General features: G+C 71.6%; 48 protein-coding genes and 5 pseudogenes (2 of these 53 running past the window's edge). 23 read left to right on the top strand and 30 right to left on the bottom strand.

From position 1 onward, the window contains the following. The 6 genes and pseudogenes from BS73_RS04010 to BS73_RS03990 all read left to right on the top strand — a co-directional run. Positions 1-836, top strand: the 3' portion of a protein-coding gene (locus tag BS73_RS04010; protein ID WP_235215279.1) for a MerR family transcriptional regulator. The gene continues 7 nt to the left of window position 1, outside the view; only the last 836 of its 843 coding nucleotides appear in the window; its start codon lies off the left edge, out of view; the stop codon is at positions 834-836. 126 nt (positions 837-962) lie between these two features. Next, positions 963-1,055 (top strand): annotated as a pseudogene (locus BS73_RS41085) (transposase); the annotation flags it as partial. 250 nt (positions 1,056-1,305) lie between these two features. Beyond that, positions 1,306-1,875 carry a TetR family transcriptional regulator gene (locus BS73_RS04005; RefSeq protein WP_037569214.1) on the top strand — a complete coding sequence of 190 codons (570 nt, stop codon included), beginning with the start codon at positions 1,306-1,308 and terminating at the stop codon, positions 1,873-1,875. A gap of 248 nt (positions 1,876-2,123) precedes the next feature. Next, on the top strand, positions 2,124-3,062 hold the full coding sequence (locus tag BS73_RS04000; protein WP_037569780.1) for an NADP-dependent oxidoreductase: 939 nt from the start codon (positions 2,124-2,126) through the stop codon (positions 3,060-3,062). Between the two features lie 221 nt (positions 3,063-3,283). Further along, positions 3,284-4,882 carry a CocE/NonD family hydrolase gene (locus BS73_RS03995; protein WP_037569213.1) on the top strand — a complete coding sequence of 533 codons (1,599 nt, stop codon included), beginning with the start codon at positions 3,284-3,286 and terminating at the stop codon, positions 4,880-4,882. A gap of 274 nt (positions 4,883-5,156) precedes the next feature. Next, complete coding sequence (locus tag BS73_RS03990) at positions 5,157-5,678, top strand: putative immunity protein (protein ID WP_037569212.1); 522 nt, start codon at positions 5,157-5,159, stop codon at positions 5,676-5,678. Between the two features lie 946 nt (positions 5,679-6,624). On the opposite strand, the gene BS73_RS03985 is transcribed toward BS73_RS03990, so the two are convergent. After that, positions 6,625-7,947, bottom strand: a complete 1,323-nt coding sequence (locus BS73_RS03985; protein ID WP_037569210.1) for an MFS transporter — start codon at positions 7,945-7,947, stop codon at positions 6,625-6,627. A 70-nt stretch (positions 7,948-8,017) separates the two neighbouring features. Here BS73_RS03985 and BS73_RS03980 point away from each other — a divergent pair. Continuing rightward, positions 8,018-8,992: pseudogene (locus tag BS73_RS03980) on the top strand (GlxA family transcriptional regulator); the annotation flags it as partial. A 162-nt stretch (positions 8,993-9,154) separates the two neighbouring features. Here BS73_RS03980 and BS73_RS40890 read toward each other — a convergent pair. The 8 genes from BS73_RS40890 to BS73_RS03945 form a co-directional block, all read right to left on the bottom strand. Beyond that, positions 9,155-9,454, bottom strand: a complete 300-nt coding sequence (locus tag BS73_RS40890) for an NIPSNAP family protein (RefSeq protein WP_084703785.1) — start codon at positions 9,452-9,454, stop codon at positions 9,155-9,157. A gap of 422 nt (positions 9,455-9,876) precedes the next feature. Then, positions 9,877-10,158, bottom strand: coding sequence for a hypothetical protein (locus BS73_RS03975; protein WP_037569208.1), 282 nt, complete (start codon positions 10,156-10,158; stop codon positions 9,877-9,879). Between the two features lie 203 nt (positions 10,159-10,361). Further along, a complete protein-coding gene (locus BS73_RS03970) occupies positions 10,362-12,605 on the bottom strand; it encodes an alpha-galactosidase (protein ID WP_037569206.1) in 2,244 nt (747 codons plus the stop codon). A gap of 91 nt (positions 12,606-12,696) precedes the next feature. Continuing rightward, a complete protein-coding gene (locus BS73_RS03965; protein WP_037569204.1) occupies positions 12,697-14,049 on the bottom strand; it encodes an ABC transporter substrate-binding protein in 1,353 nt (450 codons plus the stop codon). Positions 14,050-14,123: 74 nt separating this feature from the next. Then, positions 14,124-15,098 carry an acetylxylan esterase gene (locus BS73_RS03960; RefSeq protein WP_037569202.1) on the bottom strand — a complete coding sequence of 325 codons (975 nt, stop codon included), beginning with the start codon at positions 15,096-15,098 and terminating at the stop codon, positions 14,124-14,126. Between the two features lie 12 nt (positions 15,099-15,110). Beyond that, positions 15,111-16,031, bottom strand: coding sequence for a carbohydrate ABC transporter permease (locus BS73_RS03955; protein WP_051939287.1), 921 nt, complete (start codon positions 16,029-16,031; stop codon positions 15,111-15,113). A gap of 12 nt (positions 16,032-16,043) precedes the next feature. Then, a complete protein-coding gene (locus BS73_RS03950; protein ID WP_235215278.1) occupies positions 16,044-16,772 on the bottom strand; it encodes a carbohydrate ABC transporter permease in 729 nt (242 codons plus the stop codon). 392 nt (positions 16,773-17,164) lie between these two features. Beyond that, a complete protein-coding gene (locus BS73_RS03945; protein ID WP_084703744.1) occupies positions 17,165-19,288 on the bottom strand; it encodes a fibronectin type III domain-containing protein in 2,124 nt (707 codons plus the stop codon). Between the two features lie 343 nt (positions 19,289-19,631). Between BS73_RS03945 and BS73_RS03940 the strand changes: the two genes are divergently transcribed. The 3 genes and pseudogenes from BS73_RS03940 to BS73_RS40885 all read left to right on the top strand — a co-directional run bounded on the left by BS73_RS03940 (position 19,632) and on the right by BS73_RS40885 (position 23,229). After that, the gene (locus BS73_RS03940) at positions 19,632-20,816 is read left to right on the top strand and encodes an ROK family transcriptional regulator (RefSeq protein ID WP_037569772.1); all 1,185 of its coding nucleotides are present in this window, start codon (positions 19,632-19,634) and stop codon (positions 20,814-20,816) included. Between the two features lie 68 nt (positions 20,817-20,884). Continuing rightward, a pseudogene (locus tag BS73_RS03935) lies at positions 20,885-22,926 on the top strand (glycoside hydrolase family 95 protein); the annotation flags it as partial. A gap of 54 nt (positions 22,927-22,980) precedes the next feature. Then, positions 22,981-23,229 carry a glycoside hydrolase family 95-like protein gene (locus BS73_RS40885; RefSeq protein WP_407674959.1) on the top strand — a complete coding sequence of 83 codons (249 nt, stop codon included), beginning with the start codon at positions 22,981-22,983 and terminating at the stop codon, positions 23,227-23,229. Positions 23,230-23,243: 14 nt separating this feature from the next. On the opposite strand, the gene BS73_RS03930 is transcribed toward BS73_RS40885, so the two are convergent. The 8 genes and pseudogenes from BS73_RS03930 to BS73_RS03895 form a co-directional block, all read right to left on the bottom strand. After that, a complete protein-coding gene (locus BS73_RS03930) occupies positions 23,244-23,924 on the bottom strand; it encodes a LutC/YkgG family protein (protein WP_037569198.1) in 681 nt (226 codons plus the stop codon). Further along, positions 23,921-25,399, bottom strand: a complete 1,479-nt coding sequence (locus BS73_RS03925; protein ID WP_037569196.1) for a lactate utilization protein B — start codon at positions 25,397-25,399, stop codon at positions 23,921-23,923. Before BS73_RS03925 ends, BS73_RS03930 begins: the two co-directional genes overlap by 4 nt. After that, entirely contained in the window at positions 25,396-26,169 is a 774-nt protein-coding gene (locus BS73_RS03920) for a (Fe-S)-binding protein (protein WP_037569194.1), read from the bottom strand. Before BS73_RS03920 ends, BS73_RS03925 begins: the two co-directional genes overlap by 4 nt. Before the next feature lie 69 nt (positions 26,170-26,238). Beyond that, a complete protein-coding gene (locus tag BS73_RS03915; protein WP_051939284.1) occupies positions 26,239-27,033 on the bottom strand; it encodes an SDR family NAD(P)-dependent oxidoreductase in 795 nt (264 codons plus the stop codon). Next, positions 27,033-27,876, bottom strand: a pseudogene (locus tag BS73_RS03910) (fumarylacetoacetate hydrolase family protein). The gene BS73_RS03915 and the pseudogene BS73_RS03910 overlap by 1 nt, the downstream one beginning before the upstream one ends. Positions 27,877-27,960: 84 nt before the next feature. Next, positions 27,961-29,331, bottom strand: coding sequence for an MFS transporter (locus BS73_RS03905; RefSeq protein ID WP_051939283.1), 1,371 nt, complete (start codon positions 29,329-29,331; stop codon positions 27,961-27,963). A gap of 42 nt (positions 29,332-29,373) precedes the next feature. Then, positions 29,374-30,462 carry a mandelate racemase/muconate lactonizing enzyme family protein gene (locus BS73_RS03900; protein WP_037569190.1) on the bottom strand — a complete coding sequence of 363 codons (1,089 nt, stop codon included), beginning with the start codon at positions 30,460-30,462 and terminating at the stop codon, positions 29,374-29,376. Positions 30,463-30,511: 49 nt separating this feature from the next. Beyond that, entirely contained in the window at positions 30,512-31,438 is a 927-nt protein-coding gene (locus BS73_RS03895; protein ID WP_037569188.1) for a 2-dehydropantoate 2-reductase, read from the bottom strand. A gap of 143 nt (positions 31,439-31,581) precedes the next feature. Between BS73_RS03895 and BS73_RS03890 the strand changes: the two genes are divergently transcribed. The 6 genes from BS73_RS03890 to BS73_RS03865 all read left to right on the top strand — a co-directional run bounded on the left by BS73_RS03890 (position 31,582) and on the right by BS73_RS03865 (position 37,684). Further along, a complete protein-coding gene (locus BS73_RS03890) occupies positions 31,582-32,280 on the top strand; it encodes a GntR family transcriptional regulator (RefSeq protein WP_051939411.1) in 699 nt (232 codons plus the stop codon). A gap of 467 nt (positions 32,281-32,747) precedes the next feature. Then, positions 32,748-33,608, top strand: a complete 861-nt coding sequence (locus BS73_RS03885) for an amidohydrolase family protein (protein ID WP_037569186.1) — start codon at positions 32,748-32,750, stop codon at positions 33,606-33,608. Positions 33,609-33,699: 91 nt separating this feature from the next. Beyond that, positions 33,700-35,103 (top strand): sugar porter family MFS transporter, encoded by a 1,404-nt coding sequence (locus BS73_RS03880; RefSeq protein ID WP_084703742.1) that lies wholly within the window; start codon positions 33,700-33,702, stop codon positions 35,101-35,103. A gap of 65 nt (positions 35,104-35,168) precedes the next feature. Beyond that, on the top strand, positions 35,169-35,495 hold the full coding sequence (locus BS73_RS40880) for a hypothetical protein (protein WP_037569183.1): 327 nt from the start codon (positions 35,169-35,171) through the stop codon (positions 35,493-35,495). Next, a complete protein-coding gene (locus tag BS73_RS03870) occupies positions 35,492-36,529 on the top strand; it encodes an aldo/keto reductase (RefSeq protein ID WP_051939278.1) in 1,038 nt (345 codons plus the stop codon). Before BS73_RS40880 ends, BS73_RS03870 begins: the two co-directional genes overlap by 4 nt. Positions 36,530-37,114: 585 nt before the next feature. Next, a complete protein-coding gene (locus BS73_RS03865; protein ID WP_037569180.1) occupies positions 37,115-37,684 on the top strand; it encodes a GNAT family N-acetyltransferase in 570 nt (189 codons plus the stop codon). A gap of 261 nt (positions 37,685-37,945) precedes the next feature. Here BS73_RS03865 and BS73_RS03860 read toward each other — a convergent pair whose 3' ends face one another. The 3 genes from BS73_RS03860 to BS73_RS03850 all read right to left on the bottom strand — a co-directional run bounded on the left by BS73_RS03860 (position 37,946) and on the right by BS73_RS03850 (position 40,918). Next, positions 37,946-38,611, bottom strand: coding sequence for a response regulator (locus tag BS73_RS03860; RefSeq protein ID WP_037569178.1), 666 nt, complete (start codon positions 38,609-38,611; stop codon positions 37,946-37,948). Then, positions 38,599-39,882 carry a sensor histidine kinase gene (locus BS73_RS03855; RefSeq protein ID WP_037569176.1) on the bottom strand — a complete coding sequence of 428 codons (1,284 nt, stop codon included), beginning with the start codon at positions 39,880-39,882 and terminating at the stop codon, positions 38,599-38,601. Before BS73_RS03855 ends, BS73_RS03860 begins: the two co-directional genes overlap by 13 nt. Before the next feature lie 253 nt (positions 39,883-40,135). Then, a complete protein-coding gene (locus BS73_RS03850; RefSeq protein WP_037569174.1) occupies positions 40,136-40,918 on the bottom strand; it encodes a helix-turn-helix domain-containing protein in 783 nt (260 codons plus the stop codon). A gap of 86 nt (positions 40,919-41,004) precedes the next feature. Here BS73_RS03850 and BS73_RS03845 point away from each other — a divergent pair, with 86 nt between their 5' ends. Then, the gene (locus BS73_RS03845; protein ID WP_051939276.1) at positions 41,005-42,036 is read left to right on the top strand and encodes an LLM class flavin-dependent oxidoreductase; all 1,032 of its coding nucleotides are present in this window, start codon (positions 41,005-41,007) and stop codon (positions 42,034-42,036) included. A 256-nt stretch (positions 42,037-42,292) separates the two neighbouring features. On the opposite strand, the gene BS73_RS03840 is transcribed toward BS73_RS03845, so the two are convergent. From BS73_RS03840 to BS73_RS03810, 8 genes are all read right to left on the bottom strand, one after another. Then, complete coding sequence (locus tag BS73_RS03840; protein ID WP_037569172.1) at positions 42,293-43,462, bottom strand: Gfo/Idh/MocA family protein; 1,170 nt, start codon at positions 43,460-43,462, stop codon at positions 42,293-42,295. Between the two features lie 50 nt (positions 43,463-43,512). Continuing rightward, positions 43,513-44,334 (bottom strand): ThuA domain-containing protein, encoded by an 822-nt coding sequence (locus BS73_RS03835; protein WP_037569170.1) that lies wholly within the window; start codon positions 44,332-44,334, stop codon positions 43,513-43,515. Positions 44,335-44,381: 47 nt separating this feature from the next. Beyond that, positions 44,382-45,236, bottom strand: a complete 855-nt coding sequence (locus BS73_RS03830) for a carbohydrate ABC transporter permease (protein WP_037569169.1) — start codon at positions 45,234-45,236, stop codon at positions 44,382-44,384. 10 nt (positions 45,237-45,246) lie between these two features. Next, positions 45,247-46,200 (bottom strand): carbohydrate ABC transporter permease, encoded by a 954-nt coding sequence (locus BS73_RS03825; RefSeq protein WP_084703741.1) that lies wholly within the window; start codon positions 46,198-46,200, stop codon positions 45,247-45,249. Beyond that, positions 46,193-46,510, bottom strand: a complete 318-nt coding sequence (locus tag BS73_RS39150; protein ID WP_235215274.1) for a type 2 periplasmic-binding domain-containing protein — start codon at positions 46,508-46,510, stop codon at positions 46,193-46,195. Before BS73_RS39150 ends, BS73_RS03825 begins: the two co-directional genes overlap by 8 nt. Beyond that, positions 46,429-47,436, bottom strand: coding sequence for an ABC transporter substrate-binding protein (locus tag BS73_RS03820; RefSeq protein WP_235215273.1), 1,008 nt, complete (start codon positions 47,434-47,436; stop codon positions 46,429-46,431). The genes BS73_RS39150 and BS73_RS03820 overlap by 82 nt, the downstream gene beginning before the upstream one ends. A 90-nt stretch (positions 47,437-47,526) precedes the next feature. Further along, on the bottom strand, positions 47,527-48,585 hold the full coding sequence (locus tag BS73_RS37030) for a LacI family DNA-binding transcriptional regulator (RefSeq protein WP_037569753.1): 1,059 nt from the start codon (positions 48,583-48,585) through the stop codon (positions 47,527-47,529). A 205-nt stretch (positions 48,586-48,790) separates the two neighbouring features. Then, positions 48,791-49,756 carry a LysR family transcriptional regulator gene (locus tag BS73_RS03810; protein ID WP_084703739.1) on the bottom strand — a complete coding sequence of 322 codons (966 nt, stop codon included), beginning with the start codon at positions 49,754-49,756 and terminating at the stop codon, positions 48,791-48,793. A 136-nt stretch (positions 49,757-49,892) separates the two neighbouring features. Between BS73_RS03810 and BS73_RS40875 the strand changes: the two genes are divergently transcribed. From BS73_RS40875 to BS73_RS03785, 6 genes and pseudogenes are all read left to right on the top strand, one after another. Then, entirely contained in the window at positions 49,893-49,976 is an 84-nt protein-coding gene (locus BS73_RS40875) for a putative leader peptide (RefSeq protein WP_385764442.1), read from the top strand. Between the two features lie 168 nt (positions 49,977-50,144). After that, positions 50,145-51,260, top strand: a complete 1,116-nt coding sequence (gene sfnG / locus BS73_RS03805) for a dimethylsulfone monooxygenase SfnG (protein ID WP_037569167.1) — start codon at positions 50,145-50,147, stop codon at positions 51,258-51,260. Positions 51,261-51,363: 103 nt separating this feature from the next. Beyond that, the gene (locus BS73_RS03800) at positions 51,364-52,581 is read left to right on the top strand and encodes an acyl-CoA dehydrogenase family protein (protein WP_037569164.1); all 1,218 of its coding nucleotides are present in this window, start codon (positions 51,364-51,366) and stop codon (positions 52,579-52,581) included. 61 nt (positions 52,582-52,642) lie between these two features. Further along, positions 52,643-53,191: pseudogene (gene ssuE / locus BS73_RS03795) on the top strand (NADPH-dependent FMN reductase); the annotation flags it as partial. An 11-nt stretch (positions 53,192-53,202) separates the two neighbouring features. Then, entirely contained in the window at positions 53,203-54,387 is a 1,185-nt protein-coding gene (locus tag BS73_RS39145; RefSeq protein ID WP_037569162.1) for an SfnB family sulfur acquisition oxidoreductase, read from the top strand. A gap of 30 nt (positions 54,388-54,417) precedes the next feature. Continuing rightward, entirely contained in the window at positions 54,418-55,560 is a 1,143-nt protein-coding gene (locus BS73_RS03785; protein WP_037569160.1) for an LLM class flavin-dependent oxidoreductase, read from the top strand. A gap of 75 nt (positions 55,561-55,635) precedes the next feature. Here BS73_RS03785 and BS73_RS39140 read toward each other — a convergent pair whose 3' ends face one another. Further along, positions 55,636-56,835, bottom strand: a complete 1,200-nt coding sequence (locus BS73_RS39140) for a M20 family metallopeptidase (RefSeq protein ID WP_235215272.1) — start codon at positions 56,833-56,835, stop codon at positions 55,636-55,638. A 38-nt stretch (positions 56,836-56,873) separates the two neighbouring features. Further along, on the bottom strand, positions 56,874-57,142 hold the 3' end of the coding sequence (locus BS73_RS39135; RefSeq protein WP_051939272.1) for a ketopantoate reductase family protein. The gene runs 775 nt beyond the window's last position; only the last 269 of its 1,044 coding nucleotides appear in the window; its start codon lies beyond the right edge, outside the window; the stop codon is at positions 56,874-56,876.

Raw genomic sequence — 57,142 nt, 5'->3', positions numbered from 1 at the left:
GATGGACAATCGGAGAGTTCTCCCGGATCACCCACCTGAGTATCCGCACGCTGCGCCGCTATCACGAGCAGGGCCTCCTCGCCCCCGCACAGGTCGACCCGGCCACGGGCTACCGCTACTACACCCCCGCACAGGTCCGGCCGGCACTGACCATCAGGCGGCTGCGAGAACTCGACCTCCCGCTGGCCGACCTCCGCAGCTTCCTCCAAACGGAGTCCGGCGGCGCGGACGAGGAAGGCCATCGTGCGGGGCAGCAGATCGTCGCTGCGCATCTCCGCCGGCTCGAAGACCGGCTCGGCCGAACCCAGCGAACGGTCCAGGCACTCCGGGAACTCCTCGATCCGCAGGCCGAGCGAACCGTGAGCCTTGAGGTCCTTCCGCCGCAACGCGTCCTCGCGGTGACCCTCGACGTCCCATCCGGAGCCGACCTGAGCTGGTACGACGACGCCATGAACGACCTGGACGCAGCGGCCGGCGGACGCCCGGTGCTCCCTCCGGGCGGCCGCTACCAGCACAGCCTCTTCACCGACGGGCACGGCCGCGCCACCGTCTATCTCCCCGCCGAGGTCTCGCTGCCACCAGGAGGACCGTCCACCGTGAAGCCGCTCCAACTGCCCCAGCGGGTCGCCGCCGTCGCCACCCACTCCGGCCCGCACGACGACCTCGACCTCACCTACAGCGCGGTGGGCTCCTTCGCCGCGCGCAACGGCCTGCGCTCCCAGGACCTCGTGGAGGAGATCTACCTCGTCGGACCACGCGACACCGACCAGCCCGACCGCTGGCGCACCCTCGTCGCCTGGCTGGTCGACCCCGACACGAGCCGATCGACGACGTAGCGGCGGCCCACACCTCACCCCCTCTCCACCGGCCGGCGGACCTCACCCATTGGCCCCGGGCGGGCGAAACTCAAGGATCCGGTCGGCCCGATGCAGTCCCGCCTCGCCCGAAGCAACCCGCCACAAGGCCGGCCGGCCTTCCTGCGCTCACTGATCGCCCCCGGCCTCACCGAGGTCCAGCTCGTGGTCTCCGACGCGCACGCGGGCCTGGTGGAGGCGACCGAGCGCACGCAGGAGAAGCATCACGACGCCAGCAGGTCCCGCTCCAGGTGCTCCCGCGCGGGCGGGGCCCACGCCTCCGCGGCCACCCCATCCTTGATCGTCCTCGCAAAAGCTTATGACCACGATGGTCGTCTTCCTCCCCGAAACCACCCCCTGACCAGCGGGGGCACCCGAGCTCCCGCTGCCGCATCAAAGCATCGACGTACGATGTCTCCGGGTGACATTTCGGTCGAGGTGCAGGAGAGACATGGCGCGCTGGGAACCTGGAGCGGCAGGACGGCTCCGGGAGGCCGCGGTCGAGCTGTTCGCTCGCCAGGGGTTCGACCAGACGACGGCGGCGGAGATCGCGGCGGCCGCGGGGCTGACCCGGCGTACGTTCTTCCGGCATTTTCCCGACAAACGTGACGTGTTGTTCGCCGGGGAGGCGGCATTGGAGCGGGCGCTGGTCAGCGCCGTCGACGAGGCGCCGGAGGGACTTTCGCCGCTGTCGCTGATCGGGCTGGCCCTGGATCGGGCGAGTGACGTCTTCGTGGACATGCCGCGGGACCGGGTGCGGGCCCGTCAGGCGATCATCGACTCGGACGCGTCGTTGCTCGAGCGCCAGCGGGAGAAATACGCCGCCCTGGCCCGCGCGATGGGCGCGGCCTTGGCGCGCAGAGGGATCGGCGAGCCTGCGGCGACCTTGGCGGCCGAGTGCGCCTCGGTCGTCTTCACCGTTGCGCTCACGCAGTGGTTGGCGGACGGCGAGTCGCGATCGTTGTCGGTCATCGCCGCAGAGGTGCTTGCTGAGCTGCGTGCGCTCGACGTTCCTCGCTGAGCTTGCCGGTACCGGTACCGGTGCCGACGCCGGCGCCGGTGCCGGTGCCTGTTCGCCGGGACGTGCTCAGCTCTTCCAATACCCCGTCGCGGCGAGCCGGCTGGTCATGTCGCCGTGGGGCCGCTTCCTCGGCGGGACACAGCCTGTGAGTCGCCTCTCCCTTCCTCCTCGGCACCCAAGGGATGGCACTGAGAGACATCATCGGCTAATGTGATGTCTCCCGGAGACATCACCTCGTGGAGGTTTTGATGAGGCGCATCCAGTACCACCGGTACGGCGGCCCCGAAGTGCTGCGACTGGAGGAGTGGCAGCCGCCGCGACCAGGACCCGGGCAGGTTCTGGTCCGCGTACGGGCGGCAGGGGTGAACCCGATGGATATCGGGATACGCCATGGCCGGCTGAAATCCTTGACCGGCCGGAAGTTCCCGCGCGGGCTGGGGCACGATTTTTCGGGCGTGGTCGAGGCGGTCGGCGACGGCGTCACCCGGCTGCGTCCCGGCGACGAGGTGCTGGGGGTGACGAGCCTCAAAGCGGCCGGAGCGTTCGCCGACATGGTGGTCGCCGAAGAGACGGACGTCGTGCACAAACCAGCGAACCTGTCCTGGGAGCAGGCCGCCACGCTCGGCATCGCGGGCGGCACTGCTTATCAGGGCCTGAAGAGGGCCGAGCTGCAATCGGGGCAGGCGGTCTTCGTCGCCGGCGTGCTCGGTGCGGTCGGCCGGTCGGCAGCGCAGATCGCCCTAGCCGCCGGTGCCACCGTGAGCGGCAGTTGCCGCGAGAGTGCGTGGCAGGACGCGCACGACCTCGGCGTCTCGCCGGCCGTCGGCTTCGACTTCGATGCGCAGAAACTACGCGGACGGTTCGACATCGTCTTCGACACGGCCGGCAAGCTACCGATCGCGACGTCCCGCACATTGCTGAAGCCCGGCGGCCGGATCATCGACATCGTGCCGACGCCCGCGAAATTCGTTCGCAGCGCTCTGAGCCGCTCGTACCAGGTGGTGATAGGCAAGGCCAACCTGCAGGACGTCGAAGAGATCGCACGGCTCGCCAAGGACGGCGTCCTACGTCCGCTCATCAGCCAGACGGTACCGCTCGACAAGGCGATACCGGCACTGACGGAACTCGAACGCAACCGCGCCCCCGGAACCGGAAAACTCGTCTTCACCATGATGTCGGAGTCATGACGACCCACCACTGGAGTACGTCACGGAGGAGTGGCCCTACCCAGTGCCGCCCGCTGTCCGCGCGTCAGCATTCGAAAGCGGGCTGTCACCGCACCCGGTGGCGGGCTCGAGGATCGCGACAGGCAGGCATCCTCGCAGCAGTGCACTGCGGCCTCCGACGCCGTGCCGCCGCGCGCCGGCATCGACAGACCGCAACCGTCCGCCACCACTAGGAGGGTCTTGTGAGCACCACAACCGTTGACCAGCACCGGCGGCAAGCAATCGAGCGGCAGTACGGACCCCTGGGCCCGCACGCCGTCGAACTCACCGACGGAGTCATCGTCGCCGCCGACGACGGCTTCGAGCTCAACGGGATCCTCGCGCTCCCGGCCGGAGCAGGCAAGGTGCCCGCCGTGCTCATCCGCTCGCCCTACGACCCGGCCTCCTTCCCGCCGGCCGTGGTCGACTTCTACCTGGGCGAAGTGATCGCCTGGGCCACTCACGGATACGCCTGCCTGGTGCAGTCCACCCGAACCAGCACCTCCTACTTCCAGGAAGCCGCCGACGGATCCGCCACCGTCCGATGGATCGAACGGCAGCCGTGGTTCGACGGACGCCTCGGTCTCACCGGCGCCAGCTACCACGCCTTCAGCTCCTGGGCCACCGCTTCCACACGGCCGGCCTGCTTGAAGGCGATCGCCACCGCCATGTACAGCACCGACCGCGTCAGTTCCTGGTATCCCGGCGGCGGATTCGCCCTCGAACTGGCCCTCAGCTGGACCGCTATGCAACAGGCGAACGGCGCCGAGGTCGGCGACAGCCCGTACGACCACCTGCCGCTCAACCAGGCCGACGTGGCCGCTACGGGAACCACCCTCGACTTCTACCAGGAACGCCTGGCCTACGACGGCGCCAGCCCGCACTGGCGGCCCCTGAACTTCGCCGCACTGCTGGACGACCCGCCGGCGCCGATTCTGCACATCGACGGCTGGTACGACTACCACCGCACCTACTTCTGGCAGGACTTCGAGCGTCTCAACCGCAACACCGGCAACGTGCCGTACCGCTTCGTCGTCGGCCCGTGGACGCACTCCGAGCCCGACGCGCGGGTCTGCATGGCCGAGAGACTCGCCTGGTTCGACACCCACGTGCGCGGCGAGGACACCGGCCCTCGCGGCATCCTGCGTTACTACCGCACCGGCGCCGAGGCCGGATGGCGTGAGCTCGACACCTGGCATCCGCCGGAGACCACCGTCCTCTACGCCGGCCAGGACGGGCGACTCACGGCCGCCTCCGACGATCGGGTCGAGCAGGTCCGGTGGGTCTACGACCCGGCCGACCCCACCCCGTCGGTCGGGCTGGTCGCCCTCGCCGCCGGCGACCTCGGCGGCCCCTGGGACAGCAGCGTGCTCGAGCAACGCGCGGACGTGCGTACCTTCACCACCGCCGCCCTGTCGGAACCGCTGGAGCTGGCTGGACCGGTCAGTGCCGCCACCACCTTCTCCTCGGACGCGTCCAGCGCCGATCTGTTCCTACGCGTGCTGGACGTTCTCCCGGACGGACGGGTGCAGAACGTCGCCGACGGAATCCTGCGGGTCGAAGACCCCTCCCTCGACGGTACGTCGGTCGAGGTGGACCTGGGCCCGATCGGTCACCGCTTCGCGGCCGGCCACCGTCTTCGGCTCCTGGTCGCCAGCGGTGCCCACCCTTACTACAACCGCAACCTCGGCAACGGGGAGCCCATCGCAACCGCGACGAAGTCCCGTATCGCCCACCAAGCCGTCACGATCGGAGGCAGCCACGGGCTACGCATCACCCTCCCCGTAGCCCGCCGATCGTAGGAACAGCCCCAGAGGGTCGAATCCACGCTGCCGGCCTGCGGAGTGGAGGCCTTGTTCGTGCAGTGGCGCGGTTGACGCTGTCCTCGGACGGCCCGCCCCGCATGGAAGCCGGCCATCGCGCCGCGAGGGAATCAGCTGCGACGGGAGTATCTTTTCGAAATCAAACGCTCGTTGAGAGCTCGCCCCCTCTGGCCGGGAGATGGCGGCCGGGTTTGCGTATCCACCACCAGGGTTCGCCGGCTTCGCTCCATACCAGCAGGAAGGAATGCCATCCATGATCCTCCCGAAGGTGAGGGACCGTCGCTTCGTGACGATCCGCCGCGGTGGGACCCTCACCGACGCGGACCACCATCTCCTCGCCCTTTGGGCGGCAACGTGCGCGGAGCACGTCCTTCACCTCTTCGAGTCGGTTCAGCCTGAGGACCCCCGGCCGCGCCGCGCGATCGAGCATGCCCGCGCCTGGGTGCGCGGCGAGGTCACGATGATGCAGGCCCGCGCGGCGGGCGGCCACGCCATGGGCGCGGCCCGAGACCTGCGTGGCGCAGCACGGCATGCGGCCTACGCCGCCGGCCAGGCCGCAGTCGTCGCCCACGTCGCCGCCCACGAACTCGGCGCCGCCGCCTACGCGATCAAGGCCGCGCGCGCCGCCGCACCAGAACACGAGAGTGAGGCCGCGGGGCGACTCGAGTGCCGGTGGCAGCGCGACCAGCTCCCCGAGGCGATCCGCGAGCTCGTACTGGACGACCAGCGACTGCGCAACGACATCTGCTGGTCGGTGTTTGAGTGCTCAGGCTGATCCACCGCCACCGCCACCTTGCCGGAGGAGAGCCCGCCGGCGAGCGTCGGCGCGGCATGGGCAAGGCCGGTGCCGCCGGCCGCGAGATCGTCGAGCAGCACGGCCGACTCGGCGCGGGCGCACCCACTTCGGCCTGCCCGGCGTGTCACCGGTCCCCCGGGCACGAACCCGCCGCCCCGGTTCCGAACCGCTCACCAGAGGTGCGGCCGGTGGAGGACCCGCTGCCGACCGGTACTCGCCGGTTGATTCCCCAGACCGCCAGTCTCCACCCGTGACAGGATGGCCTTGCGTGCCGCATCGCCCCAGAGAACGCAGGATTAATCTGAGATGAGTTCATTCCCGCAGGATTCATGGATCCCCCGAGCCATCACAGTAATTTCCGAGGGGAAGGCACGAGGAGACGTTCGGTTGGGTTCATCAATTCTGCCGACACCTCGCTTTCCCAGGCGAAGGTCGCACCTCCCATCGCGCGCGTTCGCGATGACGACTCTTCTGCTGCTCTCGATGGCGGGATTGGCTGCGTGCGCAGTAGAATCTCCGCATCTTAAAACAATCAGGACATCAAGCGTCGTGGGGTCATGGAAGGCCCAGTCGGGGCAAGAGATAGATTTTACAGGCGAGCATGGAGTAGAATTCAATCGATTCGATCTACCTGCAGGGGGTTTCGATTGCAATTCCAGCGGCGCGGGGACCTGGGGATTCTACGAAAGTCTGGACGGCGGGGATTCGTCGTATACAGTATCGAACACGGCGCAGAGTGGCAATGAGATCGGAATTTCCGGAACCGGACAACCGGATTGCCAATTGGATATGCTGATCTTTTTGCAAAACGACAGACTTCGGCTTTGCCAGAGCAGCGATGGAACCAGTTGCGACGGGGAGGTATTTTTTCGAAAGGCGGGCAAATAGAATCCATGGGAGCAGACATGACGCCACGGCGCCGAGGTCACGCGGCGCACGAGGTGACGACGCCGGTGGCGGAGCGTGGTCGGCGGATGCCCGCGGAGAGGACGCCTGCGAAGGCGCAGAGGCCGGCGACGGTGAACCACATCGGGGTGTAGGTGCCGGCGGCGTCGCGGGCCGCTCCGGCCAGCAGTGCGGCCAGCCCGGCGCCGAGCTGGTGGACGGCATTGACCCAGGCGAAGACGATCGTGCTGTCCGCGCCATAGAAGTCGCGGCACAGTGCGATGGTGGGCGGGACGGTGGCCAGGTCGAGCAGTCCGAAGGAGATCGTGAAGAAGATCACCGCGGGGTCGACGGCCGGCCCGAGCAGCCCGGGCAGCAAGGCGAGCGTGACGCCCCGCAGGGCGTAGTAGGCGGCCAACAGCCATCGCGGGTCGAAGCGGTCGGTCAACCACCCGGAGGCGATGGTGCCCACCACGTTGAACACGCCCATCACGGCCAGCAGTGTCGAGGCGGCGGTGCGGGGCATGCCGTGGTCGTGCGCCGCGGGCACGAAGTGCGACATCATGACCCCGTTGGTGGAGGCCCCGCAGATGGCGAAGGTCCCGGCCACCAGCCAGAACGGTCCCGGCCTGGCGACCTCGCCGAGCACCCGCAGTGCGCGCCGGGCGGAGCCGGGGACGGGAACGGGTTCCGGCTCGGCGATGAGCCCAGAGGCACCGTAGGGCGGCACGCCGACATCAGTGGGGCGGTCACGAAGGACGAGGTAGCCGACGACGGCGACGGCGCCCGCGACGGCGGCCACCGTGAGGGTGGCGGTCCGCCACCCGGAATTGTCGGTCAGCTCGGACAGCGCCGGGAGGCAGACCATGCCACCGAACATCGTGGCCGAGCTGAGGATGCCGGTGACCAGGCTCCGCCGGGCCGCGAACCAGCGCTCGGCGATCAACGCCCCGAAGGCCATCGCGATGGCCCCGCTACCGAGCCCCACCATGACGCCCCAGTACAGCACCATCTGCCATACCGAGGTCATCACGGTGGTCGCGGCCGCGCCTGCGGTGATCACCGCCAGCGCACCCGCGACCACCGGCCGGATGCCGATCCGGTCCATCAGCGCAGCGGCGAAGGGGGCCGTGAGCCCGTACACGGCCATGTTGACCGAGACGGCGATGCTGATCGCGCCGCGGGACCAGCCGAAGGACGCGTGCAGTGGGTCGATGAGCAGGTCGGGCATGCCGGTGAAGGTGCCGGCGCACGTCATGACGGCGAAGCCGACGGCCGCGATGATCCAGGCACGGCGGATACGCGGACCAGGCGGCGACGGCGAGGACTGCCTCACCAACTCCATGTCGATTCGAGAGGACATGGCACCACCTTCTCCCCGGGCGAGAAGGCAGGACAGTGGCCAGACGGACATACTATGCAAGGATCGTGCCATGAACGATTCGCCCGCTAGGCCCGCGCACCGCGTGGTGACCCTCGTGCGACACGGCGTGATGCCCATGGAGTTGGGCATCGTCCATCAGATGTTCCGACAGGCGCGTGCGGCCGACGGAACGCCCTTGTACGAGGTGCTCACCTGCGCGCCCATCCGCGGCATGATCCGTACGGATGCCGACTTCGACATCCGCGTTCCCTACGGCCCCCAGCTGTTGGCCGAGGCGGACACGGTGCTGGTACCTGCCTCCCATGAGCAGGACGGGACCGGGGTCGAAGGGGCGCTCGGCCCGTCACTCTCGAAGGCCTTCCAGCTCATCCCGCCGACCGCGCGGATCGCCTCGATCTGCACGGGAGCTTTCGTGCTGGCGGCAGCCGGCCTCCTGGACGGGCGCCGGGCCACCACGCACTGGAAGTCCGTCGACCACCTGCGCCGGCTCTACCCCCGCCTCGACGTCGATCCAGATGTGCTCTTCGTGGACGAGGGCGACGTACTGACCTCGGCAGGCGAGGCCGCCGGCATCGACCTGTGTCTGCACATGATCCGCCAGGACCACGGCTCAGCCGTCGCCAACGAGGTTGCGCGGGCGACCGTCGTGCCCCCCTACCGCGACGGAGGACAGGCCCAGTTCATCCCCGTACCCGTCCCCGAGACGAACACCGCGGCCACGGCGAGGGCGCGTGCTTGGGCCCTGCAGCACCTGGGCGAGCCGATCACGTTGCGGGACATGGCCAAGGAGCAGGCGATGAGCATGCGCACCTTCTCGCGGAGGTTCCGTCGGGAAGCCGGGGTCACTCCCATGCAGTGGCTGATCAACCAGCGGGTGGACCGGGCCCGGCAGCTTCTGGAGGAGACGGACCTGACCATCGATCACATCGCCGCCGAGGTCGGATTCGGCACTGCGGTCTCCCTGCGCCAGCACCTGCAAACCCGGCTCGGCGTGACCCCCAGCGCCTACCGGGCCACCTTCCGCGGCCCCCGCCGCCGCCCCGGGCGAGTGAGATACCCCGCGATGTCGCTGCCAACGAAGAAGGCGGCGCGCAGGCGGGGCTGCATTGGCTGTTCCTTTCGGCACTCGTGGGGGCGGTTGGACCAGGGTCGCGCCGTGGTCGTGCCTGACGGACCAGTCTGGGTGTCACACGCGGCGCAGGAAGGAGCGGTGCTCGGCGCGGATGCAGCGGGCCCGACGAGCGTGCTTCAGGTTCTGCCGCGCATCTGGGTCAGCGGCGAGCCTCTCGCGGTACTCCTCATAGGCAGACAAGGTGGGGAAGTCGATGAGCGCCACCGCGTAGTCGTTGGCTCCCTCCTGGGGCAGGTAGTAGCCGATCAGGTCGCCACCGCAACGCTTGATGATCGGCGGCCAGGTGGTGGCATAGGTCTCGAACTCGGCGATCTGGTGCGGGTCGAGGGTGTACTGGATGACGCAGGTGATCACGGGGTGGGCTCCTGTTCCAAAGCGCGGGCAAGTCCCCGATGCGACGAGGCATGAGCAGTACCCAGCCGGCCTGTGCGATCGAGCAGTCTGAGAGGCCTGCTACACCACTCCGTTGCGCATATCGCGCGTTTGCATCCACAGCGAGGCCTTGCGGAACTGGATCGACCAGGCCGGGGCGGGCGCGGCGGCGGTTCGCTGCCGGCGGTGGAGCCTCTCCCCGGAGGCGGCTGGTGAGACTGGCGCACGAGGTCTTGCGGCAGCGGTGTCACCGGGCGCCGTGCAACATGTGGCCGGTCAGGGGCTCGGGTGAGGCGTCGGCTGGTTCCCAGTGACCGTTCAGAGCTACGGCCAGCTGAGCGCGTCGGCTGATGGCGAGTCTGCGGTAGAGGCGCCCGGCTGACCCAGGTCACCCTCGGCTACGGCTACCAGCCCTGGCGGGCGCTGTTCTTCCTGGCCGCCACCCTCACCAGCGCCCTCGTCGTCGCCCTGGCCCTGGGCCCGCACGGCGCCCTCGCCCGCCCCGCCACCAGCGGCGGGGCCCCGGTGGCGTGCTCGGCCGCCGAGCAGCTGGCCACCGCCCTCAACCTCACCCTGCCCCTGGTCGAGATCAGCGCGGGCACCTGCGCGGCCACCACCGGTGCCGCCGGGCAGGCCCTCGCCGCCGCCGACTGGGTACTGCAGATATCCGCCTGGGCCTTCGCCACCCTGTTTCGTCGCCGGCTTCACCACCGCCGTCCGCAAAACCTGACCCGACGCGGCGTACCCGGAGCTGACCACCCGTTGAGGGAGTGGCCGTTGGCTGAGGCCGAGAGTCCTCCGGGAGGTTTGCCGTGTGCTCCAGCCAGCCGAGGGCTTGGGCGGTCCCTGTGGTCCACCCCGTTGGTCGTTGGCTACTCGGCGGCCCTGATCACTCGGTCCGGCGGATCTCCAGTAGCAGCGCCTGCTGGGGGTTCAGCGTCGGTAGGGGCAGGCCAACGGTCGCGAGCACCGCTCCCGGCAGGTCCACCCACTCCTTGAGGGCCCGGTCGAGCCATCCTGGGCCGCTGGTCTGGTGGAACGAGGGCAGGCCCAGGTCGTCCCGGACGCGCAGCCGGTAGCGTGCTCTGGACTTCAGGCCCGGCAGCCGCACACGGCCGGACTGGCCCGCGGCCGAGGTCGCCAGCCGGGCCCAGCACATCAGCGCATGTGTGCCGTCCCGGGAGACGACGCCGTGCAGTATGTTCGTCTGCCCGGTGGGGTCGGCCGGGGCGGCCGGACTGTCCGGCTCGTCGAGGTCGGCCCGGACCGACCGGCCACTGTGCAGCAGTCCGCGGAACTCCCGGTAGAGCGCGGACCACGAGGTCAGCCGCTCGAGTTCGGCCGCGTCGCAGCGGTTCAGGTCCTGTTCGATGCCGGCGTGACCGAAGAGGGCGGTGGCCAGCCGGAAGGAGTCGGCGGTGAGTCGTCCGGTGGTGTGGCTGAGTGCGGCACCGACGTGGGTGCCGACCAGCTCTGGGGGCAGCAGTTGGCCGGTCCAGCGCTGGATGACCTGGCGCTCCACCGGGTCGTTGCAGTCCGAGGGCCACACCCGGTCGGTGTGCTCCAGGATGCCGAGGTCGACCCGTCCTCCCCCGCTGGCGCAGCTCTCCACCTCCAGAGCGGGATGGCGCTCGCGCAGGGCGTCCAGCAGCCGGTAGAGCGCGTCCACCTGGCGGTGCCCGGCGGGTGCGTCGGTGCGGCCCGCCCGGTAGTGCACGGATTCTGCGATCTCCCGGTTGTGGTCCCACTTGAGGAAGTCGACGGCGTACTCGCCGACCAGTGCGTCCAGGGCCGCCAGCAGGTGGTTCCACACCTCCGGGCGGGAGAGGTCCAGGGCGTATTGGTTGCGGGCGGAGGCCCCCAGCCCCGCGGCCGGGCCGAGGATCCAGTCCGGGTGCTCGCGGGCCAGCCGGGAGTCGAGGTTGACCATCTCCGGTTCGACCCACAGCCCGAACTGCATCCCGTGCGCCCGCACCCGCTCGACCACCGGCGTCAGGCCGTCCGGCCACACGTCGGGGTCGACCGTCCAGTCGCCCAGTCCGGCGGTGTCGCTTCGGCGGCCGCGGAACCAGCCGTCGTCGAGGACGAAGCGCTCGACGCCGACCTGCGCCGCCCGGTCGGCCAGCGCCAGCAGCCGGTCGGAGTCGTGGTCGAAGTAGACCGCCTCCCAGGTGTTCAGGACCAGCGGCCGGGCGGCCCTCGGATGGGCGGGGCGGGCGCGCAGATGCTCGTGGAACCTGTCCGCCAGGCCGTCCAGCCCCGCGTCCGACCAGGCGAAGTGGCACACCGGGGTGCGGTGGCTCTCGCCCGGCGCCAACCGGACCTCCCCCGGCCGCAGTTGCTCGCCGCCGCCGAGTACCGCGGCGTGCACGCCGCCCGCGCCCTCCGGGAGCTGCTCGACGAGGTAGCGCTGGTCGCCGCTCCAGGCGACATGCACCCCCCAGACCTCGCCGTGTCGGAAGCCGAAGCCGGGCACGCCGACGGTCAGCAGATACGGCGAGTCGACGCCGGACTTGCCGCGCCTGGCCGCACGCAGATGCGTGCCGAAGGCCAGCGGGCGGCGCTGGGGGGCGCGTTCGCGGCTCCACTTGCCGGTGAAGTCGAGGATCTCGGTGGCACGTCGGGGCAGCGGGAGCAGCGCTGTCACGGCGGCAAGGTCGTACGGGGCGGCCTCCGCGGCGTCCGGCCCCGAGGGGCGCCGGGTGAGCGTCGAGCGGACGGTGAGCACACCGCTGGTGGTGAGGTTGTACGTCAACGTGATGTCCATGGCCGCCGCGTCGTCGGCGAGGACCATCACCAACTCCCCGCCCGCGCTCTCTGCGCCGGTCTGCTCCGCGCTCGACAGCCGCAGGCGCGGCGCCGTCAGGCCGCCCGCGAGGTGGCCCTCGTGGGCGGGGGTGCCGGACCAGCCGTCCGCCTCGGTGGGCCAGACCGAGAAGCGGCGCGGCACGTCCAGCGCGTTGTTCAGGACGGACCCGTCACCGGTGAGGTCGAGCGCCTCGCAGTCCGCCTCGGTCAGCGCGCCCAGGTCGGCACCCCAGTGCAGTACGTGGGGCAGCGGCCCGGTCAGCGCCACGACAAGGCTGGTACCGGCCGCGCGCAGGTACGCGTACCCGGCGGTGAGCGTGGCCATCAGATCGTCCCTCCCTGCGGTCCGGCGCCCGGACCGCTGCTGTGCCGGCCGGCGGAATCCCGCCGGCCGCGGTGGTGATGGTGGTGCGGTGTCACTGGTTCTTGGCCGCCAGCAGGGACTTGGTCTGCTCGGCCATGCTCGCGAAGACGTCGTCGTTCTTCTGGTGCGCGAAGTACGCCTCGAACAGCGGCTCCGTCGCGGACTGCACGGCCTGGCCGTTGGCGTAGACCGGGCCCTGGTACAGGGTCTTGTCCTTCAGCATGTCGTTGAAGACCGACAGGTCGATGCCCTGCTTGGCGAAGGTGTTCGTCTCTGCGGTCATCGAGGCCGAGATCGAGGGGAAGAACGAGCCGCTGGCGGAGGCCATGGTCTGGCACTTCTCAGACCCCATGTAGGAGATCCACTTCCAGGCCAGGTCCTTGTTCTTGCTGCCGGCCCAGATGTTGTTGCCGTTGGAACCGCTGGCCACCGACCGGGTCTTACCGTCGGGGCCGTAGGGGGTGGCCGCGATGCCGACCTTGAGGTTGGGGATCTTGGCGAAGGTGGTGGCCTCCCAGGAGCCGCCGATCTCCATCGCGACCTTGCCGGAGGAGAGCAGTTCGACGTCGCTGACGCTGTCGGAGAACGCCCCGATCTTCGGGATGTAGCCCTTGTCCTCCAGGGAGCGTATCCAGTCCATGGTCTTGACGAAGCGCGGGTCGTCGTAGTTGAACCTGGTCGGCCACATGGTCGTGTTGCCCTGGCGCCAGCCCGTGGAGGACAGAAGCGGGCTCCAGGTGGTCTGCCCGGTGAAGTCCTTGGCGGCCATCTCGCCGAAGCCGTAGGTCTTCACGTGGTTCTTGTCGAAGCCGGGCTGGTCGCCGCGGCGACCCTTGTCGTCGATGGTGAGGTGGGCGATCATCTTGCCCAGCGTGCCGCCGTTGTCCGGGTTCCAGTTGAGCTTGGACACGTCCGCGGCGCTGTAGCCGGCCTTGGTGAGAGCGGTCTGGTTGAAGTAGGTGCCGGCTGCCGACCAGTCGAGCGGCAGCCCGTACTGCTGGCCGTCGCTGTACTTCCACTGGTTGACGCCCACCGAGAAGCGGGACAGGTCGAACTTGTCCGCCTTGATGTAGTCGTCCAGCGGCTGGAGTTGGTGGAGCGAGGCGTAGGACTGGAAGAACTGGGCGCTGTTCTGGAACGCGTCCGGCGCGTCGCCTGCCACGAAGCCCGCGGTCAGCTTGGTGAAGTAGTCGTCGACGTTGTACTGCGAGATGTCGACGGTGACGCCGGGGTTGGCCTTCTCGAAGGCGGTGGCGCAGGTCTTGTAGGCGGCGGCCTGCTTGTCGTCCCAGGTCCACCAGTTGACGGTCTTCGATCCTGAGCTGCCGCTCCCGCCGGCGCATCCGGTGACGACGGCGATGAGCGCGGCGGCGGCGACGATGGCGGACACTCTGCTGATTCTCATGGACGGCTGCTCCTCGGTTGGGTGTTGACGTGGTGTCAGATGCTGTTCGGACGAAGGACCGGGCGCGCGCCTGCTCAGGCCTTGAGCAGCGACCGCAGGGCCGGCAGCACGATCGCCAGATCGTCGCTTCCGCCGGCCTCGTGGCCGTTGAACTCCCAGGCGCGGATGTGCTTCTCGCCTCCCGCGTAGGCGTGGTAGGCGCCGAAGACGGTGGACGGCGGGCAGACCGGGTCCATCAGGCCCGCCGAGAACCAGGCGGGCGCGCTCGCCCGCCGGGCGAAGGCGACCCCGTCGAAGTAGGACAGCGTCTCGAAGACCTGCTCGACCGCGTCCCGGCGGGCGCCGAGGTATCCGGCGATCTCGGCGTACGGGGCGGCGTCCGTGATCCGCACCGCCCGGCGGATGTCGCACAGGAAGGGGGCCTGCGCGTACAGCGCGGCGACGTCGGGGACCAGGCCCGCAGCCGCCAGCGCGATGCCGCCGCCCTGGCTGTTGCCGAGCACCGCCACCCGCCCGGGGTCGCCGAACCCGCTGGCGCGGACGGCCTCCACGGCGCGTACCGCGTCGGTGAGGATCCGGCGGTAGACGTAGCTCTCGCGGTCCTCGATGCCGCGGGTGAGAAAGCCCGGGTGGGACGGCCCGCTGCCCACCGGGTCGGGGGTGGCGCCGCCGCCGGCGTACGCTCCGCCCTGCCCGCGGGTGTCCATCAGCAGGTGGGCGAAGCCGGCCGAGGACCACAGCAGGTCCTCGAAGGGCGCGCCCCGGCCGCTGGCGTAGCCGTGGAACTGCACCACCGCGGGCAGCTGCTCTCCGCCGCGCCCGCGCGGCAGCCGCAGCCACCCGCGTACCGGGTGCCCGCCGAAGCCGGCGAACGAGACGTCGTACACCTCCACCGTCTCCAGGTGGGCGGGGACGGGTTCCAGACGCAGCATCAGGTCGTGGCTGCGGGCCTCGGCCAGAGTGGCGGACCAGAAGGCGTCGAAGTCCTCGGGCTCGCGGTAGCCGCTGCGGTACTCCCGCAGGGCGGGGAGGTCGAGATCGGTCAGCATCCTCCGGTCACCTCACTTCAGTCCGGAGAAGCCGATGGAGTTGATGATCCGTCGGCCGAAGGCGAACAGCAGGAGCAGCATCGGCAGCGCGGAGAGGAGGGTGGCCGCCATCAGCCCGGCCCAGTCCGGGGCGGCCTGCGGGGAGGACTGCTTGAAGACGCCGAGGGCGAGGGTCAGCGGCTCGGTGCTCTGCTGGTTGGTGACCAGCAGCGGCCACATGTAGTCGTTCCAGGCGTTGATGAACATCAGCAGCGAGACGGTGGCGATCGGCGCCGCGCACATCGGCAGCACGATCCGCAACAGGACCCGTACCGGGCCCGCGCCGTCGATGACCGCGGCCTCCTCGATCTCGCTGCTGATCCCGAGCATGAACTGGCGCAGGAAGAACAGGCAGAAGGCGGAGAAGAACGCGCCCGGCAGGATCAGCCCGGCGAAGCTGTTGGTCAGCCCGAGGTCCTTGATGGTCACGAAGTTCGGCAGCAGGGTGAAGACGGCCGGAACCATCAGGGCCGACAGCAGCACGCCGAAGACCACGTTGCGGCCGCGCCACTGCAGGCGGGCGAAGGCGTACGCGGCGGCGGTCGAGCAGGCCACGATGATGACGGTCTGCACTCCCGCGTAGATGAGGGAGTTGCGCAGGAAGAGGGCCAGGTCGAGGGAGGCCCCCGAGCCGCCCTGGGCCTGGGCCGCCGCGGTGCCGGCGATGCCCAGCGCGCGCTCGAAGGCGCCGAAGGTGAAGCCGACGGGCAGCGGTGAGGACGGGTCGGTGGCCAGCGCGTAGTTGTTGGACAGCGCCGTGCGCAGGATCCAGTAGAAGGGGAAGAGCGTGATGGCGACGACGATGCCGAGATAGGTCCAGGCGGCGATCCGTCCGGGCGAGATCCGGCGGCCGCGCGACCGCTTGGTGCGGGCGGGCATGGCGATAGCGGACATGGGCGGCCTCCCTCAGTCCAGGTCGGAGGTGTTGGCGCGGGTGAACCGCAGTTGGATGAAGGTGATCAGGGCGAGCAGCGCGAACAGCGCGAGGGACATCGCGGCGCCGTAGCCGAAGTCGAACTGGCCGAACGCCTTGTCGTAGATGTACATCTGCAGCACGTTGGAGGCGTTCGCCGGGCCGCCCCTGGTGGTCACCTGCACGATGTCGAAGACCGTGAAGGAGTTGATCACGCTGAGCACCAGGACCAGTGCCAGGACCGGGCGCAGCAGCGGCACGGTCAGCCGGCGGAACATCTGGAACTCGCTCGCGCCGTCGACCCGGCCGGCCTCGTAGATGGTCGGCGGGATGGTCTGCAGGCCCGCGAAGATCAGCAGGGCGTAGTAGCCCATCCACTTCCACACGCCGATCGCCGCGAGCGAGGGGATCGCCCAGCCGCCCGTGCCCAGGAACATGATGGAGTGTCCGGTGAGCTTCTCCAGGATGATGTCGACGATGCCCAGCTGCGGGTCGAGCATCCAGGACCACACCAGGGCGGCCACCACATTGGAGATCAGGAACGGCAGCAGGATGATGCCGCGCAGCGTGGTGGAGGAGGTGACCCGGTGCAGGATCACCGCTGTGACCAGGGAGAAGACCGTCCCGAAGCCGACGCTGAGCAGGACGAACCAGGCGGTGACGCCCAGCGAGTGCCAGAAGACTCCGTCCCCGACCAGCTCGCGGAAGTTGGCCAGGCCCACCCACTGAGGCGGCGTCAGGACGTGGAAGTCGGTGAAGCTGAGGTAGATCCCGCGGATGGTCGGATAGGCGTAGAACAGCGCGAACCCGGCCAGGGTGGGGAGGATGAGCAGCCAGGCCGCGCGGGCGTGGCCGCGGCGCGCGGCCCGCGAGCGCGTCCAGCCCCGCCCCCGCCCCGGGCGGCGCGGCGCCCGGGGCGTCCGGGGCGCCGCAGTACGCGCGGCCCTGCGGTGTCGGTGCCGGTGGCGGTCTCGGTGTCCGGGCCATCGGGCCGGCGTTCCGGGCTGGTACGGCTGCTGGGCGTGGAGACCACCACAGCACTCTCCTTCGAGCGAATGGGTGCTTCTGCGTGCGGGGCGGACGGATCCGCCGGGGGTGTGCGGAGGGCGACGGGTCAGACGACGATCCGGTCCAGGTCGGGCGCGGAGTTGTCGGGGTCGCCGAAGGACAGGGTGTTGGCTCCGGCGGTGAGGTGGACCGGGACGGTGACGGACTGCGGGCTGTCCCAGTCGTTGTCGTCGCTACCACCGGTGTTGACCTGCTGGGTGCTGCCGTCGGCGGTGACGTACAGGACCCGGCTGGCGTCCGCGTTCACGTAGTCGAGCCGCATCAGGTAGGTGCCGTCCTTCGGGGCGTCCACGGTCATCCCGAGCGTGCCCGTCCCTCCGATGTAGCCGACCTTCTGCCCGCCGGAGCAGCCGGTGCAGCCCGCCACCTGGGCGCCGCCGCTGAGGCTGTTGCCGGAGGCCTCCGCCTCGTAGGCGGTCGGCCCTTCGGCTCCCGGGGTGGTGAGGGAGAGCGCCTTGCTCGGAGCGGAGCTGCCGCCGCCGGCGTTCCGGGCGACCACGGTGAAGGTGTAGTCGGTGGCCGGGTCGAGGCCGTTGACGGTGGCGGAGGTGCTGGTCGGGTCGGCCACCTCACGGCCGTTGGCGTAGACCCGGTAGCCGGTGGTGGGGCTGCCGGTGCTGGAATTCTCGGTGGTGGCCGGCTGCCAGGCCAGCGAGATGCTGTGCGCGCCGGCGGCGGTGCCGTGGACGCCGAGCGGGACGCCGGGCGCGGTGCCGCTGTGCGGCGGGGTGAGGGTGAACAGCCGGGAGCCGTGCGCCTGCAGAGTCTCCGTCAGATGCCCGGTGGCGGTGCCGAGGTTCTTGTGGCTCCACAGGTCCCGGACGGCGGCCGGGCCGCTGATGCCGAGGTCGGAGAAGTCCGCGGTGACCGGGGCCGTCGCCGAGCCCAGGTTGAAAAGCGCCACGGTGTAGCTGCCGTCGGGGTTGCGGGTGTACCAGGTCTGCTGGTCGGTGGCCTGGCTGACCGGACGGGCCGGGCGCCCGGCCTGGTCGACCGCGAGCACCTCATCGTTGGTCAGCAGCTTCAGCCCGTACGAGTCGAGCTGGGTGAGGTCGTCACCGGTGTACAGCGGTGCCGACTCGATGGCCCACAGCGTGGCCGCGCTCTGCCGCTCGGTGTCGTTGAGGCCGTCGAGCGGGCCGGAGCCGACGTCGAGCGAGTCGAGGTTGTTCCAGTGGCCGGGCCCGGCGTCGTCGATCCACTGCACCACGTCGTTCCAGCGCGCCTTGACCGAGCTGTTCCAGGTCTCCAGCGTGGAGCAGTAGCACTCGACATCGGTGTCGATCCGCCAGCCGTTGGAGTACGCCTGCCAGGCGGAGACGTCCTTGTGGCTGAGCGACCAGGACACCGTCAGCTGGATGGGGCGGCCGGTGCTCTGCAGGGCGGCGTGCCAGGCCTGGATGTCCGGGATGTTGTCGTGCGCGGCGTCGCCCTGCCAGGAGCCCGGCCCGACGCCGTCCACCTTGAGGAAGTCCACGCCCCAGGAGGCGAGTTCGTCGGCGACGGAGTCGATGTACTTCTGCGCGCAGGGGTTGGCGAAGTCCATCTGGTACGCGGAGTTCCAGCCGTTGGTCTTCCGCAGGTCGGGATAGACGATGTCGCCGGTGGTGCAGCCGGGCGCGCCGTAGATCGGAGTGCTGCCGTCGCCGTAGGCGGACGGGTCCAGGCCGACGGCCAGGTAGAGGCCGAACTTGAGCCCCTCGGCGTGTACGTGGTCGGCCACCGCCGCCATCCCGTCCGGGAACTTCGCGGTGTTGGCCACCGGGCGGCCGTATCCGTCGAAGCCGTTGGTCCAGCCGGAGTCGACGTTGATGTACTCGTAGCCGTGCGACTTCAGCTTCGCGGCCACCAGATCGGCCTGCTGCTCGATGTGCGCGGCGTTCAGCCAGTCGACGCCGTACCCGGGGTGCGAGGTGGACTCCAGGCTCCAACTGCTCCAGCCCATATAGGGCTTGGCGGCCAGGGTGGTGCTGGTGCCAGCGGTGCCGGCGGTGCCGGCAGGGCGTGCGGTGGTCGCCGCCGAGGCCTGCGAGGCCGTCGCGACCGGTGCCGCGATCGCCGCCGCGGCGGCCAGTGCGAGGGCCGCGCAGGCCGGGCCGAGGCGCCGCAGTGCGCGGGCGCCCCGGGATCTGCGGGACCCGGAGGGTTCGGCTTCCGACTGTCGTTCCATGACTTCCACCTCTCGGCGTGGAGTGGAGGAGCGCGCCGGGACGACCGCGCAGGCCGGCACCGGGCGGCCAGAAGCCGCCCGGCAAGGGGCAGATCCGACGACACGGCCCCCTCAGGGGCCGGACATCCGCACTCGTCCCGAAGTGCGATCGTCCACGCCGACCGGTTCAAGGTGCGGTGAATCTAGCGAGAGTTTCCTTCCACGGTCAACATACTCAGCACCATGAATCGCCCCCGTCCACAGACCCCTTGTCCCTTGGTTACGTGATCCCAGTCGTCTTGAGGTCCCCTGACCGGCGCCGTCCGCCTTCCTTAATTTCTCAAGGAAATGTATGGTCCAGGGCATGAAGCTCGCCGACCGACCTCCGGCCGCCGCCGCGGTCTTCCGGACACTCCTCGCGCACGGACCGCTCAGCCGCGCCGAGATCGGCCGCCGCACCGGGCTGTCCGCCGGTGCCGTCACCAAGGTCACCGCCCCGCTGCTCTCCGACGGCTGGATCACCGAACAGGGCCGCCCGGCCGGCGAACGGACCAACGGCCGCCCCGCCACGCTGATCGCGGTGCGTCCCGAGCGCGCCTGCTTCGTCGGCGTCAAGGTCACCGCGGACGAGGCCATCGCCGTGCTCACCGACCTGACCGCCCGACCGCTGACCACCGCCCGGGCCGAGCTGGGCTCGCGGGATGTGGGAAGCGTGGTCCTCGCCATCGCCCGCCTGGTCGAGCAGGTACGCGCGCAGGCCTGCGCAACGGATCCGCAGGAGGGCGCAGAGGGCGGAGCCCGGCCGGTCGAGGTGCACGGTATCGGCGTCACCATCTCGGGCGACGTGGACACCCGGACCGGGATCGTCCAGTACTCCCCCTTCCTCAACTGGCGCCGGGTTCCCCTGGCCGAGCTGGTGGAGTCCGCCACCGGAGCCCCCACGGTGATCGACAACGACGTCCGCGCGCTGGCCGTCGCCGAGCAGTGGTTCGGCGCGGGAGCCGGTCTCTCCTCGTTCGTGCTGGTCACCGTAGGGGCCGGGATCGGCTGCGGGATCTCCATCGACGGCCGGGTGGTCTCCGGGGCGCATGGCGTCTCGGGCGAGTTGGGCCATCTGCCGGTCACCGGCACCGACCGCGTCTGCACCTGCGGGAACACCGGCTGCGTCGAGGCCGTCGCCTCCACCCACGCCATCACCGAGCAGGCCCGCAGCGCCACCGGCGATCCGGCGCTCACCATGGACGAGGCCATCCGCCTCGCGCACGCCGGCAACCCCGCCGTACGCGCGGTCTTCGCGGACGCCGGGCACGCCATCGGACTTGCCATCGCCTCGGTCGCCAACCTCCTCGGCCCCGGACGCATCATCATCTCCGGTGAGGGCGTGGCCACCTACGACCTCTTCGAGGAGCAGATCCGCAGCACCTTCGCGGCGCACGCCTTCGGCGCGGCCGGCGACTGCGATCTGGTGGTGCGCCCGCTGCCCTTCGAGGCGTGGGCCCGCGGCGGAGCCGCCCTCGCCGCCCAACTGCTGCTCTCCCCCGCGCGCTGAACCGAGCCCGCCCGCCGGCCGCGCCGGACTGCCCTGCCCGCCCGCACACCCACGGAAGTCACCCCGCCATGCCCCTCACCGTCCAAGCCGCCGATCCGGCCGAACTCCTGGACTCTCCGGCCCCCTCCGCCGGCCGGCTCCGGTACGACCGCCCCGCCGACCGCTGGTTCGAGGCCCTGCCGATCGGCAACGGACGCCTGGGCGGAATGGTCCACGGCGGCGTCATACGGGAGCGGATCGGCCTGTCCGAGTCGACCGCCTGGTCGGGCGCGCCCTCCTCCGGGTCCGACCTGGACCCGGGAGCGCGGGAGGCCCTGGAGCGGGTCCGCAAGCTGCTGCTGGCCGGTGAGCACGCCGAGGCACAGCGGCTGGCCACCGAGCGGCTGATCGGACGCCCCCGTTCCTTCGGCACCAATGTGCCCCTCCCCGAGCTCCGCCTGGACTTCGCACCCGGGCCGCCGGCCGACGAGTACGGCCGCGGCCTCGATCTCGACACCGGGCTGGCCTCGGTCGCCTACCGGCAGGGCGGAGTCCGGTACCACCGCGAGGTGCTGGCCTCGCACCCGCACGGAGTGATAGCCGTCCGGCTGACCGCCGACCGGCCCGGAGCAGTCCACTGCACCGTCTCCCTGGAGGACGGCGCGCTCCCCGGCACGACCACCGCCACCGACACCGCCCTCGTCTTCGAGGGCCACGCCCACGAGTCCCTGCACAGCGACGGAACGCAGGGCGCCGCCGTACGCATCGAAGCCCGGTTCAGCAGCGAAGGCGGGACGCTGAGCGGCAAGGACGGCGAACTCCGTCTGGAGGGCGCCGACTCGGCGGTGCTGTACGTCGCCGTCGGCACCGACTGGGCGGGGCAGGACCCGAAGCAGGCCACCCGAACCGCGCTGTCGGCCGCTCTGGACGCCGGCTATCCGGCCGTCCGCACCGCGCACCTCGCCGACCACCGGGCCCTGATGGGCCGGGTCTCCCTCGACCTCGGCCCCGCCCCGGACGACGCGGCAGCCCTGCCGACCGACCGGCGCCGGGAGCGGCTCGCCGCCGGGCAGTCGGACCACGCACTGCTCGCCCTCTTCTTCCAGTACGGCCGCTACCTGACGATGGCCGGCTCGCGCGCCGACTCGCCCCTCCCCCTGGCACTGCAGGGCGTGTGGAACGACGGCCGGGCCAGCAGCGCCCCCTGGAGCAACGACTTCCACCTGGACATCAACACCCAGCAGAACTACTGGGCCGCCGAACCGGCCAATCTGGCCGAATGTCAGCTGCCCCTCTTCGGCTTCGTCGAGCGGCTGGCCGAGGCAGGCCGCTCCACCGCCGAAGCGATGTACGGCGCACCGGGCTGGGTCGCGCACACGGTCACCAACGCCTGGGGCTACACCGCCCCGGGCTGGGGCGCCGGCTGGGGGCTGCACCTCACCGCGGGCGCCTGGATCGCCCTCCAGCTGTGGGAGCACTACGAGTACGCGCCCGACGGGGTCTTCCTGCGCGAGCGCGTCTACCCGGTGCTGCGCGGCGCCGCCGAGTTCCTGCTGGCGCAGGCCGTCCCCGAGCCGGCGAACGGCTGGTTGGTCACCGGCCCCGCGGAGTCCCCGGAGAACTGGTACCTGGCGCCGGACGGCAGCCGCTGCTCGGTGACCATGGGCGCCACCGTCGACCGGGTGTTCATGGAGGCGGTCCTGCGGATCTGCGCTCAGGCCGCCGAAATCCTGGGCCTGGACGAGGAGTTGCGCGCCCGCATCGCCGAGGCACGCCGCCGGCTCCCCCCGTTCCGGGTCGGCCGGCACGGGCAGCTCCAGGAGTGGCTGCACGACCACGAGGAGGCCGAACCGAGCCATCGCCACACCTCGCACCTGTGCGGGCTCTTCCCCGAGCGGCAGATCAGCCCCCGCGACACCCCCGAACTGGCCCGGGCCGCCAGGGTCACCATCGAGCGGCGCCGGCAGGCCCGGGCTGGGAGCAGGCGGAGTGGGTGGAGGCCAACTTCGCCGCCTACTACGCCCGGCTGCTGGACGGGGACAACGCCCTGCGCCATCTGGTCCATCTGGTCACCGACACCAGCGAGGCCAACCTGATGACCTTCTCCGCCGGCGGGGTGGCGGGCGCCACCGAGAACATCTACTCCTTCGATGGCAACGCCGGCGGCACCGCGGCGGTCGCCGAGATGCTGCTGCAGTCCGACGGCCGGCAGATCGAACTCCTCCCCGCCCTGCCGACCGACTGGCCGGACGGCGAGGTCCGCGGCCTGCGGGCCCGCGGCGGCTTCACGGTGGATCTGCGCTGGCGCGCCGGGCGGCTGACGGGGGCTCGGATCAGCGCCTCGACCGACACCACCACGCTGCTCCGCTACCGGGACACGGTGCGCGAGACCCGCTTCCGCGCCGGCACGGCCCTCGCCGTCACTCCCGGCTGACCGGGGCTCCAGGACTACCGGGAGTCCTGGCAGAGCACGACCTCCAGCACGCGCGGGCCGTGCACGCCCTCGACCCGGTCCAGCTCGATGTCGCTGGTCGCGGAGGGACCGGAGATCCAGGTCAGCGGGCGGGTCGGGTCGAGGCGTCCGAGGGCCTCGGGCACGGAGGAGACGACCTGGCCGGGGGCGCGGACGACGACGATGTGGTGGTCGGGGATGAGGGTGATGCGGCGGCGGCCCTGGTCGGGCGAGCCGTCCAGGACGATGGTGCCGGTCTCGGCGACGGCGACCGCACAGCCCGTGACGACGCTGTCGACGCGGTCCAGCTCCCCCGGCGTGCTCACCGCGCGGTCGTGGACGCGGGTTGCGTCCACGCCGGCCAGCCAGTGCGGCGGGAGCTCCGGCGGTACGAGCACGCTGCCCGCGCCCCGCTCGGCCAGCAGCCGCATGAGCAGGTCGGCGAGCTCTTCGCCGGTGCCCCAGCAGCGGTGGACGATCGCCCGGTAGTCGGTGAGGTTCTCCGCGAGCAGCTCCACCGTCTCCTCGGCGGTGCGCTCGCCGTGCCGGCGCAGGTAGCCGCGGTCGATGCCGGTGCCGTACGCCGCCGGGGCGGCGGGCGGGCCAGCGGGCGGGCCGGCGGGCTCGGCGCCGAGCGCCTGCCGTACCCGGCCCAGGATCACGTCCCTGCTGCTCACTTCGCGGTGTCCTTTCCGCCGTTCGTCCGCTGCCACCAGTCGCGGAAGGATTCCGCCGGGAACCGCGGGAGGTCGCGCGTCGCCGACCACGCCCGCCCGGGGCCGGGCAGCGAGCGCGGATGGAGGCGCCGGGTGCGGGCCGCCAGGCGCTGGCCGGCGCCGAGCGCCGCCGGATGGGTGAAGGCCCAGCGGGCGGCGCGCATCGCGGCCCGCTCGACCGCGTGACCCTTCGCGGGTTGGAGGGTGACCCTGGTGCCGCGCTGGGTCGCCTCGCCGCCCTCCACGACACGTTCGCGCAGGTGCACCAGCACCTCGGGGATGTCGATGGCGACCGGGCACACCTCGTAGCAGGCCCCGCACAGCGAGGAGGCGTACGGCAGCGAGGCGTCGATCTCGCTTGCCGTGCCGCGCAGTTGGGGGCTGAGGATGGCGCCGATGGGGCCCGGATAGACCGATCCGTACGCATGGCCGCCCGCCCGCTCGTAGACCGGGCAGACGTTGAGGCAGGCCGAGCAGCGGATGCAGCGCAGGGCCTGGCGGCCGACCTCGTCGGCGAGGGCGTCGGTGCGCCCGTTGTCGATCAGGACCAGATGGAAGGCCTGCGGGCCGTCGGCGTCGGTGGTGCCCGTCCAGGTGGAGGTGTACGGGTTCATCCGCTCGGCGGTCGAGGAGCGCGGCAGGGTCTGCAGGAAGACCTCCAGGTCCTGCCAGGTCGGCACGATCTTCTCGATGCCGACCACCGAGATCAGGGTCTCGGGCAGGGTCAGGCACATCCGCCCGTTGCCCTCGGACTCGACCACCACGAGGGTGCCGTTCTCGGCGACCATGAAGTTGGCGCCCGAGATGCCGACCTTGGCACGCAGGAACTTCTCCCGCAGGTGGAGGCGGGCTGCCTCGGCCAGCTCGGCTGGGGACTCGGTGAGCCCCTCCGGCGCGGGACGACCCCAACTGCCCATCTCCCGGCGGAAGATGTCGCGGATCTCGCCCCGGTTGCGGTGGATGGCCGGGACCAGGATGTGCGAGGGCCTGTCCTTGCCGAGCTGCACGATGAGCTCGGCGAGGTCGGTCTCGTAGGCGCGGATGTCCTCTGCCTCCAGGTGCTCGTTGAGGCCGATCTCCTGGGTGGCCATCGACTTGACCTTGACGACCTCCGACTCGCCGGTCTCCCGTACGAGTTCGGTCACGATCCGGTTGGCCTCGGCCGCGTCCCGCGCCCAGTGCACGACCCCTCCGGCCGCGGTGACGGACTCCTCCAGCTGCACCAGGTAGTGCTCCAGGTGGCGCAGCGTGTGGTCCTTGATCTGCTTGCCCGCCTCGCGCAGCTGCGCCCAGTCGTCGAGTTCCGCGACCGCGCGGGCGCGCTTGTCGCGGATGGTGTGCGTGGCGTGCTTCAGGTTGGCGCGCAGGGTGGTGTCGCGTACGGCCTCGTGTGCGGCCTTCGGGAAGGCCGGCATTCCGACAAAGGTGCCGCTCATGCTTGGGGCTCCTGTTCCGTGCTCGCCAGGATCTCGGCGATGTGGACCGGGCGGATGCCGACCTTCAGCCGGGACATGGTGCCGCCGATGTGCATCAGGCAGGAGTTGTCCGCCGCGCACAGCACCTCGGCGCCCGTCGAGGCGGCGTTGCGGACCTTGTCCGCACCCATCGCCGAGGAGACGTCCGCGTTCTTGACCGCGAAGGTGCCGCCGAAGCCGCAGCACTCCTCGGCGCCCGGCAGCTCCACCAGCTCAAGTCCCCGGACCTGGGCCAGGAGTCGGGCAGGGCGGTCGCCCAGGCCGAGGGAGCGCAGGCCGTGGCAGGTCGGGTGGTAGGTCACCGTGTGCGGGTAGTACGCCCCGACATCGGTCACCTTGAGAACGTCGACCAGGAACTCGGTCAGCTCGTACGTCCTGGGCACCACCGGCGCCAGCGCCGCCGCGAGCGCCGTGCCCCGGCCCTCCGCGCGGGCCCGCTCGCCCATCCGCGGGTACAGCTCGCGGACCATCGCCGCGCAGGATCCGGACGGCGTGACGATCGCGTCGTACGCGCCGGCGGCGAGGCCGGGGCCGAAGGTTTCGGCGTAGTGGGTGGCCAGGGGTTCCGCCTCTCGGCGGTAGCCGGTGTTGTAGTGGGCCTGGCCGCAGCAGGTCTGGGCGGCGGGGAAGTCCACCTCGACTCCCAGCCGGGTGAGCAGCTTCACGACGGCGCGGCCGGTGTCCGGGTAGAGCGTGTCGTTGACACAGGTCAGGAAGAGCGCGACACGCATCGGGGCGCATCCTTTCGATGATCCGTCGCGAAGCGGCGGGGCGGCGTGGCGGTCGGCATGGCGGTCCGGTCACTCGCTCCGCAGCCGGAGGCCCTGCATGCCGCCGTCGACCGCAAGGTCCGTGCCGGTGGTGGCGCCCGACCGGGGACTGGCCAAGTAGGCGACGGCGTAGGCGATCTCGTCGGCGCTGACGAGTCGTCCGGTGGGCTGCCGGGCGGCCAGGGCGGCGCGCTCGGCGGCCGGGTCGTCGGCGGCGTCGAGCAGCCGGCCCACCCACGGGGTGTCCACGGTGCCGGGGTTCACGCAGGTCACACGGATGCCCTCGCGTACATGGTCGGCCGCCATCGCGCGGGTAAGCGCCAGGACCGCGCCCTTGCTCGCGGAGTACAGGGCCCGCTGGGGCAGTCCGGCGGTGGCCGCGATCGAGCACATGTTGACGACGGCGGCGTGTCCCTCCCCACCTGCGGCAGCCTTGCGCAGGGCGGGCAGGGCGGCGGCCGTGACCCGGGCGATGCCGATGACGTTGACGTCGAGAACGCGCCGCCACTCGTCGGAGGCGTTGTCCTCGACGGTGCCCTGGGCGCCGATGCCGGCGTTGTTGACGAGGATGTGGATACCGCCGAGCTCCCTCACCACGGTGTCGACGGCCGCGCGGACGGCCTCGTCGTCGGTGACGTCGCAGGGGATGTGCAGGAACGGCTCGTCGCTCGCGGCCCGGTCGAGTACGGCCACCCGGGCCCCGCGGGCGTGCAGTTCGCGGGCGGTGGCGAGGCCGATGCCGGAGGCGCCGCCGGTGACGACGGCGACCAGGTCCTGGAGTTCGGGCCCGCGGGTGTCCGCGGTGGGGGATATCCGGGCGGTCATCATGCGTCCTTCGCTGCGATGGTCGTCTGGCGCTGCGTACCGAGCCCTGTGCCGTCGAGTTCGACGACGTCGCCGGGGCGCAGGTAGGGGAAGCGGCCGGAGAGGGCGACGCCCTCCGGGGTTCCGGTGAGGATGAGGTCTCCGGGGTCGAGGGTCATGAACTGGCTGAGCCGATGCACGATGTCGGCCACGGGGAAGATCAGGTCGGCGGTGCTGGAGTCCTGGCGGGGCTCGCCGTTGACGCGGCTGCGCAGGCGGACGTCCGTCGGGTCCAGCTCGTCGGCGGTGACCAGCCAGGGCCCGACGGGGGTGAAGGTGGGTGCGGACTTGCCCTTCGACCACTGCCCCCCCGGAGGTGTGCAGCTGCAGTTCGCGTTCGGAGACGTCGTTGCCGAGGACGTAGCCGGCGATGTGCGCGGCGGCGTCCGCGGGAGAGTCGAGGTAGCCGGCCTGCTTGCCGATGACGATGCCGAGTTCGACCTCCCAGTCCGTCATGGTGCTGCCCCGCGGGATGACCACGGCGTCGTTCGGGCCGACCACCGTGTTGGGGTGCTTGAAGAACACGACCGGCTCGGTGGGCGGTTCGGCGCCGGACTCGGCCGCGTGTTTGGCGTAGTTCATGCCGACGCAGACGACCGCCGAGGGGCGGGTGATGGGCGCGCCGATGCGCAGCCCTGCGGCGTCCGCGAGCTCGGGGAGGCCGGTCGGGTCGAGTGCGGGCAGCCGGTGTTCGAGGAACTCGGGGGTCACGTCCGGAGTGACGCTCCTCAGGTCGAGGACCCGGTCTCCGTCGACGACGACCGGAACCTCGTGCCCCGGCCGGCCCAGGCGGGCGATGCGCATGCTGATGCTTCCTCAACTCCCCGCCCGGCATGGGCCGTTCGGGGCTCGATGGTGGTACTTCGGGTGGTACTTCAGGTGGCAGGCTCAGCGGAAGGTGCCGGTCGAGGCCCGGAGGGCTTCCACGGTGGTGGTGCTGAGGTCGCGGCCGCGGGTCTCGGGGCCGAGGGCGACCGCGAGGCCTCCGATGAGGCAGGCGGCCAAGACGAACAGGCAGACGCCCCACGAGCTGCCGCCCGTCGCGGAGACCAGGGCGACGGCGATGAGCGGGGTCAGCCCACCGGTGACGGCGCCGGAGGCCTCCCGGTACAGCGAGAGGCCGGTGAAGCGGGAGCGCGCGGTGAACAGTTCGCTGTAGTACGCGGCCTGCGGGGCGAACATGCAGCCCACGCCGATCCCCATGCTGACCACGACCGCGAGCACGACGGGCAGCGAGGTGTCCGCATGGTCGATGATCCAGAAGTAGGGGAAGACGAAGAGGGCGGAGAAGACGCAGCCTCCGAGCGCCACCGGCTTGCGGCCGATCAGGTCGGTCAGGCGGGCGAACAGGCACAGCGAGACCGCCGTCACGGCGGTGCCGACGGTGACCGCGAAGGGTCCCGTCGAGCTGTCCCGCTTCAGGGTGTCGGAGAGGTAGGCGGCCAGGAACGTCAGGTTCAGATAGGCGACGACGTTCTGGGCGGTCTGCAGGCCGAAGACGACCAGGCCGGCCTTCCATTCGGTGCGCACGACCTCCCGGACCGGCGAGACCTCGGCGGTCTCAGCGCGTTCCTGCGCCGCTTCGAACGCCGGGCTCTCGGTCAGCCGCAGCCGGATGACGAGAGCCGCGCCGATGACCAGGACGCTGGCCGCGAACGGGACCCGCCAGCCCCAGGAGAGGAACTGCTCTTGCGGCAGCCGCGTGGCCAGGGCGAAAGCCCCCGAAGCCAGCAGGATGCCCAGGTAGACGCCGACACTGGGCGCGGCACCGAACAGTCCGCGCCGCCGCGAGTCGGAGAACTCGGCCGTCAGGATGGCCGCCCCGCCGTACTCGGCTCCGGCCCCGAGGCCCTGAACGGCGCGCAGGAGCACCAGCAGCACCGGGGCGAGCACGCCGACCTGACGGTACGTCGGGAGCAGGGCCATGCCGACCGTGGATGCGCCCATCACCAGGAGCGTGATGACCAGGACCCGCTTGCGGCCGACCAGGTCGCCGAGGCGGCCGAAGACGATACCGCCCAGCGGCCGGACGAAGTAGCCGACGGCGAGCGCGCCGAAGGAGGCCAGCAGCGAGGCCGTGGCGTCGGACGAGGGAAAGATGATCTTGTTGAAGACCAGAGCGGCGGCCGTGCTGTACAGGTAGAAGTCGTACCACTCGAGGGCGGAGCCGACGAGGGACGCCAACAGGACTCTGCGGCGGTGCGCGGCATCGGTGCCGCTTCCGGCGTGGCCGGGCTTCGCCGAGCTGAGGGTGGACATCGTCGTCCTCCTGGTGCGGGAAGGTGCGGGCGGGACTACGGGTCAGGCGACGCGGCGGTCGTCGATGGCATCGCGGTCCCAGGCGATGCCGAGCCCGGGCTCGGACGGCGCGTACGCGAGGCCGTCCGCGATCCGCAGCTGACGCGTCGTCACGGCGCGCAGCTGCGGGATGTACTCGACATAGCGGGCGTTCGGCACGGCGGCGGTCAGGCTGACGTGGATCTCCATCAGGAAGTGCGGGCAGACCTCGACATTGAAGGCCTCCGCCAGGTGGGCGACCTTCAGCCAGGGCGTGATGCCGCCGATCCGGGCCACGTCGGGCTGCACGATCCCGGCGGCGCCGCGCTGCAGATACTCGCGGAAATGGCCGAGCGAGTACATGGACTCCCCCACCGCCACCGGGATGCTCGTCGAGGCGGCGAGCCGCTCGTGGCCCGCCACGTCCTCGGCGGGCAGCGGCTCCTCCAGCCAGCCGACGTCGTACGGCTCCAGGAGAGCGGCGCGGCGGATGGCCTCGGGGGCGGTGAAGGCCTGGTTGGCGTCGACCATGATGTCCAGGCCGGGTCCGACGGCCTCGCGTACGGCCCGGATCCGGGCGGCGTCCTCGCCGGGGCTGGGCTTGCCGATCTTGATCTTGACGCCGGAGAATCCCTGCTGCTGCGCCTGGAGGGCCCCCGCGACCAGTTCGTCCTCGGCCAGCTGGAGCCAGCCGCGCTCGGTGTCGTACACCGGAACCGCCTGGCGTGCCCCGCCGGCGACCCGCCACAGCGGCTCGCCGGCCCGCAGGCACCGCAGGTCCCACAGCGCGAGGTCGACGGCGGCCAGGCCGAGGGCGGTGATCGCGCCGACCATCGTGGCGCGCGTACTGTCGTACATCGCCCGCCAGGCCCCTTCGATCTCGCGGGAGTCGCGGCCGACGAGGGCGGGCAGCAGGTGGTCGCGCAGCATCGCGAGGACGGCCCGGCCGCCGGTGCCGATGGTGTACGAGTAGCCGGTCCCGGTCAGCCCGTCGTCTGTGGCGACCTCGACGAAGAGGGTCTCCTGCTTGAGGAAGGCCTGGGTCGCATCGGTGCGCACCGTCTCCACCTCGATGTCGACGAGGTAGGCCTCCGCCTTGGTCACCCGTGCCACTGCTGCTCCTGATGCTCGAAGTTATGGTGTGCGACTGCTGAAACCGCTGTCACTGCCGCTGTCGCGCGAGCGCGCCGTCCAGGGCGGCGACGAGCGCGAGCACCCCGGTGCAGGTCGGAGCGGTGTTCCCGTGGGCGCGGGCCCTGCGGACCACGGCCCCGAGCAGCCCGTCGTACTCGAGGGGCCGCCCGGCGAGACGGTCGGCGAGCATCGAAGACCCGGCGCCCGCGGGGCGGGCATCGATCCACGCGAGGGTGTCGTCGACGGCATCGGCCGGCAGTCGTGCGCCCTCGGCCCTGGCCACCTCGGCCACTTCGGCGAGCATCGCGGCCGCCAGGCCCCGGACCTCCGGGTCGCCGAAGACCTCAACTCCGCGGCAGGTGAGGGCCGTTATGGGGTTGGCGACGGCATTGGCCATGAGCTTGCGCCAGGCCTCGGTGGTGAAATCGGCGACGGCCCGCACCCCGAGGCCGGTCCGGTCGAGCAGCGCGAGGGCGCGGCGCCCCGGCACGTCGTCGCCGACCAGGAGACCCGGCCCCTCCCGGCGGACCTCCACCCGGTCCCGTTCGTGCCGTTCGGCGTTGAAGTGGACCAGAACCGGGGCGACCTGACCGGGCGAGGAATGCGGTGCGATCCGCTCGCGGTGCTCGACACCGTTCTGCGCGACGACGACCAGGGTGTCGCGGCCGACCAGCCGCTCCAGCCAGGCCCGGGTCGCCTCCCCCTGATGCAGCTTGGTCGCCACGATCACCCAGGGGAAAGGGGACGCGCCCTCCGGGTCGTCGCACCACTCGACGTCGACGGTCCGGCTGCCGTGCTCGCCGCTGGTCGTCACCGCGGATATGGGTGGCGTTCCGGTCCTGCCGCACAAGGTCACCGGGTGCCCCTGAGCGGCCAGCCCCGCCGCGAGCGCCAGCCCGACGGCACCGGGGCCGACGACGGCCACGCGGGCGGGGTCCGTCTCGCTTCCGCTCACCGCACACCTCAGATTCCTATAGGAAATTTCAGTGCGGCACATAATGCTATAGGAATATCCGGATGACAACAGTCCACTGCCGGGGCGCACCCACGCCGTCCTGCGCCATCCCGGGGAGCTGCCGATTCTCTATGATTCTCGCCATGGTGGAAGAGAATCGACACGATGTGCTGACCGATCGCGTCTACGAGGCCGTCAAGGCCATGGTCATGGACCACGAGATCGCGCCCGGCGCCCGCGTGAGCATCGACGGCCTGGCCCGCCGCCTCGACGTGTCGGCCACCCCCGTACGCGAGGCCCTGGCCCGGCTCGAAGCGGACGGGCTGGTCGTCAAGCGCCCCAACGCCGGCTATCGCGCGACCGAACTGCTCGACCCGGAGGCCCTGACGGACCTGTTCGAAATGCGGCTGCTGCTGGAGCCGCGCGCGGCCTCGCTCGCCGCGGAGAACGCGGGCGAGGAGGAGCTGCGGCACCTGCGGTCCATCCTCGAGGAGATGCGCTGGCACCCCGAGAGCGGCGCAAGATACGCCGAGTACCGCCAATTCGCCCTGCTCGACCAGGAGTTCCACGAAGCGCTGGCCTACGCGGCGGGCCGCCCCCTGCTGGCCGATGCGGTGACCCGGCTCCATGCGCACCTCCACATGTTCCGGCTCAACAGCGCGCCGGGAGCGGCCGGGCCGACCATCGACGAGCACGAGCGCATCGTGGACGCGGTGGCCCTCCGGAACCCGGAGAAGGCCGCCGAGGCGATGGCCACCCACCTGCGCTCCAGCCGGGTCCGGCACCGCCCGCACGACTCCTCGCCGCGGCCGCACCGGCGTCTCGGGGCTCCGCGCGCCTGAGCGCGAGCCCGTGGACTTCGGCTCAGAGGGTTGACTCGCCGAGGAGTCGGACTCACCATGGCGCAGGGGCAGGATCATATTTGATTCGACTCGTTCGCGGGTGTTACGCACAGGATCGTGGATGACCCGCAGGGCAGACCCGGGCGTACCGGCGTCCGCACCGGAGACCGCCGCAACGAAGGGGCATCTCACCGCATGGAACGCATTGCACAGGTGGTACGGGTACTCCCGGACCACGTCGACGGGTACCGCGAACTGCACCATGCTGTCCCGCGGGCGGTCCCCGACACCCTGCGCCGCTGCCACATCGCGAACGACACCACTGCCAGCAGCCGGTCGCGGAGGCCGGTCCGCACGAGCTGTGGGCGCCGATGGAACAGGGCTTCCTCATGGAGTGAGGCCGCGCCCCGCCGGCCATCGGCCGCGCCCACCCCGACCGCCCCTCCCGCCAGGAGCTGAACCACACCGTGAGCACCACCCCCTACATCGTCGATGCGCACCATCACGTCTGGGATTTGGGCGTGCGCGATCAGGACTGGATCACCGGTCCCGAACTCGCCCCGCTCCGGCGCGACTTCACCCTGGCCGACCTCACACCGCTCGCGCGCCGCGAGGGCGTGCGCGCAAGCGTGGCAGTGCAGACCGTCGCGGTCGCCGACGAGACCCCGGAACTGCTCGCCCTGGCGGCAGAGCGGGACCTGGTGCGCGCCGTGGTCGGCTGGACCGATCTCACCGCGCCCGACGTCGTGCAGGAGCTCGCCCGGCTCCGGGGACTCCCCGGTGGCCGGTACCTGGCCGGCATCCGCCACCAGGTCCAGGGCGAGCCGGACCCAGACTGGCTGACCCGCCCTGACGTCCTGAACGGCCTGCGCGCCGTGGCCGCCGCCGGCCTCGCCTACGACCTCATCGTCCTCCCGCAGCAGCTCCCCGCGGCCCGCCGGGCGGCCGCCGCGGTGCCCGAACTCACCTTCGTACTCGACCACCTGGGCAAGCCCCCGATCGCCTCGGGCGTCATCGGGGCCTGGCAGCGCGACCTGCTGCGGCTGGCCGAACTGCCCAACGTGGTCTGCAAGCTGTCCGGTCTGGTCACTGAGGCCGACTGGAGCCGTTGGAGCACCGAGGACCTGCGCGTCTGCACGGAGACCGCACTGGACGCCTTCTCCCCGGACCGGCTGATGTTCGGCTCCGACTGGCCCGTGTGCACCCTGGCCGCTTCGTACGGCGACGTCGTCGCGTCCGCCGCGGACCTCACCCGGGGCCTCAGCCCGTCCGAGCAGACGGCCGTGTGGTCCGGCACCGCCACCCGGGTGTACGCGCTCGCGGACTGAACCGCCACCCGCACGACGCCGTCCACGGCCGTCCCGAACGACCGACGCCCCACCGCCCTTCTCCCCTTCGTGTCCGACGAGAGGCCGCACCATGCCGCCGAAGGCATCCCCGTCCCGTCAAGCCGTCGCGGAACCACCCACCGACACCGGCAGATCCGCCGGCGCCCTGCCCCGCCGCGTGTACGCGGTGGCCGTACTCGGCGGCCTGTCGGGCCTTCTGTACGGTTACGACTCTGGAGCCATCTCCGGAGCTCTGGCCCCACTGACCAAGCAGTTCGGGCTCAGTGCCACCGGCCAGGGCCTCGTCACCAGCCTGCTGCTGCTCGGCGCGCTGCCCGCGATCGCCGCCGGCGGCCTCGCCGCGCGCCGCTGGGACCGGCGGCACCTGCTGATCCTGGCCGGCGCGATCTTCTTCTTCGGCTCGATCGGCTGTGCTCTCGCGCCGAGCGCCCCCGTCCTCATGGCGTCCCGCTTCGTCCTCGGCTTCGCCGTGGGCCTGGCCAATATGTTCGGCCTCATCTACCTGAGCGAACTCGCGCCCAAGCAGCTGCGCGGCCGCATCACGGCGCTCTACCAGCTCGCCGTCAACGTCGGCATTCTCCTCGCCTACGTGGTCGGCGACGCGCTGTCCTCCTCCGGCGCCTGGGAGTGGATGCTCGGCCTCGGCGCGATCCCCGCGGTGATCTTCTTCATCGGCATGGTCACCAGCCCGGCGGGCCCGCGCTGGCTGATGATGCGCGGCCGGGAGGCCGACGCCGAGGCAGTGCTGACCACGCTGCGCAGTGGCCCGGCGGAGGCGGCCGCCGAGGTCGCCGAGATCCGTACCAGCCTCGCCCAGCAGCACACCGGGCTGCGCGAGTTGTTCACCGGCCACTACCGCACCCCGCTGCGCATCACCCTCATCCTGACCTTCTTCCAGGTCTTCACCGGCATCAACGCGGCCGTCTACTACGCACCCGTCATCTTCCAGCACCTCACCGCCGACTCGGGCAGCGCCGGCACCATCGCCAACTACTGCGTGGGCGGGGCCCTGGTGGTGTCCACCGCGGTGTCCCTGCCGCTCATCGAACGGCTGGGCCGGGTACGCCTGCTGACGGCTTCGCTGATCGCCCAGGTGCCGCCGATGGTGGTGCTCGCGCTCTTCCCCGACGTCACCGTCGTCGCCATCGCCTGCGTCTTCGTCTACACCTTCGCCTTCGGCATCGGCCTCGGCCCGGTCTTCTGGCTCTACTGCCCCGAGGTCCTGCCGCTGCGCGCCCGCGCCGTCGGCATGGCCGTGATCACCTTCACCCAGTACCTGATGAACTTCCTGTTCTCGCTGGTCTTCCCGGACGCGCTGCACGCGCTCGGGTCCGCCGTGTTCGGCGTGTTCGCGGTGCTGTCCGCGATCGCCGCCTGGTACGTGGCACGCCGGGTGCCGGAGACCGCCGGCAAGTCGCTGGAGGAGATCGAGACGCTGTGGCTGCGGCAGCCGCAGCGGTCCGCGGCGGCCTGACGACACGTCACCAGCCCACCGTCCCCTGGCGGATCAACACAGAGAAGACAGAGAAGGAACTCCCGTTGTCCGAACAATCCGCGCGGATCACAGCGCTGGACACCTACGACATCCGCTTCCCCACCTTGGACGAACTGTGCGCCGACCCCGGCGCCCTCAGCCGCGAGCTGAACGGCGACAGCCAACTGCGCTGGCTGGGCCCCGAGAACGAGCACTTCGAGGACCCGGCGGTCGTCCGCGAGGGCCACTACACCGACCCGCTCGCCCCCGGCTTCTCCGCGACCATGAAGACGGAATCGATCGCCGCCTTCCGCTACCCGGACGGCCACTTCTGGCAGGCCGACCTCGCACAGCAGGCGGACGCCCTCCCCCAGCTGGAGGCGGCCCTGTGACCGGACACGACGAACCCGGGCGATCGGCCCAGGCCGACCCGCTCCCCCGCGTCCCACTCGGCCGCTCCGCCGCCTGGACCACCCCGCTCGCCTTCGGCGGCGCGGGGGTCGGCAACCTTTTCCGGGCAATCGACGACGCGGAGGCCGCGGCCGTCCTGGAGTGCGCCTGGGACCAGGGCATCCGCACCTACGACACGGCCCCGCACTACGGACTCGGCCTCTCCGAGCGCCGCCTGGGCAACGCGCTGCGCGCCCGCCCCCGCGACGCGTACACGCTCTCCACCAAGGTCGGCCGACTCCTCGAACCGGTCCCCGGCCCGCACGACGACGATGACGACCTCGCCAACGGCTTCGCCGTGCCGGCAACCCACCGACGCCGCTGGGACTTCAGCGCCGACGGCGTACGCCGCAGCCTGGAGGACAGCCTCGGCCGGCTCGGCCTGGACCGCATCGACATCGTCTACCTGCACGACCCGGACGACCATGAGCGGCAGGCCCTCGACGAGGCCTATCCGGCGCTGGAACAACTGCGCTCCGAAGGCGTCGTCAAGGCCATCGGCGTCGGCATGAACCAGTCCGCGATGCCCGCCCGCTTCGTCCGGGACACCGACATCGACGTGGTCCTCCTCGCCGGCCGCTACACCCTCCTCGACCGCAGCGCAGAGGCCGATCTACTCCCCCAGGCGTTGAGGCGGGGCGTGTCCATCATGGCCGGCGGCGTCTTCAACTCCGGACTCCTCGCCGACCCCCGCCCGGACGCGCCGTACGACTACGCGGCACCGCCCGAGCTTCTGCTGCGCCGGGCCCTGCGCCTCCAGGAGATCTGCGCGGAGCACGGTCTGCCGCTGCGCGCCGCGGCCGCCCGCTTCCCCCTCCGCCACCCGGCCGTCGCCGGCACCCTCCTCGGATTGAGCAGCGTCAGAGAGGTCATCGACGCAACGACCCAGTTCCGCAGGCCCATCCCCGACGCGTCGTGGCGGAGTCTGGCGGCGGTCGGCCCAACGGGACCGCCGCCCGATGACGTGTCCTTCTGAGATCCGGCGCCCGGCCGACCGGCCCGACCGAGCACTCGCGTCCTGCCCCGCAACCGCCGCCGCGCTGTGGTCTCCCGGCCAGCCGACGCGTCAGCCGCTGAGGACAGCCATGCCGGGGGTGCAAGGTGCGCGCCACCCTCCCAGGCTGCTGCCGCGGTGCGACGGCGACCGCGGTCCTGGTGATTCGCCGAATGGCGGCCCGAGTCGGAGGTCGTCCGGGACGAGGAAGAGGCTTTCGTCGAGATCGTACGGAGGCCGCTCGGCGTGGCTACTCGGCCTCGTCGGCGCGGCGATCGTGAGCGCCTGACCAGCGGAGTCCCCTGGTCCAGTGGTGAATTCGCAGACACGGGCCCGGTCGGTGGTAGTGGCACCCGCGCGGCGGCGCAGGATGTGGTGCTCTCCCCCGCCGAGCTCCCCGCCCGCTGGCGGCTGCGCGTCGCACCTCACCACCCTGCCGCTTCGACCAGCACAAGCGGCCTGCCTCGACGCCGGCCCGGGCTAGGGCCGGGGCGCGGGCTGGGGCTGGGGCTGGGGCTGTCGATATTGCGTTGTGGGTTTTCGGTGGGGTGCGGGAGTATCCCGGGCATGGGAGAACCTGCCGAGATCCTGACGTGCGGCCCGGTGGAGTTGCGGCGGTGGCGCTTGGGTGATCTGGACGCCCTGGACCGGGCGATCCTGGAGTCACGGGAGCATCTGCTGCCCTGGATGCCGTGGGCTGCCGACTGCGGCAGAGAGCAGACGGCGGCCTTCCTGGCGCGCAACCAGGAGGAGTGGGCCGGCGGCCAGGCTTTCGGCTATGCGATCACCCTTGAGGGGGCGGTCGTCGGCAGTTGCAGCCTGATGCGTCGCATCGCCGAGGGCGGCCTTGAGATCGGCTACTGGGTCCATCCCCGGTGGACTCGACGGGGTCTGGCCTCGCACGCCGCCACCGCCCTGGTCTGCCAGGGCCTGGACCTGCCCGGCGTCGACCACTTCGAGATCCATCACGACGCCGCCAACCTGGCCAGCGGCGCCGTCGCCCGCCGCTTGGGTTTCGTCCAGGTCGCACGCGTGGCTGCTCCCGAGGGGCCCGCCGCGCCCGGTGAGGTGGGCGTCGACATCATCTGGCGCCTGACCACCGACCAATGGCACGCGGGCACGGCAGAACGAGGGTGATGCGGAGGGCCATGGGCCGGGTACTGCGCCGCACGAGTGCGAACGCGAGCGCGAGTACGAGCGCGCTGCGCCCGGGCCGGGGCCCCTCACAAGCTCCTCCACCAGCCGCCCCTCGCTCAAGCGGCCGCCGTCAGGGCTGCGGTCGTCGCCGCCTCTGTGGGCAGGAACGCCTCCATCTTGACTCCGCCGGACGCGGCCGGGGCCGGGCCCGGGGCCGAGGGACCGACCCGGTCGGCCCGGCACGCGGCCCGCTGGTCGTGGTCACGGAGGGGAATGGCGCGGTCCGGACGCTGCGAGGAACCGCAGCACGGCCAGGACGCGGCGGTGGTCCGCGTCGACCACCGGCAGGTCGAGCTTGGCGAAGATGTTGTTGATGTGCTTGGCCACGGCGCTCTCGCCGACCACCAGCGCCTGCGCGATGCCGGCGTTGGAGCGCCCCTCGGCCATCAGGCCCAGCACCTCCCGTTCGCGGGGGGTGAGCCGCGCGAGCGGGTCGCTCTCGCGCCGCAGCAGCAGCTGGGCGACGACCTGCGGGTCCAGGGCCGTGCCCCCGTCCGCCACCCGCCGGACCGCCGCCACGAAGTCGGCGACGTCGGCGACCCGCTGCTTGAGGAGGTAGCCCACCCCGCTGGTGTGCGCGGACAACAGGTCGGCCGCGTACCGCTCCTCCACGTACTGCGACAGCAGCACCACCGGCGTCCCGGGCCAGCGCCGGCGGATCTCCAGCGCCGCCCGCACCCCCTCGTCGGTGAATCCGGGCGGCATCCGCACGTCGATCAAGGCGAGGTGCGGCCGGTGCTCGCCCACCGCCGCCAAGAGCCCCTCGGCGTCGCCGGTCTCCGCCGCGACCTGGAAGCCGCCCATCTGAAGCACCTTGACCAGGCCAACGCGCAACAGCACCGAGTCCTCGGCGATCACCGCGCGCACGGCAGCTCCGCGGTGAGGGTGGTGGGCCCGCCGACGGGGCTGCTGACGTGGAAGGCCCCGTCCAGGGAGCCGACCCGCCGGGCCAGCCCGGTCAGTCCCGTGCCGGCGGTGGCGTCGGCGCCGCCCAGCCCGTCGTCGGTGACGCGCACCCGCAGCACCTCCCCGACCTGACGCACCATCACCTCCGCGCGCATCGCGCGGGCGTGCTTCGTCGCGTTGGTCAGCGCCTCGGAGACCACGAAGTAGGCGACCGACTCCACGTGGGGAGCCACCCGCCCCTCCAGATCCACCCGCAGCCGCACCGGCAGGGGCGTGCGGGCGGCGAGCCCGGACAGGGCCGCGTCCAGGCCTCGGTCTTCGAGAACGGCCGGATGGAGGCCCCGTACCAGGTCGTTGAGTTCGGCGATCGCCTCCTTCGCCTCCAGGTGCGCTTTCGCGATCACCTCGCGGTCATCGTCCGGCAGGTCCGGGCGGGTGGCCAGGGCCAGCCCCAGGTTGACCGCGAGGGACACCAACCGCTGCTGGGTGCCGTCGTGGAGATCGCGCTCGATCCGTCGGCGCTCGGCGTCGACGGCCTCGATCAAGTCGCTCCGGCTCACCGCCAGCTGATCGACCCGCTGCTGGAGCCGCTGCGCCCGGCTGGGCCCCAGCAGGCCCAACGCCAGCCGTGACTCGACCCGGGCCACCGCCCGCGCGCTCCAGGGCAGGGCGCACAGCAGGAGGAGTCCGGCCGCCGTGTAGGCCGGCAGTCGGGTCAGGTAGCCGAACCAGTCCTGGCGGATTCCGGTGGGCAGCGCCCATGCCCAGGCATAGGCGAGCGCGCCCGCCAGGCCTGCCGCCGCCGCCGCGAGTACCAGCAGCTCCAGCAGGACGAGCAGGGGGCCCAGCAGGAGGTGGTAGCAGATCCCGCGCCACGGCCGCGTCGCCACCAGCCGCCGAGCCGTCCAGGCCCATGTCCGCTGCCCCGGGCCGGTGCGGGCGGGGGTCCGGCTCCGGGTCCGGTTCCGGGTAGGGGCGGGCCGGGGGACGTCCACGCCGAGGAGCATCCGGTAGCGCGCCCGCTGGACACCCGTCAGCACCGGGGCACCGAACAGGGCCAGCCCGACCGAGAGGGGTACCGTCAGGGGCCAGTTCCCCGTCTCGGCGGTAGTCGTCGCAGCCCAGGCCCACACGGGCACCAACGCCAGGTGCGGCAGCACACCAGCGGCGAGAAACCCGCTGTCCCGCCGCGCCCGAAGGGCCGAGCGTCGCAGCGACGCTGGAATCGTCATGGCATGACGCTAGAACACCGCGACAAGACGATGCCATGAAACCCCTACCCGCTCCCATGGTGAACCCAGCACCCCGACCGCAGGACTCGACCCTGGCCCGTGAGCGGACACCCTGGCCTCGATGTTCAACACCCGTTCCGCCGGGAATCCCACGTGGAGCGACTGTCGGCCGGTGCCCTGGCACCCACGTACCACGTCGCGCGCGGAAGCCGGTGGACCAAGCCCCTGCTGCGGGTGGCCGACTCGCGGCGGATCACAGGCTCTCCGGGGCCCGATCCGCAGCAGCACAGGCGCCCCTCGCCCCGGCGGCCGCCGTCAGGGCCGCGGCCGTCGCCGGGTCCGCCGGCAGGAAGGCCTCCAGCTTCAGCTCGGCAAGGGTGACATCGACGGCGGTGGCAAAGGTGGTCACGGTCGTCATCAGACGCAGCTCACCATAGGAGGTGAGCAGGCGCAGAGGCACAGCGAAACCCAGGAGCCCCGCGGACGGCTCCAGCTGCGGAACGTACCCGGCGAGCTCGGTACGCAGCTCTTCCAGGTCGCCCAGCCGGGCCAGGACGTGGCGGGCCCATTCGGCGAGGTTGCGGATGCGGGGAGCCAGGCCGTCGGGATGCAGCGCAAGGCGGTAGACGTTCGTGCCCGGGCCGACCAGCTCGGCGGCCGCCCCCTCGGTGATCAGGTCGAATGCGGAGTTCGCGGCGATCAGGTCACCGCCGCGGTCCACCACCAGCGCCGGGTACGGGAGATGGCCGTGGAGGATATGGCCGATCGCCGTGCGCACGGGAGCCAGCACCGGGTCCTCCAGGGCGTGCTCGGGGTAGGCGGGTGCGTACCCCGCGGCCAGCAGCAGGTCGTTGCGCTCCCGCAAGGGCAGTTCCAGGGACTCGGCCAGGCGCACGACCATGTTCCGGCCGGGGACGGACCTCCCCGATTCGATGAAGCTGACATGGCGCTGCGTGGTGCCCGCCCGAAGCGCGAGGTCGAGCTGGCTGAGATGCCGGCGGGTACGCCGTTCGCGAAGCGCCCGAGGAAAGTCCACAGGAGTGTTGTAGCCGCGGCGGAGGGCCGCGGGCCATTCCCCGCAGGGAATTGCCGCCACCCGCTCGTGTCACGAACATCGCCGCCATGGACATCGGTGTACTGCTTCCGACCGCAACCGCCCAGCAGGGCCCGGCCGACGACCCCCGCGAGCTGGTCGCCTTCGCCCGCCGGGCCGAACACCTGGGCTTCTCCTCGCTCTTCGTCAACGACTCCCTGATCAGCCCGCGCATCGAAGCGCTCACCATGCTGGCCGCGCTCGCCCCGACGACGCAGACCGTGACACTGGGTACGGCGGCGCTGATGCCGTTCCTGCGTCGGCCGGTCCAGACCGCGCAGTCGCTCGGGTCGATCGACGTGCTGTCCGGTGGCCGACTCACCGTGGCCGTCGGCGCCGGCTTCCCCGGCCGCTTCGGGCGGCCCCTCTACACGCTGTCCGAGCTGCCGTGGGAGAGGCGCTTCGCCCGCCTGGACGAGACCGTCGCGCTGTGGCGGGCCCTGTGGAACGGCGCCGCATCCTTCCACGGCGAGATCCTCCACTTCGATGACATCCCGCCCACGACCAGGCCCTTCCAGGCCGGCGGCCCGCCCCTCTGGCTCGCCGGCGCGACCCCGGCAGCGCTGGCCCGCACCGGCCGCAAGTACGACGGATGGCTGCCCTACCCGCCCGACCCCGCGGACTACGCATCCGGCCTCCGCCAGGTCCGCCAGGCCGCGGCCGACGCCGGGCGCGCGGCCCAGGACATCACCCCCGCGCTGTTCATCACGGTCCGGATCGACGACCGGCCCGAGAGTGGGCGCCGGGCACTGGACGCCTACGCCCGCGCCACCTACGGCATGCCCCTGGAGGAGCTGGAGAGGATCCAGGCCGTGGCCACCGGCAACGCCGACCACGTGCTCCACCGTCTGGAACGGTACGCCGCTGCCGGCGTCCAACACGTCGTCGCCCGACTCGGCGCCCTGGACCTCCCCTCCCAACGCGACCAACTCGAACAGATCGCAGACCTCATCCCCGCCCTCCGGAAGGCAACCAGCCACGCCACCGCCCCGGAAGGCTCCCCAGCCCGACCCGGAGGCTGTCGCGTCAGGGGAGACGAGATCCGCTCAGGGGGTTTGTAGAAGCGGTTGCGGCCTGACTGGACACCCGGCATCAGTCGGCCGGAGCCGGTGACGAGATACCCAACACCTGTTGGATTACTCCTCCGAGTCGGCCTCGCCGACCGCCCGCGCCCGCCAGGACCCGGGAGTAATCACGCGCCTGTAACGAAACATCTGGTCAGCACCCATGGGAGGGTTTCAGCAGCCGATGGCCCTGCCGCGGCACCCGGCGAGGCCTGCGGCAACGCAGGAGGCCGGTCAGCTGGATCGTCGACGTCTAGGGGCTACCGCCGACACCGCCGCGCGGCGCGCCGGCCCGGGGCGCCAGCGCTGCGAGGGTGGTGGGCCAGGACTTGAGCGCCTCGCGCACGGCGGGGTGGGACTCGGCGCTCAGGGCGGAGGCGTGTGCGTGCTCGAGCACGGCGTCCAGCAGCACCCTTCGGCCGCCGTTCGCCGCAGACTCCACCGCGGCCTCGACCATGGCGAGGCTCATGGCGTTCTCGTGCACCTCGCCCATGGGGCGGATGCCGACCTGCCGCCCGCCGCCGCCCGCGCCCCCGCCTGCCCGCAGTGCCCCGCAGAACGCCTCAAGGGCCCCGGCGAGGCCTCCCGCGGCGACCGGGTACGGCGAGTGGCCGGACGCCGGCTCGGCCGGCTCCGCCCGCAGTTCGGGCTCCCGCTCACCGTCCCAGCGGGCGCTGCCCCGCTCGCCACTGATCCTCCACTCGCCGTTCCACGAGGTCTCGGCGCCGGGCGCGCACCAGCTGCCGTTGTAGGCGAACCGGGCGCCGCCCTCCATCTCGAACAGCGCCGAGGCCGAGGCGGCCCCCGCGTACCAGCTCCAGGAGGGGTTCCACTCCTGGCAGTTGACGGCGACCGGCTCCGCGTCCAGCAGGAAGCGGGCGGTGTCGAAGGGGTGGATGGCCATATCCACCAGCAGCGGGTGCGCCATCCGGTCGCGGAAGCCGCCGAACCTCGGCGCGCGGAAGAACTCGTGGCTCATCGTGCCGATCGTTCCCAGCTCACGGGCCATCGCCCGGAGCGCGAAGACCTGGGGGTTCCAGCGCCGCGACTGGCTGACCATGAACAGCTCGCCGGTCACCTCGGCGGTGGCGGCCAGCGACAGCGCCTGGGCCAGGGTCTGCGCGGCCGGCTTCTCGCCGAGCACGGGCAGGCCCGCGAAGAGCGCCGCGGTGGTCACCGGGTGGTGGGCGGCCGGAACGGTCACATCCACCACCGCCTCGGCGCCGGTGTCCGCGGCGAGCGCCAGCAGGTCGGTCCCGAACGGGAGTCCGGGCCTGCCGAGCCCGACGACCGCTTCGCGTGCGACCGCCGGGTCCAGGTCCACCACGCCGACGAGTTCGGCCTCCGCTGAGTCCTGGAGCACCCTGAGCCACGCCCGCCCCATCGCCCCGGCGCCCACGCAGAGCACCCGCACCGGGGCCACGACCGGGGCCTTCCTCGGAGCCTCTGTCGCGGCCTCCGTCGGGGCCCCGCTCACGCCTGCGGTCCCTGCGCCGCGGCCTGGTTGTCCATCGGCCCGGTGTAGCCGCGCCCGCGGTAGAAGTCCCCGGTCTCGTAGCGGAGCAGGGTCGGCAGGGTGCGCTCCGGGCGATCGGTCTTGGCCCACTCCACCGCGTTGGCGATGACCCTGCGGACGCCCTCGTGGTGGTAGGTCGGGTAGTCCTGGTCGCCGGGGCGGAAGTAGAAGATCTTCCCGTGCCCGCGCCGGAAGCAGCAGCCACTGCGGAAGACCTCGCCGCCAGAGAAGGTGGACAGGAAGACCAGCTCGTCGGGGGCGGGGATGTCGAAGAACTCCCCGTACATCTCGTCCTCCTCGATGATCATCGGATGCGGGATGCCGCGCGCGATGGGGTGGGTGGGGTCGACCGTCCACACCAGCTCGCGGTCGTGCTCGCTGCGCCAGCGGAGCGTGCAGGTGGTGCCCATCAGCTTCATGAACAGCTTCGACCAGTGCCCGGAGTGCAGCACGACCAGGCCCAGCCCCTCCAGTACGTGCCGGTGCACCCGCTCCACCACCTCATCCGCGACCTCGGCGTGCGCGGCATGCCCCCACCAGGTGAGCACGTCGGTTTCGGCCAGCACCTCCTCGGTGAGGCCGTGTTCGGGGTCGTCCAGGGTGGCGGTGCGCACCCGCGCACCCCGGCCGAGGTTCTCGGTGATGCCCTCCGCGACGGCGGCGTGCATCCCGTGCGGGTAGATCTTCGCGACCTTCTCCTCGAGCTGCTCGTGCCGGTTCTCCCCCCATACGGTGACCCGGATGGGACGCTGTGCGCGCTCACTGGCGAACTCGCTCACAGGGGTTGCCTGCCTTTCCTCGTGGGTCTTCTCGACGTGTCCCCGGGCTACTTGACGGCCCCTCCGGAGATCCCCGCGGCGACATAGCGCTGCGCGATCACCAGCAGCAGCACGGCCGGTATCGAGGCCAGCACCGCCGTCGCCATCACCGTGCTCCAGTCGTTCACATACGAGCCGATGTACTGGTAGATGCCGAGCGTCACCGGACGCACGGCGTCGGTCGTGGTCAGGGTCAGGGCGAACAGGAAGTCCCCCCAGGCGAAGAGGAAGGTGAAGAGACCCGCCGTGATCAGCGCATTGCGGCTCATCGGCAGCACCACCGAGCAGAAGGCCCGGATCGGCCCGGCTCCGTCCACCTGGGCGGCCTCCACCACCGAGGCCGGCAGGCGTCCCATGAAGGCCCGCATCACCAGGATCGCGAAGGGGATGCCGAGCCCCGAGTCGGCCAGGATCAGTCCGATCACCGAGTTGAGCAGCCGCAGGTCGTTGTATGCGCTGTACAGGGCGTTGGCCACCACGATGCCCGGGACCATCTGGCTGATCAGGATGCCGAAGAGCACCGCCGATGCCCAGCGGAACCGGAACTGAGCCAGCGCGTACGCCGCGGGCGCGGCCACCGCCAGGCTCAGCAGTACGCTGCCCAGCGCGATCACCAGGCTGATCAGCAGGTGCCCGCCCTGCTGACTCAGCGCCCTGGCGTAGCCGCCGAAGCTCGGGTGCAGCGGGATCCACGGCGTGCCGACGGCCGAACCGCTGGGCTGCAGCGAGACGTTGAGCATCCAGTACAGCGGGAAGAGCAGTACCGCGAGCAGCACGATCCCCAGTGCGGTGTACCGCCAGCCGCGCCGGACGGCGGGGCGGCGCGCGGTGGTGGCGCTGATCGGCGTGGCGCTGATGGTCATGGCGGGCACCTCACTCGCTCGCCGCACGCCGGCTGGCGCGCAGGTAGAGGATCGCGAACAGCAGCGAGAGGAGGAGCAGGAGGTTGCCGAGTGCGGCTCCCTGCCCGAAGTCGAACTGCTGGAAGCTCAGGTTGTAGGCCTGGGTGGCCAAGGTCTGCGTGGCGTTGGCGGGGCCGCCGTGGGTGAGGCCCAGGATGATGTCGAGCACCTTGAGGGTGTAGACGCTGCCGAGCACCAGCACCACGGTGACCACCGGGCGCAGCAGCGGCCAGGTGACGTGCCGGAAGGCGCGCCAGCCGGTCGCGCCGTCCAGCGCCGCCGCCTCGTACAACTCCTCGGGGATCTCCTGGAGGCCGCCGTAGAGGATGGTGGTGTTGAACGGGATGCCGATCCAGATGTTCACCCCGACCACCGCGACCAGTGCCAGCGACGGGCTGGTCAGCCAGCCCGGGTGGGCGGCGCTCAGGTGTAGTCCGGCAAGGGCCCGGTTGAGGGCGCCGTTGTCCTCGTCCAGGATCCACCGCCACACCGCCGAGGAGGCGATCAGCGGGATCAGCCAGGGCAGCAGGAGCAGCGAGCGCAGCAGCCCGCTGAGCGGGAACCGCCGCCGGAAGAACACCGCCAGCGCCAGGCCGAGCAGGAACTGCCCGGCCAGCGAGCCCGCCGTGAACAGCAGGGTGTTCAGCAGCACCCGGCCGAACACCGAAGAGCCCAGCACCGCCGAGTAGTTCGCCACCCCCGTCCAGGGCGCCTGGCCGGTGTAGAAGGTCTTGGTGGTGTACCGCTGGAAGCCGGTGAGCACGTTCTTGACCACCGGGTACCCGAAGAACAGCAGCAGGTACAGCACTGCGGGCAACAGGAAACCGGTCTCCAGGTACCTGATGCGCGCCCGCGGGCTCCAGGCTCCGGCGCGCCTGCTGGTCGTCCCCCCGAGGATGCCGGGGGAGGTCCCGGCCTCAGCCATGCTTCGCCTGCTTGAGGGCCTCCATCGGAGTGCCGCCTCCGGTCAGCGCGGTCTGGATGGCGTTGTAGATCTGGGTGGCGGTGGCCGGCCACTTGGGGCCGAGCTCCCCGGTGCGCGCCCGCAAGGAGGGCAGCATCTCCACGAAGGTCCGCATGGCCGGGGTCTGCCGGGCGAACTGCGCGGCGACGTCGGTCCTGGTGGGGACGGTGTCCCGCTCCTCGGCCATCTTCAGCTGCTCGGCGGGCGAGTTGAGGCACTGCACCAGCTTGGCGGCGGCGGCCTCGCGGGCGGTGTCGCCGGTCTGCGGCACGGTCCAGGTCTCCCCGCCGAGCGGCGAGACGACCCGGCCGCCGGGGGCGGGCGCGGGCAGCGGGCGATGCCGTAGTGCAGTCCGCGGGTCGCGTCCAGGATGGGGTTCTGCCAGGGGCCGTTGATCATCATGGCCGCCTTGCCCGCCTTGAACTGGTCGTTGACGTCCGCCTGCGCCCAGGTGACCACCGACTTGGACGAGGAGCCGGACTTCACCAGGTCCACCCACAGCTGCAGTGCCTGGGCGGTCTGCGGGGTGGCGATGTCCTTCTCGTCCCCGCCGTTGGACCACATGAAGGGGAGGAACTGCCAGGTGCCCTCGTAGGTGTTGATCCCCGAGAAGGCCAGTCCGTACCGGTCGCCCTTGGTCAGCTTCGCGGCGTCCGTCTTGAGTTCGGCCCAGGTCGTCGGCGGTTTGAGGCCGGCGGCGGCCAGCATGTCCTTGTTGTAGTAGAGCGCGATGGTGTTGGTGACCGGCTGCAGCCCGTACAGCTTGCCGTGGTAGGTGGAGGCGTCCAGGACGCCCTTCGCGTAGCCGGCGCCGGTGATGCCGTAGCCGCTCAGCGGGGTCAGTGCCCCGGTGTCCGCGATCTGCTGCAGGTCGGGGTTGTCGAGCATCAGCACGTCCGGCAGCGTGTGGGAGGAGGCCTGCTGCAGCACCTTGGCGATGAGGTTCGCACCCGGCACGGCGGTGCGCTTGACGGTGACGCCCTGCTGCTTTCCGCAGGCGGTGACGGCCTGCTGGTAGAAGGTGTTGTCCGGCTCGTTGTTGTAGTAGTCCTCGACAGAGAGGCTGGTGACCTTTCCCGTGGAGTGGCCGCCCGCTCCCGTGCCGCAGGCGGTGAGGGCGAGCGGGGCGGCCAGGGCCGCGGCCGCCGCGAGTGCCGCGGTGCGGCGGCGGTGCACTGCTCTTCGCTGTGGTGCCATATCGCTTCCTCCGCTTGGTCGTTGGGTCGTCCGGGCATCGGGTCGTCGGGTCAGCGGGGCCTCAGGTCAGCGGGGTGCCGGCTCGTCAGGTCATTGGACCGCCGGGGCGTCCAGCGCCTCCGCGGTGGTCTCCCGTCGGGTCAGCCGGGGGGTGACGAGCTGCACCCGGGCGCGTGGACGATCCCCGGCATGCGTGCCCTGCTCGTTCTCCAGTAGCGCGAACAGGGTGCGCATCGCCCGGCGGGAGACGTCCCGCGGCTCCAGCGAGACATTGCTGACCGCGGGTTCCATGGCCTCCGCGGCGGCGTCCGTGCACACCCCCACCACCGGGACGTCCCGGCCGGGCGCGAGCCCGTGCGCGCGCAGACCCCGCAGCACCTCCTGGATGGCCGCGGTGTTCGGGACGATCAGGCCGGTCTCCCGAAGCGCCCGTTCCCCGGCGGAGACCACCCGGGCCACCGCGTCCCTGGCGCCCGCCCGGGTGGCCGGGACCGGCGCGATCAGCTCGCAGTCCAGGCGGGCCTCGGCGACGGCCTGGTCCACCCCGCGCTGGAACCGGGCCACGTAGTTGAGGTCGCGTCGCACCGCCTCCGGCGGGTAGCCGATCACGGCGACCCGCCGCCGCCCGGTCTCCGCCACCTCGCGCACCGCGAGCCGGCCTGCCTCCTCGAAGTCCACGTCCACGCAGTGCAGTCGATCGCTGGCATTCGGAACGCCGATCAGGATCACCGGGATGCGCAGCCCGCTGATCGCGGCGATCCGCTCGTCCTCGGCCTCGATCTCCATCAGCACCACGGCATCGCACTGCGAGCGCCCGTCCAGGCGGGTCAGCGCGTCCGCGCCCTCCTGGGCGGCGACCAGCAGCACATCGTGGTCGCGCTCCCGGGCGCACTGGGTGATGGTCTCCAGGAAGGGCAGCAGGCCCGCCCCGTCCGCGGTGCCGCCGAAGGCGACCACGATGGCGATCACCCGGGTCCGCCGGCTCGCCAACGCCCGTGCACCCGCGTTGGGCTGGTAGGTCAACTGCTCGATGGCGGCCTGCACGCGCTCGCGGGTGCGCGGAGAGATGGTGCGCTTTCCGGACAGCACATACGAGACAGTGCTCTGCGAGACGCCCGCGAGCCGGGCGACATCCCTACTGGTGAACACGTACACCGCCCCTCCGTTGTCCGCCGGTCCCGGCAGCGTCGATACGGATCGACTGGCGGCACGACCCAACCACTCCCCCACCCGGCGGGACAAGCCCCGCGTCGTACGCTTCCGGGTAAAATTCTGTACCGGCACGGGATCGGGCCGACCTCCTCCACGGCATCCGGGCGGGCCCGCCGCAGTTCGGCGCGTCCCGGCGCGCCGGTCAGCCCGGGTCCTCTTCCTCAGGACTGGAGTACCGGAGACGACCAGTGGCACCTTCGTCTCGGCCGTCCCTGAGCTCCCGCGCTCGACGCACGAACGTCTCGTGGAGTTCGCCGGCCGCCTGTGACACGGCCTCCGCGCGCCGGCGCTGCAGCATCAGCAGCACCCGGGCGGAGTCGTCGGCCAAGGGGCGGCAGACGATCCGGCCGCTGCGTTCGAGTGGGTCGCCGAGCACGCTGAAGTCGGGGAGCACCGTCGCACCGAGCCCTTCCGCGACCATCAACTTGCCCATCTCCGCGCCGTCCGTCGAGTACGAGAACGCCGGAGTGCGGCCCACCAGCAGCCGATGCACATAGCGATGCATCACATAGCCGGTGCGCATCGCGATCAGCGGTTCGGCGAGGAGGTCGTCGACGGCCACCTCGTCGAGGGCCGCCAGCGGGCTGTCCGGCCGTACGCACACCACCGGCCGACCGCGCAGGAGTTCGGTGGACTCGAAGCCGGCGGGCAGGTCGTCGCCGTCGAGGTGGTTGACCAGGCCCAGGTCGAAGCCGCCCTCGGCGAGACCGCGCTGGATCTCCGTCTGCCGCGCGCCGACCACTTCGACCTGGGTGAGCGGGTGCGCTGCCCGGAACTCCCGCAGTACGGGGATGAGCAGCGGGACGGTCGCGGCGTTGACCGTGCCGACGCGCACCATCCGGCTCAGGCGGTGCTGCTCCCCCGCCGCCATCCGCAGCCGGTCCACCGCCTCGAGCACGCTGACGATGTGCGGCATCAGCTCCTGCCCCGCCGTGCTCATCGTCGCCCCGGTGCGCCTGCGCTCCAGGAGGTCGACGCCCAGTTCCCGCTCCAGGTTCCGCACCGTCTCGCTCAGCGCGGGCTGCGACAGGCGTAGTTCGTCGGCCGCCCGGCGCAACGAGCCGAGTCGGGTGACGGCCGTGATGTATTCCAGCTGCTCCGTACGCATGCCGGAAGAATGCGTCGGATCCCAAGGGCGTTCAAGGCTTTCCCTGTCACACCTTCGTGAAATTCAATGGTCTGCGATACGGGAACGGTCGGGTTTTCCTTGACAGTACGAGACGGCTGCTGCGACCATCAACGGCATGAAGCAGCGACTGGACCTCACGCGGCGACGCCATGTCGACCTCGCACGTGTCTCCAGCGCCTCCTGTTGCGCCGCGGCCTGACCACTCGGCCGCAGACCACGCCCTTCACCGCCTGAACCAGGCCTGCCCGCGCGGCCTTCGGCGCGCCTTTCGCAGCGCTGCCGCGCCCGTTCACGGCTCATTCATTCCCGCCTGCACGGCCGTCGATCTCGGCGTGCCAGAAAACAATTCCGCACCAGGAGTTCCGCGATGTCCGCAGCGCCCGTGAAATTCGCCTACTGGGTTCCGAACGTCAGTGGTGGACTCGTCACCAGCACGATCGAACAACGCACCGACTGGGGGTACGAGTACAACCGCGAGCTCGCCGTACTCGCCGAGAACAACGGCTTCGAGTACGCGCTCAGCCAAGTGCGCTACATGGCCAGCTACGGCGCCGAGTTCCGGCATGAGTCGACCAGCTTCAGCCTCGCTCTGCTGCTCGCCACCGAGCGCCTGAAGGTCATCGCCGCCGTCCACCCGGGCCTGTGGCACCCCGGGGTCCTCGCCAAGCTCGGCGCCACCGCCGACCACCTGTCGAACGGCCGCTTCGCGGTGAACGTGGTCTCCGGCTGGTTCAAGGCCGAGTTCACCGCCCTCGGCGAACCCTGGCTGGAGCACGACGAACGCTACCGCCGCTCCGAGGAGTTCATCCGTGCCCTGCGCCGGATCTGGACCGAGGACCACACCGAACTCGCCGGCGACTTCTACCGGTTGCGTGACTTCTCCCTCAAGCCCAAGCCGCTCAGCAGCCCCGGGCGGCCGCACCCGGAGATCTTCCAGGGCGGCAACTCCACGGCCGCCCGCGCCATGGCCGGCCGCGTCTCCGACTGGTACTTCTCCAACGGCAAGGACTACGCCGGGGTGGCCGAGCAGATCGACGACGTCCGCAGGTCCGCCCACGAGGTCGGCCGTACGCCGCCGAAGTTCGGCCTCAACGGCTTCCTCATCGCCCGCGACACCGAGGCCGAGGCCCGCGAGACCCTCCGCGAGATCGTCGCCAAGGCCGACACGGCGGCCGTCGAGGGCTTCGGCGCCGCCGTGAAACAGGCCGGCCGTTCCACCTCCGACGGCAAGGGGATGTGGCAGGACTCCGGATTCGAGGACCTGGTGCAGTACAACGACGGCTTCCGCACCGGGCTGATCGGCACCCCCGAGCAGATCGCGGAACGCATCGTCGCCTACAAGCGGCTCGGCGTGGACCTCCTCCTGCTCGGGTTCCTCCAGTACCACGAGGAGGTCGAGTACTTCGGCAAGCGTGTACTCCCTCTCGTGCGCGAGCTGGAGGCCGGGCTCCCGGAGCAGCACGCCGAGTCCGCCCTCGCCTGACGCACAGCACAGCACTGCACTGCACTGCACCGCACTGCACAGCGCCGCACTGCATCCCGCCGCAACCCGCCACACCGCCCCGCCCCGCGAAAGAGGTATCGCCATGAGCACCGCCACGCCCACCGACTGGCACACCCGCCCCGCCCCCGCGACCGCCGAGGAGTGGATCGCCCGCGCCGCCGAGGTCTCCGCCGTCCTCGCGACCGACGCCGCCGCTCGCGACCGGGCCGGCGCCACTCCCCACGCGGAGATCCAGCTCCTCAAGGACTCCGGCCTGGTCACCCTGCTGGGACCGGTGGAGCACGGCGGCGCCGGTCAGGACTGGACCACGGCCTACCGGGTGGTACGCGAGGTCGCCAAGGCCGACGGCTCCATCGGCCAGCTCCTCGGCTACCACTACCTGTGGAACTGGGCCGCCCGGCTCTTCGGCACCCGCGAGCAGTGGGAGCACGTCGAGGCCGAGGCCGCCCGCAACCAGTGGTTCTTCGGCGGCGCCGTCAACCCGCGCGACCAGGACGTAGTCGTCACCGAGGACGGCGAGGACCTGGTCTTCACCGGCCGCAAGACCTTCTCCACCGGCAGCAAGGTCTCCGACGTCACCGTGCTCGAGGGCGTCTTCGCAGGCACCGACCAGCACGTCTTCGCGATCGTCCCGTCCGACAGCGCGGGCCTGACCTTCCACGACGACTGGGACAACATCGGCCAGCGGCTCACCGAGAGCGGCGGCGTCACCCTCGACGGCGTCCGCACCCCGTGGTCCTCGGCGGCCGGATACGTCGACGGGAAGTTCCAGCCCCGCGTCTACAACACCCTCAACGTCCCCACCATCCAGCTCGTGTTCGTCAACTTCTACCTGGGCATCGCGGCCGGCGCCCTGGAGACCGCAGCCACCTACACCCGCACCAAGTCCCGCTCCTGGCTGCACGGCGGGTACGACCGCGCGACCGACGAGCCGTATGTCATCGACGTCTACGGAGACCTGACCGCCAAGCTGTGGGCGGCGGAGGCCCTCGCGGACGCGGTCGCCGCCGAGGGGCAGCGGCTGCACGACGACCCGGACGCCGTCACCCCCGAGGCCCGCGGCGCGTTCGAGGTCCGGGTCGCCGCGATCAAGGCCCGCGCCACCGACGTCGCCCTGGAGATCGGCAACCGGATCTTCGAGGTCACCGGTGCCCGCTCCACCGCCACCGCCGAGGGCCTGGACCGCTTCTGGCGCAACGTGCGGACCCACACCCTCCACGACCCCGTCGCCTACAAGCGCCGCGAGGTCGGTCGCTGGGTCCTGGAGGGCGAGCTGCCCGAACCCACCTGGTACTCCTGACCGTTCCCTTCCGGGCGCCCGTCTCGCGCGGGTGCCCGGGCTCCCAGAAGGAGTCAGCCTCATGGCCACCGTCCTCTCCGTCTCCGGCAGCCCCTCCGCCGCCTCCCGCACCGGCCGCCTCCTGCGCCATCTGGACCGGCAGCTGACCGACCAGGGACACGAGGTCATCCCCCTCGACGTCCGCACCATCCCCGCCGAGGCACTGGTGGGCGCGGACCCGCGGCACCCCGCGATCGTGGAGGCCGGCGAACTGTTCGCCCGCGCCGACGGCCTCCTCGTCGCCACCCCCGTCTACAAGGCCTCGTACTCCGGCGTCCTCAAGGCGCTGCTCGACCTGCTCCCGCAGTACGCGCTCGCCGGCAAGACCGTCCTGCCGCTCGCCACCGGCGGCTCGGTCGCCCACGTGCTGGCCATCGACTACGCGCTCCGCCCGGTCCTGTCCTCGATGGGCGCCGCCCACATCGTGCAGGGCTGGTTCACCCTCGACAAGGACATCTCGGTGGGCGAGGACGGCACGCTCGTCCTCGCACCGGCCGTCGCCGAGGCGCTGCGTCCGATCCTCGGCCGGTTCTCGGCCGCGCTCGGACATCGGCCCGTCCTGGCCGCGGCGGGCTGCCCCCGATGCCCGCCCACGTCGTCACCGACGACGCCGAAGCCCTCGCCATCGCCGCTGCCCTCGCCGACGAGTTCCGCAAGGGGGCCGCCGAACGGGATGCGGCACGCAGACTCCCCACCGCCGAGCTGGACCGGCTGTCGGCATCCGGCCTCCTCGGGGTGACCGTCCCCGCCCGACACGGCGGCGCCGACGTCAGCGCGCTGACGCTCGCGGAGATCTTCCGGCTGCTCGGATCGGCCGACAGCAGCCTCGCGCAGATCCCGCAGAGCCACTTCGTGTACGCCAACGTCATCCGCCGGCAGGGGGACGAGGAGCAGCAGAGGTTCTTCTTCGCCGAGCTGCTCGCCGGGCGCCGCTTCGGCAACGCCCAGTCCGAGGCCGGCACCCGGCACGTGCAGGACATCCGCACCCGCCTCACCCCCCAGCCCGACGGCTCCTATCTCCTCACCGGCGTCAAGCACTACTCCACCGGCGCGCTGTTCGCCCACTGGGTCCCCGTCCTCGCCCTGGCCGAGGAGGACCGCCCCCATGTCGCCTTCGTCCCCCGGGACGCCGGCGGTCTCACGGTGACCGACGACTGGGACGGAATGGGCCAGCGGACGACCGCGAGCGGCACCGTGCGCCTGGACGGCGTCGCCGTCCCCGCCGACCGGGTCCTGCCCCACCATCTGACCTTCCAAGGGCCTCAACTCCACGGCGCGGTGGCGCAGTTGCTGCACGCGGCCATCGACGCGGGCATCGCCGGGGGCGCCCTGGCGGAGGCGGCGGACTTCGTGCGGACCAGGAGCCGGCCCTGGTTCGAGAGCGGGTTCGACACCGCCGCCGAGGACCCGCTGCTGATCCAGCGATTCGGCGACCTCGCCCTGCGGGAGCGCTCCGCGGTGGCGCTGCTGCGCGAGGCCGCGCGGGCGGTCGACGCGGCTCGTGATCATCTCACCGACGAGTCGGCCGCCGAGGCGTCCATCGCGGTGGCCGCGGCGAAGGTGCGGGCGGCGGAGGCCGCCGTGTCCGTCGCCGACGCGCTGTTCGAGGTCTCCGGCACCCGGTCGGCGCTGGCTTCCCTGAACCTCCACCGGCACTGGCGGGACGCCCGCACCCACACCCTCCACGACCCGACCCGCTGGAAGATCCAGCACATCGGCCGGTACGTGCTCAACGGCACTCTGCCGCCCCGTCACGGCCTCCTGTGACGGCCCGGCCCTCGCGATCGGAGAACCCCTGTGCCCCTCACCTTCCACTGGTTCCTGCCCACCAACGGCGACAGCCGCCATGTCGTCGGCGGCGGCCACGGCACCCCTGCCACGGCCCTGGGCCGGGACCGGCCGCCCACGGTCGCCTACCTGAGCCAGATCGCCAGGGCCGCCGAGGATCTGGGCTTCGTGGGGGCGCTCACCCCCACCGGCTCCTGGTGCGAGGACGCCTGGCTGACGACCGCGATGGTCAGCCGGCACACCGAGCGGCTGAAGTTCCTGGTGGCCTTCCGGCCCGGCTTCGTGTCGCCCACGCTCGCCGCGCAGATGGCCTCCACGTTCCAGCGGCAGAGCGGCGGACGGCTGCTGCTCAACGTGGTGACGGGTGGCGAGAGCCACGAGCAGCGCGGCTACGGAGACTTTCTCGACAAGGACGCCCGCTACCGCCGCACCGGTGAGTTCCTGGAGATCGTGCGGGCGTTGTGGGAGGGCAAGACCGTCGATCTCCGCGGTGAGCACCTCCAGGTCGAGGCCGCCAAGCTGGCCCGGCTGCCGGATCCCGTGCCCGAGGTGTACTTCGGCGGCTCCTCGCCGATCGCCGGCGAGGTCGCGGCCCGGCAGGCCGACGTGTATCTCACCTGGGGCGAACCGCCCGCCCAGGTCGCGGAGAAGATCGCGTGGATCAGGGGCCTGGCGGCCGCGTCCGGGCGCACCCTGCGCTTCGGGATCCGGCTGCACGTCATCACCCGGGACACCGCCGAGGAGGCGTGGGCCGAGGCACGGCGACTCCTCGCCGGGTTCGATCCGCAGACGGTCAAGGCCGTCCAGGAGGGACTCGCGCGCAGCGAGTCCGAGGGACAGCGGCGCATGCTGGCACTGCATGCGGGCCGGCGGGACGCACTGGAGATCCACCCCAACCTGTGGGCGGGGATCGGGCTCGTCCGTGGCGGCGCGGGCACGGCCCTGGTCGGCTCCCACCAGGAGGTGGCCGAGCGGATCAAGGAGTACGCGGCCCTGGGCATCGAGGAGTTCGTCCTGTCCGGCTACCCGCATCTGGAGGAGGCGTACTGGTTCGGTGAGGGGGTGCTGCCGCGGCTCGCCCAGGAGGGACTCTGGCGGCACCCGGCCGGGTCGGCGACTGCTCCGGAGGGTCTGGTGCCGTTCGGCTCGTGAACACGGCCTGCGGTGCCCGGCCCCGCCGACGGAGGAGGCCGTCGGGGCCGGGCACCGCCCCGGCGTGGCGCGCGCTCAGGCCACCGGGGTGCCCAGCTCCAGCAGGACGCCGGCGGCCAGCGCGCAGCGCTCGGTCATCCCGCTGACGCTGATGTGCTCGCTGCGGGCGTGCGCGCCGTCGCCGACCGCGCCCAGACCGTCCAGGACCGGCAGGCCCAGGGCGGCCGCGAAGTTGCCGTCGCTGGCCCCGCCGACCGAGCACTCCCGCAGTGCGAAGCCCAGGTCCGAGGCCACCCGGCGGGCCAGGTCGTACAACCGGGCGCCGCCGGGGGTGCGTTCCATGACCGGGCGGTTCCACTCACCGCCGACCTCGATCGAGGCCTCGGGGTGGTGGGGCCGCAGGGCGGCCAGCCCGCGGTCGATGCGCTCGGCCTCGCTCCGGTCGGCGACCCGGACGTCCAGGTCGGCGACGGCCCGGCCGGCGGTGACGTTGCTGCGGGTGCCGCCGTGCACGGTGCCGACGTTGACCGTGGTGCCCGCCTCCGGGCGGGACAGGCCGTGGACGGCCAGGATCGCGCGGGCGATCTCGTCGACGGCGCTGACCCCCTTGGTGGGATCGAGTCCGGCGTGCGCCTCCCGGCCGGTCGCGGTCAGGCGGAAGAGGCCGACGCCCTTGCGGGCGGTCTTCACCGCGCTGTCGGCGGAGGCCTCGAAGACCAGCACGGCCGGCGCCCCGGCCGCCTCGGCCTCGATGACCGGACGCGAGGAGAGGCTGCCGACCTCCTCGTCGCCGTTGAGGACGAGGCGGACCGCCGGGCGGGGCAGGCCCGCCGCGTCCAGGGCGCGCAGCGCCCACACCGCCTGCACCAGTCCGGCCTTCATGTCGAAGATGCCCGGCCCGGTGGCCCGGTCCCCGTCGAGCGCGAACGAACGCCGCTCGACCGTCCCGCGGCTCCAGACGGTGTCGTAGTGGCACAGCAGGACGACCGGTGCGTCGCCGGTGCCGGACCAGTCCAGCACCAGGGTGTCACCGTAGTCGCCGCCGTCCACCCGCCGGCGGCGTTCGGGGGTGCCGAGGGAGTCGACCAGCCAACGCTCGATGAGCGGCAGGGCGGCCTGGAGGCATCCGCGGTCGTCGCTGGGGGTCTCCAGGTTCACGTACCGCCGCAGGTCGGCGAGCATGGCCGTGCGCTGAAGGGCCACCCAGTCGCGCAGCCGGGAGAGCTGGGCGCGGCGGTCCGCCGCGGTGGCGGGGGTCTCGGGGCGGATGTTCATCGGTCCTCTCCGGGCGTTCATCGGTCCTCTCCGGGCGTTCATCGGTCCTCTCCGGACGGGACGAGGGCGGTCAGCTCGGCCAGGTTGTCCGGGCTCATCGTCCGGCTGCCGTCCTCCACCTCGGCGAGCCGGGCCAGCAGTGCGGGCAGCAGCACCACGGGCACCCCCCGGGCGGCAGCCTCTGCGAGGACGGGCCGGTAGTGGTGGTGGACCTCGACCGGGCGGTGGCGGACGGCGATGTCCCGCCAGATGCCGCTGCGGTCCTTGGACTGCCCGCGCAGCCAGTCGACCAGCGCGTCGGTGGCGG

Origin of the sequence: Phaeacidiphilus oryzae TH49 (genome assembly GCF_000744815.1) — a bacterium.
Lineage (GTDB): Bacteria > Actinomycetota > Actinomycetes > Streptomycetales > Streptomycetaceae > Phaeacidiphilus > Phaeacidiphilus oryzae.
Note: the sequence above shows the minus strand (reverse complement) of the source record. Positions and strands in the feature narration are given on the sequence as shown.

Coding starts and splice junctions, on each gene's coding strand:
- BS73_RS04005 (WP_037569214.1), top strand. CDS start 1,306: ATGGCGCGCTGGGAACCTGGAGCGGCAGGACGGCTCCGGGAGGCCGCG.
- BS73_RS04000 (WP_037569780.1), top strand. CDS start 2,124: ATGAGGCGCATCCAGTACCACCGGTACGGCGGCCCCGAAGTGCTGCGA.
- BS73_RS03990 (WP_037569212.1), top strand. CDS start 5,157: ATGATCCTCCCGAAGGTGAGGGACCGTCGCTTCGTGACGATCCGCCGC.
- BS73_RS03985 (WP_037569210.1), bottom strand. CDS start 7,947: ATGTCCTCTCGAATCGACATGGAGTTGGTGAGGCAGTCCTCGCCGTCG.
- BS73_RS03970 (WP_037569206.1), bottom strand. CDS start 12,605: ATGGCCACGCTCACCGCCGGGTACGCGTACCTGCGCGCGGCCGGTACC.
- BS73_RS03965 (WP_037569204.1), bottom strand. CDS start 14,049: ATGAGAATCAGCAGAGTGTCCGCCATCGTCGCCGCCGCCGCGCTCATC.
- BS73_RS03960 (WP_037569202.1), bottom strand. CDS start 15,098: ATGCTGACCGATCTCGACCTCCCCGCCCTGCGGGAGTACCGCAGCGGC.
- BS73_RS03955 (WP_051939287.1), bottom strand. CDS start 16,031: ATGTCCGCTATCGCCATGCCCGCCCGCACCAAGCGGTCGCGCGGCCGC.
- BS73_RS03945 (WP_084703744.1), bottom strand. CDS start 19,288: ATGGAACGACAGTCGGAAGCCGAACCCTCCGGGTCCCGCAGATCCCGG.
- BS73_RS03940 (WP_037569772.1), top strand. CDS start 19,632: ATGAAGCTCGCCGACCGACCTCCGGCCGCCGCCGCGGTCTTCCGGACA.
- BS73_RS40885 (WP_407674959.1), top strand. CDS start 22,981: ATGCTGCTGCAGTCCGACGGCCGGCAGATCGAACTCCTCCCCGCCCTG.
- BS73_RS03925 (WP_037569196.1), bottom strand. CDS start 25,399: ATGAGCGGCACCTTTGTCGGAATGCCGGCCTTCCCGAAGGCCGCACAC.
- BS73_RS03920 (WP_037569194.1), bottom strand. CDS start 26,169: ATGCGTGTCGCGCTCTTCCTGACCTGTGTCAACGACACGCTCTACCCG.
- BS73_RS03915 (WP_051939284.1), bottom strand. CDS start 27,033: ATGACCGCCCGGATATCCCCCACCGCGGACACCCGCGGGCCCGAACTC.
- BS73_RS03905 (WP_051939283.1), bottom strand. CDS start 29,331: ATGTCCACCCTCAGCTCGGCGAAGCCCGGCCACGCCGGAAGCGGCACC.
- BS73_RS03890 (WP_051939411.1), top strand. CDS start 31,582: ATGGTGGAAGAGAATCGACACGATGTGCTGACCGATCGCGTCTACGAG.
- BS73_RS03880 (WP_084703742.1), top strand. CDS start 33,700: ATGCCGCCGAAGGCATCCCCGTCCCGTCAAGCCGTCGCGGAACCACCC.
- BS73_RS03865 (WP_037569180.1), top strand. CDS start 37,115: ATGGGAGAACCTGCCGAGATCCTGACGTGCGGCCCGGTGGAGTTGCGG.
- BS73_RS03855 (WP_037569176.1), bottom strand. CDS start 39,882: ATGACGATTCCAGCGTCGCTGCGACGCTCGGCCCTTCGGGCGCGGCGG.
- BS73_RS03845 (WP_051939276.1), top strand. CDS start 41,005: ATGGACATCGGTGTACTGCTTCCGACCGCAACCGCCCAGCAGGGCCCG.
- BS73_RS03830 (WP_037569169.1), bottom strand. CDS start 45,236: ATGACCATCAGCGCCACGCCGATCAGCGCCACCACCGCGCGCCGCCCC.
- BS73_RS03825 (WP_084703741.1), bottom strand. CDS start 46,200: ATGGCTGAGGCCGGGACCTCCCCCGGCATCCTCGGGGGGACGACCAGC.
- BS73_RS03820 (WP_235215273.1), bottom strand. CDS start 47,436: ATGGCACCACAGCGAAGAGCAGTGCACCGCCGCCGCACCGCGGCACTC.
- BS73_RS03810 (WP_084703739.1), bottom strand. CDS start 49,756: ATGCGTACGGAGCAGCTGGAATACATCACGGCCGTCACCCGACTCGGC.
- BS73_RS40875 (WP_385764442.1), top strand. CDS start 49,893: ATGAAGCAGCGACTGGACCTCACGCGGCGACGCCATGTCGACCTCGCA.
- sfnG (WP_037569167.1), top strand. CDS start 50,145: ATGTCCGCAGCGCCCGTGAAATTCGCCTACTGGGTTCCGAACGTCAGT.
- BS73_RS03800 (WP_037569164.1), top strand. CDS start 51,364: ATGAGCACCGCCACGCCCACCGACTGGCACACCCGCCCCGCCCCCGCG.
- BS73_RS39145 (WP_037569162.1), top strand. CDS start 53,203: ATGCCCGCCCACGTCGTCACCGACGACGCCGAAGCCCTCGCCATCGCC.
- BS73_RS39140 (WP_235215272.1), bottom strand. CDS start 56,835: ATGAACATCCGCCCCGAGACCCCCGCCACCGCGGCGGACCGCCGCGCC.